53 protein-coding genes are annotated in these 57,671 nt (G+C 33.6%); 45 read left to right on the top strand and 8 right to left on the bottom strand.

The window, feature by feature from the left end; all coding sequences use genetic code 11:
- Positions 1-170: 170 nt before the first annotated feature.
- Positions 171-1,796: an L-glutamate gamma-semialdehyde dehydrogenase gene (gene pruA / locus J7E44_RS06415; RefSeq protein ID WP_214826783.1), complete on the bottom strand. Its 1,626-nt coding sequence runs from the start codon at positions 1,794-1,796 to the stop codon at positions 171-173.
- Positions 1,797-2,187: 391 nt separating this feature from the next.
- On the opposite strand from pruA, the gene J7E44_RS06410 reads away from it, so the two are divergent.
- The 14 genes from J7E44_RS06410 to J7E44_RS06350 all read left to right on the top strand — a co-directional run bounded on the left by J7E44_RS06410 (position 2,188) and on the right by J7E44_RS06350 (position 13,889).
- Entirely contained in the window at positions 2,188-2,550 is a 363-nt protein-coding gene (locus J7E44_RS06410) for a hypothetical protein (RefSeq protein ID WP_214826781.1), read from the top strand.
- Between the two features lie 151 nt (positions 2,551-2,701).
- Positions 2,702-3,004 carry an urease subunit gamma gene (gene ureA, locus J7E44_RS23925; RefSeq protein WP_251040506.1) on the top strand — a complete coding sequence of 101 codons (303 nt, stop codon included), beginning with the start codon at positions 2,702-2,704 and terminating at the stop codon, positions 3,002-3,004.
- 9 nt (positions 3,005-3,013) lie between these two features.
- Positions 3,014-3,382: an urease subunit beta gene (gene ureB / locus J7E44_RS23920; RefSeq protein WP_251040505.1), complete on the top strand. Its 369-nt coding sequence runs from the start codon at positions 3,014-3,016 to the stop codon at positions 3,380-3,382.
- Between the two features lies 1 nt (position 3,383).
- Entirely contained in the window at positions 3,384-5,105 is a 1,722-nt protein-coding gene (gene ureC / locus J7E44_RS06400) for an urease subunit alpha (RefSeq protein ID WP_214826778.1), read from the top strand.
- 69 nt (positions 5,106-5,174) lie between these two features.
- A complete protein-coding gene (locus tag J7E44_RS06395; protein WP_214826774.1) occupies positions 5,175-5,840 on the top strand; it encodes a hypothetical protein in 666 nt (221 codons plus the stop codon).
- Complete coding sequence (ureE, locus tag J7E44_RS06390) at positions 5,830-6,342, top strand: urease accessory protein UreE (protein WP_214826771.1); 513 nt, start codon at positions 5,830-5,832, stop codon at positions 6,340-6,342. The genes J7E44_RS06395 and ureE overlap by 11 nt, the downstream gene beginning before the upstream one ends.
- A gap of 1 nt (position 6,343) precedes the next feature.
- A complete protein-coding gene (locus J7E44_RS06385; RefSeq protein WP_214826768.1) occupies positions 6,344-7,033 on the top strand; it encodes an urease accessory protein UreF in 690 nt (229 codons plus the stop codon).
- 40 nt (positions 7,034-7,073) lie between these two features.
- Positions 7,074-7,712, top strand: a complete 639-nt coding sequence (gene ureG / locus J7E44_RS06380) for an urease accessory protein UreG (RefSeq protein ID WP_214826765.1) — start codon at positions 7,074-7,076, stop codon at positions 7,710-7,712.
- Entirely contained in the window at positions 7,713-8,501 is a 789-nt protein-coding gene (locus tag J7E44_RS06375) for an urease accessory protein UreD (RefSeq protein ID WP_214826762.1), read from the top strand.
- Positions 8,502-8,511: 10 nt separating this feature from the next.
- Entirely contained in the window at positions 8,512-9,213 is a 702-nt protein-coding gene (locus J7E44_RS06370) for a hypothetical protein (RefSeq protein WP_214826759.1), read from the top strand.
- 122 nt (positions 9,214-9,335) lie between these two features.
- Positions 9,336-10,226, top strand: coding sequence for an urea transporter (locus tag J7E44_RS06365; RefSeq protein WP_214826757.1), 891 nt, complete (start codon positions 9,336-9,338; stop codon positions 10,224-10,226).
- 25 nt (positions 10,227-10,251) lie between these two features.
- Positions 10,252-12,504 carry a TonB-dependent receptor gene (locus tag J7E44_RS06360; protein ID WP_214826754.1) on the top strand — a complete coding sequence of 751 codons (2,253 nt, stop codon included), beginning with the start codon at positions 10,252-10,254 and terminating at the stop codon, positions 12,502-12,504.
- Between the two features lie 207 nt (positions 12,505-12,711).
- Positions 12,712-13,596: a helix-turn-helix domain-containing protein gene (locus tag J7E44_RS06355; protein WP_214826751.1), complete on the top strand. Its 885-nt coding sequence runs from the start codon at positions 12,712-12,714 to the stop codon at positions 13,594-13,596.
- A 107-nt stretch (positions 13,597-13,703) separates the two neighbouring features.
- Entirely contained in the window at positions 13,704-13,889 is a 186-nt protein-coding gene (locus J7E44_RS06350) for a hypothetical protein (RefSeq protein ID WP_214826749.1), read from the top strand.
- A gap of 4 nt (positions 13,890-13,893) precedes the next feature.
- On the opposite strand, the gene J7E44_RS06345 is transcribed toward J7E44_RS06350, so the two are convergent.
- From J7E44_RS06345 to J7E44_RS06335, 3 genes are read right to left on the bottom strand one after another with little or no spacing between them, the layout of a single operon-like run.
- The gene (locus J7E44_RS06345; protein WP_214826747.1) at positions 13,894-14,997 is read right to left on the bottom strand and encodes a DNA topoisomerase IB; all 1,104 of its coding nucleotides are present in this window, start codon (positions 14,995-14,997) and stop codon (positions 13,894-13,896) included.
- A gap of 12 nt (positions 14,998-15,009) precedes the next feature.
- Positions 15,010-15,177 carry a phosphatidate cytidylyltransferase gene (locus J7E44_RS06340; RefSeq protein ID WP_214826745.1) on the bottom strand — a complete coding sequence of 56 codons (168 nt, stop codon included), beginning with the start codon at positions 15,175-15,177 and terminating at the stop codon, positions 15,010-15,012.
- Positions 15,178-15,202: 25 nt separating this feature from the next.
- Entirely contained in the window at positions 15,203-15,640 is a 438-nt protein-coding gene (locus J7E44_RS06335; RefSeq protein WP_214826743.1) for a DUF6526 family protein, read from the bottom strand.
- 432 nt (positions 15,641-16,072) lie between these two features.
- On the opposite strand from J7E44_RS06335, the gene J7E44_RS06330 reads away from it, so the two are divergent.
- The 12 genes from J7E44_RS06330 (at position 16,073) to J7E44_RS06275 (ending at position 29,788) form a co-directional block, all read left to right on the top strand.
- Positions 16,073-17,842, top strand: coding sequence for an aminopeptidase P family protein (locus J7E44_RS06330; RefSeq protein WP_214826742.1), 1,770 nt, complete (start codon positions 16,073-16,075; stop codon positions 17,840-17,842).
- Positions 17,843-18,724: 882 nt separating this feature from the next.
- Positions 18,725-19,291: a Crp/Fnr family transcriptional regulator gene (locus tag J7E44_RS06325; RefSeq protein ID WP_214826740.1), complete on the top strand. Its 567-nt coding sequence runs from the start codon at positions 18,725-18,727 to the stop codon at positions 19,289-19,291.
- Between the two features lie 55 nt (positions 19,292-19,346).
- On the top strand, positions 19,347-20,363 hold the full coding sequence (locus tag J7E44_RS06320) for a saccharopine dehydrogenase family protein (RefSeq protein ID WP_214826738.1): 1,017 nt from the start codon (positions 19,347-19,349) through the stop codon (positions 20,361-20,363).
- Positions 20,360-20,938 (top strand): NAD(P)H-dependent oxidoreductase, encoded by a 579-nt coding sequence (locus J7E44_RS06315; protein WP_214826735.1) that lies wholly within the window; start codon positions 20,360-20,362, stop codon positions 20,936-20,938. Before J7E44_RS06320 ends, J7E44_RS06315 begins: the two co-directional genes overlap by 4 nt.
- Before the next feature lie 172 nt (positions 20,939-21,110).
- A complete protein-coding gene (locus J7E44_RS06310) occupies positions 21,111-22,037 on the top strand; it encodes a DUF4421 family protein (protein ID WP_214826734.1) in 927 nt (308 codons plus the stop codon).
- Between the two features lie 90 nt (positions 22,038-22,127).
- Positions 22,128-23,513, top strand: a complete 1,386-nt coding sequence (mnmE, locus tag J7E44_RS06305; protein WP_214826730.1) for a tRNA uridine-5-carboxymethylaminomethyl(34) synthesis GTPase MnmE — start codon at positions 22,128-22,130, stop codon at positions 23,511-23,513.
- A 168-nt stretch (positions 23,514-23,681) separates the two neighbouring features.
- Entirely contained in the window at positions 23,682-24,821 is a 1,140-nt protein-coding gene (locus J7E44_RS06300) for a site-specific integrase (RefSeq protein WP_214826727.1), read from the top strand.
- A complete protein-coding gene (locus tag J7E44_RS06295) occupies positions 24,818-25,618 on the top strand; it encodes a hypothetical protein (RefSeq protein ID WP_214826724.1) in 801 nt (266 codons plus the stop codon). The genes J7E44_RS06300 and J7E44_RS06295 overlap by 4 nt, the downstream gene beginning before the upstream one ends.
- 123 nt (positions 25,619-25,741) lie before the next feature.
- Positions 25,742-26,023, top strand: a complete 282-nt coding sequence (locus tag J7E44_RS06290; RefSeq protein WP_214826721.1) for a helix-turn-helix transcriptional regulator — start codon at positions 25,742-25,744, stop codon at positions 26,021-26,023.
- A gap of 103 nt (positions 26,024-26,126) precedes the next feature.
- On the top strand, positions 26,127-27,287 hold the full coding sequence (locus J7E44_RS06285; RefSeq protein WP_214826717.1) for a VapE domain-containing protein: 1,161 nt from the start codon (positions 26,127-26,129) through the stop codon (positions 27,285-27,287).
- Positions 27,288-27,508: 221 nt separating this feature from the next.
- Complete coding sequence (locus tag J7E44_RS06280) at positions 27,509-28,492, top strand: toprim domain-containing protein (protein ID WP_214826714.1); 984 nt, start codon at positions 27,509-27,511, stop codon at positions 28,490-28,492.
- 135 nt (positions 28,493-28,627) lie between these two features.
- Positions 28,628-29,788 (top strand): plasmid recombination protein, encoded by a 1,161-nt coding sequence (locus J7E44_RS06275; protein WP_214826711.1) that lies wholly within the window; start codon positions 28,628-28,630, stop codon positions 29,786-29,788.
- Positions 29,789-29,910: 122 nt separating this feature from the next.
- On the opposite strand, the gene J7E44_RS06270 is transcribed toward J7E44_RS06275, so the two are convergent.
- A complete protein-coding gene (locus J7E44_RS06270) occupies positions 29,911-31,089 on the bottom strand; it encodes an NUMOD4 domain-containing protein (RefSeq protein ID WP_214826709.1) in 1,179 nt (392 codons plus the stop codon).
- A gap of 483 nt (positions 31,090-31,572) precedes the next feature.
- On the opposite strand from J7E44_RS06270, the gene J7E44_RS24240 reads away from it, so the two are divergent.
- From J7E44_RS24240 to J7E44_RS06250, 4 genes are read left to right on the top strand one after another with little or no spacing between them, the layout of a single operon-like run.
- Positions 31,573-33,114 carry a T9SS type A sorting domain-containing protein gene (locus J7E44_RS24240; RefSeq protein WP_214826708.1) on the top strand — a complete coding sequence of 514 codons (1,542 nt, stop codon included), beginning with the start codon at positions 31,573-31,575 and terminating at the stop codon, positions 33,112-33,114.
- A gap of 7 nt (positions 33,115-33,121) precedes the next feature.
- Positions 33,122-35,875, top strand: a complete 2,754-nt coding sequence (locus J7E44_RS06260) for a hypothetical protein (RefSeq protein WP_214826707.1) — start codon at positions 33,122-33,124, stop codon at positions 35,873-35,875.
- 5 nt (positions 35,876-35,880) lie between these two features.
- Positions 35,881-39,405 (top strand): DUF6443 domain-containing protein, encoded by a 3,525-nt coding sequence (locus tag J7E44_RS06255; protein ID WP_214826706.1) that lies wholly within the window; start codon positions 35,881-35,883, stop codon positions 39,403-39,405.
- A 12-nt stretch (positions 39,406-39,417) separates the two neighbouring features.
- Complete coding sequence (locus J7E44_RS06250) at positions 39,418-39,906, top strand: hypothetical protein (RefSeq protein WP_214826704.1); 489 nt, start codon at positions 39,418-39,420, stop codon at positions 39,904-39,906.
- A 276-nt stretch (positions 39,907-40,182) separates the two neighbouring features.
- Here J7E44_RS06250 and J7E44_RS06245 read toward each other — a convergent pair whose 3' ends face one another.
- Together J7E44_RS06245 and J7E44_RS06240 are read right to left on the bottom strand one after the other, a co-directional pair.
- The gene (locus J7E44_RS06245) at positions 40,183-41,277 is read right to left on the bottom strand and encodes a hypothetical protein (RefSeq protein WP_214826702.1); all 1,095 of its coding nucleotides are present in this window, start codon (positions 41,275-41,277) and stop codon (positions 40,183-40,185) included.
- A gap of 1 nt (position 41,278) precedes the next feature.
- Positions 41,279-42,094 carry an RNA polymerase sigma factor gene (locus J7E44_RS06240; RefSeq protein WP_214826700.1) on the bottom strand — a complete coding sequence of 272 codons (816 nt, stop codon included), beginning with the start codon at positions 42,092-42,094 and terminating at the stop codon, positions 41,279-41,281.
- A gap of 397 nt (positions 42,095-42,491) precedes the next feature.
- Between J7E44_RS06240 and J7E44_RS06235 the strand changes: the two genes are divergently transcribed.
- The 15 genes from J7E44_RS06235 to J7E44_RS06165 all read left to right on the top strand — a co-directional run bounded on the left by J7E44_RS06235 (position 42,492) and on the right by J7E44_RS06165 (position 55,064).
- Positions 42,492-42,716 (top strand): helix-turn-helix domain-containing protein, encoded by a 225-nt coding sequence (locus tag J7E44_RS06235; RefSeq protein WP_214826483.1) that lies wholly within the window; start codon positions 42,492-42,494, stop codon positions 42,714-42,716.
- Between the two features lie 392 nt (positions 42,717-43,108).
- The gene (locus J7E44_RS06230; RefSeq protein ID WP_214827228.1) at positions 43,109-43,657 is read left to right on the top strand and encodes a recombinase family protein; all 549 of its coding nucleotides are present in this window, start codon (positions 43,109-43,111) and stop codon (positions 43,655-43,657) included.
- Positions 43,658-43,894: 237 nt separating this feature from the next.
- Positions 43,895-45,472 carry an HD domain-containing protein gene (locus tag J7E44_RS06225; protein WP_214826697.1) on the top strand — a complete coding sequence of 526 codons (1,578 nt, stop codon included), beginning with the start codon at positions 43,895-43,897 and terminating at the stop codon, positions 45,470-45,472.
- A gap of 10 nt (positions 45,473-45,482) precedes the next feature.
- Positions 45,483-45,686, top strand: a complete 204-nt coding sequence (locus J7E44_RS06220) for a hypothetical protein (RefSeq protein WP_214826695.1) — start codon at positions 45,483-45,485, stop codon at positions 45,684-45,686.
- 39 nt (positions 45,687-45,725) lie between these two features.
- The gene (locus J7E44_RS06215) at positions 45,726-46,133 is read left to right on the top strand and encodes a PDDEXK-like family protein (RefSeq protein WP_214826694.1); all 408 of its coding nucleotides are present in this window, start codon (positions 45,726-45,728) and stop codon (positions 46,131-46,133) included.
- A 14-nt stretch (positions 46,134-46,147) separates the two neighbouring features.
- Entirely contained in the window at positions 46,148-46,297 is a 150-nt protein-coding gene (locus J7E44_RS06210) for a hypothetical protein (protein ID WP_214826693.1), read from the top strand.
- Between the two features lie 6 nt (positions 46,298-46,303).
- On the top strand, positions 46,304-46,864 hold the full coding sequence (locus J7E44_RS06205) for a hypothetical protein (RefSeq protein ID WP_214826691.1): 561 nt from the start codon (positions 46,304-46,306) through the stop codon (positions 46,862-46,864).
- A 159-nt stretch (positions 46,865-47,023) separates the two neighbouring features.
- Positions 47,024-48,361 (top strand): hypothetical protein, encoded by a 1,338-nt coding sequence (locus tag J7E44_RS06200; protein ID WP_214826689.1) that lies wholly within the window; start codon positions 47,024-47,026, stop codon positions 48,359-48,361.
- 222 nt (positions 48,362-48,583) lie between these two features.
- Positions 48,584-50,314 (top strand): DUF7380 domain-containing protein, encoded by a 1,731-nt coding sequence (locus J7E44_RS06195; RefSeq protein WP_214826685.1) that lies wholly within the window; start codon positions 48,584-48,586, stop codon positions 50,312-50,314.
- Positions 50,315-50,639: 325 nt separating this feature from the next.
- Entirely contained in the window at positions 50,640-51,191 is a 552-nt protein-coding gene (locus J7E44_RS06190; protein ID WP_214826682.1) for a DUF4468 domain-containing protein, read from the top strand.
- Between the two features lie 180 nt (positions 51,192-51,371).
- Entirely contained in the window at positions 51,372-51,839 is a 468-nt protein-coding gene (locus J7E44_RS06185) for a hypothetical protein (protein WP_214826679.1), read from the top strand.
- On the top strand, positions 51,833-52,111 hold the full coding sequence (locus J7E44_RS06180) for a hypothetical protein (RefSeq protein WP_214826676.1): 279 nt from the start codon (positions 51,833-51,835) through the stop codon (positions 52,109-52,111). Before J7E44_RS06185 ends, J7E44_RS06180 begins: the two co-directional genes overlap by 7 nt.
- A gap of 180 nt (positions 52,112-52,291) precedes the next feature.
- Positions 52,292-52,588 carry a hypothetical protein gene (locus J7E44_RS06175; RefSeq protein ID WP_214826673.1) on the top strand — a complete coding sequence of 99 codons (297 nt, stop codon included), beginning with the start codon at positions 52,292-52,294 and terminating at the stop codon, positions 52,586-52,588.
- A 267-nt stretch (positions 52,589-52,855) separates the two neighbouring features.
- Positions 52,856-54,646, top strand: coding sequence for an nSTAND3 domain-containing NTPase (locus J7E44_RS06170; protein WP_214826670.1), 1,791 nt, complete (start codon positions 52,856-52,858; stop codon positions 54,644-54,646).
- A 190-nt stretch (positions 54,647-54,836) separates the two neighbouring features.
- Complete coding sequence (locus J7E44_RS06165; protein WP_214826668.1) at positions 54,837-55,064, top strand: hypothetical protein; 228 nt, start codon at positions 54,837-54,839, stop codon at positions 55,062-55,064.
- A 131-nt stretch (positions 55,065-55,195) separates the two neighbouring features.
- Here J7E44_RS06165 and J7E44_RS24380 read toward each other — a convergent pair whose 3' ends face one another.
- Entirely contained in the window at positions 55,196-57,616 is a 2,421-nt protein-coding gene (locus tag J7E44_RS24380; RefSeq protein ID WP_214826665.1) for a DEAD/DEAH box helicase, read from the bottom strand.
- Positions 57,617-57,671 lie beyond the last annotated feature (55 nt).

Here is a 57,671-nt window from a genome sequence, read left to right as displayed (position 1 = left end):
GATTATCATTTCTTGCAATTATGGAGATTTCTCAGATAGAATAAACACATCAGCTTAATTCGCAAAATCTACGAAAGCATAAAAGAATGTTCTTCAAAAGGACAAGCACAAAAAAGCCCCGAAAGTAAAATTCCGAGGCTTATGTTAATGATCAATGATCACTTATTATTTTATCCCAAATATGGATATTTGTAATCTTTAGGAGAAACAAAAGTTTCCTTGATACTTCTTACAGACGTCCATCTTAGAAGATTCATTTTAGAACCTGCCTTATCGTTTGTTCCTGATGCTCTACCACCACCGAAAGGTTGTTGTCCTACTACAGCACCTGTTGGCTTATCATTGATGTAGAAATTTCCTGAAGCATTTTCCAACGCTTTGAAAGCCTCGTTTACAGCATAACGATCTTGTGCAAAAACAGAACCTGTTAATGAATAAGGAGATGAAGAATCTACTAATTGTAAAGTTTCTTTCCAGTCTTTGTCTTCATATACATAAATACTTAAGATAGGACCGAAGATTTCTTCAACCATGCTCTCATACTGAGGATTTGTAGTTTCAATAACGGTAGGGCTTACAAACCAACCTTTTGAATCATCACATTTCCCACCAATTGCTATTTTAGCTTCACTAGAGTTTTGAGCTCTGTCGATATATCCTTTGCATTTTTCAAAAGAATTTTTATCGATTACTGCATTTACAAAGTTAGAAGGATCTTCAGGGGAACCGATTTTTATAGTACTCATCTGAGCTTCCATTACTTTTTTCACATCTTCCCAAAGAGATTTAGGAACATATGCTCTCGAAGCAGCTGAACATTTCTGACCTTGATATTCGAAAGCTCCTCTTACTAAAGCAGTAGCTACAGCTTCAACATTAGCAGAAGGGTGAGCAATAACAAAGTCCTTACCACCAGTTTCTCCAACTATTCTTGGATAGGTTCTGTAGTTATGGATATTATCTCCGATCATTTTCCACATTCCCTGGAATACTTTTGTAGAACCTGTAAAATGAAGTCCTGCAAAATCACGGTGTGCTAATACTTTTTCAGCTGTATCTTTTCCATCAGTGAAGATCATATTGATAACCCCTGCAGGAAGACCCGCTTCAGTTAATACATCCATAATCACTTTAGCAGAATAAACCTGCTTATCAGAAGGCTTCCAAACCACTACGTTTCCAAGCATTGCCATACAAGTTGGCAGGTTTCCTGAAATCGCTGTAAAGTTAAATGGAGTTACTGCAAAACAGAACCCTTCCAATGGTCTGTATTCTACGCGGTTCCAAATTCCATTATCAGAAATTGGCTGCTCAGAATACATTTCTGTCATAAATTCAACATTGAATCGTAGGAAATCGATAAACTCACAAGCTGCATCAATTTCAGCCTGGTGTACGTTTTTAGATTGTCCGATCATTGTTGCAGCATTGATCACGTCTCTGTATGGTCCTGCTAATAGATCTGCAGCTTTTAAGAAGATGGCAGCACGCTGTTCCCATCCAAGCTCATTCCACTCTTTTTTAGCAGCTAATGCAGCATTGATCGCATCATCCACATGTTGCATTGTTCCTTTGTAGTAAAATCCGAAATCATGAGCATGATCCTGAGGAGATTGAAGCTGAACTTTTTCGTCAGTTTTTACTTCCTTTCCGTTAATGACCATTGGGATTTCTATTTTTTCAGCCCACATTTTTTTGTATGTGGCAATAAGGCTTTTTACTTCAGCTGAACCTGGTACATAAGAGTTTACGGGCTCATTCACTGCAAGTGGAACTTGCGAAATTGCTTTTGACATATATTTAAATTGTTTTTAATTAAGTCTGTACCACAAATTTACGATAATTCGTGCAAAGAAAAAATAAACCATAGTTTTTAAAAAATATCATTTACATTAATATACTCTATAATAATTGCATTAATTCATGAATGAAAATAAATTGTTTAGGTTGTTTTTATTTCGATTTTATAATTAAATGAGAGAATGTATCTAATGTGAATAGTAATTAATATCATCACATATAAGTTGTCCTATTTTTATAATAAAGGATAACCCTATCTATAAAAGACTTATAAGATATTTAAAAATAAAGATCACTTCCATTTGTCACGATTTTGAACATTTTAAATGATCTTTTTGATAGGGCAGGAGATTTCATTAGTCTAATTTTACGTCATCAATAATGGATATGATTAAAAAGATTGTACTATTCTCTTTCGTGGTTTTCTTCACGGCTTTGTGCACCTGTTTTTATGGGTACAGAGGAGAGATTCAATCGTCTTCTAATACCATTTCAAAAAATAAAATTTCACAGAAATCTGATCATCAAACTCCAGACGAAGGGTATGCATTATTAGATAATCAGGACGAGCCTGATCTCAATGATCTGGAAAAAGTGAAATTTGATTATTCAGCAATCGTACAACAGTGCATCAATCTTTTCTTTGGTACTTATTCTTATGAAACAAAGTCTCTGGTTGTTCATGAACCTGTGTACATTACAACACCAAGATATATTCTATATCATTCTTTACAGATAGACATCTGCTAATTTTTCTTTTTATTAATCGATACTTATACGATCTGTATTTCTATACAGATTCATAAGATCCGTTTTCAATTTTTTAATACTAAAAGCATTTCGATTTGCCTTTTCTAAAAGGCAGACAGGATATCGCATGTTCAATTTTAAATAACATATAATGCATTTAACACCCAGAGAAACAGAGAAACTCATGCTATATATGGCAGGTGAGCTGGCTCTAAAAAGAAAAGCCAGAGGGCTTAAGCTTAACTACCCGGAATCTATTGCTATCATCAGCCATTTCCTGTTGGAAGGAGCCAGGGATGGGAAAAAAGTAGCTGAACTGATGCAGGAAGGTGCACAAATTCTTACCAAAGATGATGTGATGCCTGGAGTATCGGAAATGATCCACGATGTTCAGATAGAAGCGACATTTCCCGATGGAACAAAACTCGTAACCGTACATAATCCAATCCGCTAATTCATACGTATGATACCAGGAGAAATTTTTGTAAAAGAAGGTACAATTATCTGCAATGAAGGCAGAGAAACTGTAAAACTAAAGGTTGTAAATACCGGAGACCGTCCTATTCAGGTGGGTTCTCACTTTCATTTTTTTGAAGTGAATAAAGCGATGAGTTTTAATAGAGAAAAAGCTTTCGGTAAGCGACTGAACATTGTAGCAAGCACAGCGGTTCGTTTTGAGCCGGGGGAAGAAAAAGAGGTAGAGCTTGTAGAAATAGGAGGAAGCAAAAAAGCAATGGGCTTCAATAATCTTGTGGATGGATCTGTAGATTCAGAACAACAGAAAGTGGAAAGCCTTACAAAAGCGATTCAGTTAAATTTTAAAAATCTGTAAGATGAGTTTACACGTAGATAGAAAACAATATGCCAATATATTAGGTCCTACCGCCGGAGATAGAATCCGCTTGGGAGATACTGAGATGATCATTGAAATTGAAAAGGACTTTACCCATTATGGAGATGAAGCCGTTTTCGGAGGCGGAAAAACCGTTCGTGATGGAATGGGACAAAATGTAACCCGTAAAAGAGATGAAGGAGTTCTGGATCTTTGTATCACGGGAGCTGTGATCATCGACCACTGGGGAATTGTAAAAGCTGATATTGGAATTAAAGACGGTAAAATTGTAGGCATCGGAAAGGCAGGAAATCCTGACACTATGGATGGAGTCGCTCCCAATATGATCATCGGAGCTTCTACGGAGGTACATGGTGGAAAAGGATATATTGTAACAGCAGGAGGAATTGACACTCACATTCATTACATCTGCCCACAACAGATTGAAACTTCTTTATATAGTGGGATTACAACTATGATTGGTGGTGGAACAGGTCCTAATGACGGAACCAACGCGACAACGGTTACACCAGGAAGATTCAATATCCAGAGAATGCTGGAGGCTGCTGAAGAATATCCTATGAACCTTGGATTCTTTGGAAAAGGAAACTGTTCGGCTGAAGAACCGATTGAAGAGCAGGTTGAAGCCGGAGCCTTGGGTGTTAAAATTCATGAGGACTGGGGTGCAACACCAGCAACGATTGATGCTGCATTAAAAGTGGCAGACAAATATGATGTTCAGGTGGCTATCCATACTGATACTTTGAATGAGGGAGGTTTTCTTGAAGATACGATGCGTGCCATTAATGGAAGAGTAATCCACACCTTCCATACTGAAGGAGCTGGGGGAGGTCATGCACCGGATATCATTAAAGCCGCGATGTATCCGAATGTCCTGCCTGCATCTACTAACCCTACACGTCCTTATACCATTAATACCATCGATGAGCATTTGGATATGCTGATGGTTTGTCATCATTTAAGTAAAAATATTCCTGAAGATGTTGCATTTGCAGATTCCCGTATCCGTCCCGAAACGATTGCCGCTGAAGATATTCTTCACGATATGGGTGTGTTCAGTATTATGAGCTCGGATTCTCAGGCTATGGGAAGACCAGGAGAAGTCATTACCAGAACATGGCAGACTGCCAGTAAAATGAAAGAACAACGGGGTCAGCTTGATGAGGATAAAGGTTCCGGACATGATAACTACCGTGCTAAACGATATGTAGCAAAATATACGATCAACCCGGCTATTGCCCACGGAATTTCGGAATATGTAGGTTCTATTGAAGAAGGGAAATTGGCAGATTTAGTGATCTGGAGACCTGCATTATTTGGTGTGAAACCAGAAATGATCTACAAGGGGGGTATGGTAATCGCCAGCAAAATGGGTGATCCGAACGCTTCTATTCCAACACCGCAGCCTGTTATTTACAGAAATATGTTTGGTGCGCATGGAAGAGCAAAATATGGAACCTGTGCTACTTTTGTTTCTCAGGTTTCTATAGACAATGGTTCTATAGCAGAATTTAAGCTGGAAAAGATGATCCTACCGGTAAAAAACTGTAGAAACATCTCTAAAGCTGACCTCATCCACAACGATAAAACTCCTTTAATTGAAGTGAATCCTGAAAATTATAAAGTGACTGTTGATGGTGAATACATCACTTGTGAGCCTGCTGAAAAACTTCCTTTAACTCAGTTGTATTATCTGTTCTAAGAAAGACATTTATATAGCCCGGTGAAAATCCGGGCCTTTCAAAGAATATCAATTAAATCTAAAGATCAGATGAAATACTTTAATAAAAAAGCACTGTCAATAGCTATAGCTGGAACTTCTTTTATGTCTGTTCAGATGCATGCACAGTTTCTGGGCGGGAAAAGATTAAAAAGTGATGAAGAAGGACCCAAAGGGCAATTTATGGTGTATGGCTCTTTTGATTATTCAAAAACCAATGCGCCTTCAGGCAGTAACAGCTCTGTAGGAACAAGTGCTAATGCGGGTGTTCCTATTGGCATAGGATATTTTTTCAACAATAATGATGTAATCGGAGTTAATTATGCTTATGCCCAGAATGTTTCAGATCACCGTACAATATACAAGCAGAATGAAGCCGGGATCTGGTACAGCCCATCTGTCAGTTTGGGGAAATACTTTGCTTTGATTGGTCAGGTCGACGCTCATTATGTCTGGGGTCAGCAATTATCAGAGACTTCGGATGCTATGAATAACTTTAATGGGTACCGTCTTCGTGCTTATCCTTTATTTGCCATTTTCTTAGGTGGTGGATGGGCTCTGAAATTCAAGTTTGCAGAACTCTCAATGCTGCAGACGAAAACAAAACAGGAAGGCTGGACAAAAACATATGTAGCAGGAATAAGTGCTTCCACTTTTGGAGTAGGAATTTCTAAGAATATCGATTTCAGAAAAAAAAATAAGAACAATGATTATTAATGAAACCTTAGGTAATATTTCTGAATATCCTTCGATGGAAAAAGAAATAGATTATCTGGATCTGGAATGGTTTGAAACCACCAAAAGAATTCAGCGTAAGAAAACCCGTGGAGGGAAGGATATTGCGATCAAATTCCTTAGAGAAGGGCAAAGACTGCGTGAAGGAGATATTCTCTATCAGGATGAAGGGAAATTGATTATCGTAAATGTTCTGGAAACCGAAGCCATTGTCATGAAGCCTGCATCAATGCTGGAGATGGGAACGGTATGTTATGAGATCGGGAATAAACATATTCCATTATTTATTCAGAATGATCAGGTATTGTTACCCTTTGAAATGCCGATGTACAGATGGCTGGAGGCAAGTGGGTTTGCTCCTGAATTACAGAATGTAAAGCTCCTGAACCTTCTTAAATCGAATGTGGAACCTCACGGACATGGAAGTTTAGGATCTACTTTATTTACTAAAATACTTAAAATGGCAGCGCCAAAGGATGAATAATATGAACTTAAATTTTCTGGCAGGTTTGCTGCATATCGCCGATCCCACATTGCCAATAGGTGGGTATAGCCATTCTAACGGACTGGAAACGTATGTGCAGAAAAGAATTGTCAATAATCTGAAAACGGCAAAAGAGTTTGTAGAAAATATGCTGATCTATAATTTGAAATATAACGATGGAGCTTTGATGAGGTTCGCCTATGAAGCGTCTAAAAAGGAAGATTTAGCAACAATCATAAAACTTGATCAGGAATGTAATGCATTAAAATGTCCCAAAGAAATACGTCAGGCCAGTCAGAAATTAGGACTGCGTTTGATTAAGATCTTCAAAAGAAGGGAGCATTTTTCTTTTATGGAATCATATGAAGCGGTCATCCGAAAAGGAGAAGTCAATTCTCACTACTGCATTGTATTTGGCATTTACACGGCTTTGATGAATATTCCTTTGTATGAAGCTTTGTTAGGGTTTTATTATACATCAGTAGCTGGAATGATTACCAATGCCGTAAAATTAGTACCTCTTGGACAGCTTGATGGACAGGATATTCTATTTGAGCTTTATAGTGTGATGGAACAGACTGCACAGGAGACGATGGGAATAGACAGGGAACTGGTGGGAATCTGTAATACGTCTTTTGATATTCACTGTATGCAGCATGAAAGGCTGTACTCTAGGTTGTATATGTCTTAAATGCTAAATAACAAATTTATCTTTAATTAAAATTAAAAAAATGGAAAATAGAAAATATATAAAAGTAGGAGTGGCAGGTCCTGTAGGATCAGGAAAAACCGCATTACTGGAACGTTTGAGCAGAAAAATGTTTGGAACCTACGATCTTGGAGTGATCACTAATGATATTTATACCAAAGAAGATGCAGAATTTATGGCTAAAAACAGCCTTTTGTCTCACGAAAGAATTATCGGGGTAGAAACAGGAGGTTGCCCTCATACCGCTATCAGAGAAGATGCCAGTATGAATCTTGAAGCAGTAGATGAATTAACTGCCCGTTTTCCGGATATCGAATTGGTTCTAATAGAAAGTGGGGGGGATAATTTATCAGCAACCTTTAGTCCGGACCTTGCTGATGTTACTATTTTCATCATCGATGTAGCGGAAGGAGAAAAAATCCCAAGAAAAGGAGGACCTGGTATTACCCGCTCGGATCTTTTAATTATTAATAAAATTGATCTGGCACCACATGTTGGAGCAAGTCTGGAAGTAATGGAAAGGGATGCAAGAAGAATGAGAAACGGAAGTCCTTTTGTTTTTACCAATCTTAAAACCGATGAAGGATTGGATAAAGTGATTGGCTGGATCAAAAAATATGCATTGCTGGAAGAATGTGAAGAACCGAATCTTGTACGATAGATGAATAGCCGTTTAGAATTGGTTGCCGGATTCAAGGAAGGGACGTCTTATGTGAAAGACCTCTATGCTTCCCTTCCCTTCAGAGTTGTTTCCGTAGGTCAGCGTAAAAATGACAACAAACTTTATCAGATGATCATGAGTTCTTCGCCAGGAATTCTGGATGGAGACCGTTATCATTTGGAAATCACACTTGAAAAGGGAGCTTCATTGCAATTGCAATCACAGTCATACCAAAGATTATTCAATATGGAAGATAAGGCTGTCCAGCTTTTAAATGTTTCCATGGAGGATCATACTTCCTTCGCATATGTTCCGCATCCGATCGTTCCTCATGAAAGTTCAAATTTTAAAAGTGAAGCACAGATTCATATTGGAAAGAACAGTCAGATCATTATCAGTGAAATTATCACCTGTGGAAGAAAGCATTATGGAGAAGTATTCAAGCTGAAACGATTTCAGAATCTGATGGAAATCTATCATGAAAATAAACTTATGATCAAAGATAATGTGCTTATTCAGCCTGATCTTATTCCAATCAATGGGATTGGTAATCTAGAGCAGTTTACCCATCAGGGAACTTTGATCTTTTACAGTACAAAAGATAATGTGGATAAAGAAGCTTTAATTGAATCTATTTTAGCAACAAGCGAAGCAAACAATAAGGATATGGAAATTGGGATTTCGGCAATGGAAAATAATGGGTTTATCATCAGAGCCCTTGGAAATGGAGGGGAATTGATGTATAACTTTTTTCTTTATGTACAGGAAAAGCTTTGGAGCTTACCATAAAAATTAATTAATGGATACAACGATTTGGGCACTTTTAATCAGTGCAATTTCTATAAGTTTTATACATACGGCATCGGGGCCGGATCATTACCTCCCGTTTATTGTACTTTCAAAATCAAAGGGATGGAGTGGAATGAGAACAGCTGTTTTGACAATAGTTTGTGGATTTGGGCATGTAATGAGCTCTTTAGTATTGGGTTTTATTGGCGTTTTCTTAGGCTGGCAGCTGAATAAAATTTCATGGTTTCAGGATATAAGAGGTAATTTTTCAGGCTGGGCACTGCTTATTGTAGGTGGGATTTATCTGATCTATGGGCTAATTCAGGCTGTTCGAAATAAGCCTCACAAGCATTTTGATGTGATGGGAGACGATGTCTATGTGTATGAACATAATCACACTGAAATGGTAATGCCTCAAACAAGGATTAAAGTAACTCCACTGGTCTTGTTTATGATTTTTGTAATGGGACCCAGCGAGCCTTTAATTCCACTTTTATTTTATTCAGGGGTAAAGCATTCGACTTATGAAATTTTCGCACTCGTTACCTCTTTTACCATAACAACGGTATTAACAATGCTGGGAATGGTATTACTGGGACGTTATGGATATTCCACATTATTCAATACCGAAAAATTAGAACGGTATATGGGAGCAGTAAGTGGAGCTGTGGTTACGGTTTGTGGAATTGGAATGGTATTTCTGGGATGGTAGTGGTACGAGTTATGGGGCAGGATCCTGGAAATATAATTCTTAGTTATGTAACCCGTAACCCGAATCTCGAACCATCAGATCTAACATCTGACATCTAGCATCTAATATCTAATTAAAAAACTATGAACAAATTTTTTGAGAAATTCCCTTTTATTGATCATGTATTAAAAGGAATCGGGCAGATCATGCTTCAGGAAAACAGATGGACAGGTTTGTTATTTCTGGTTGGAATTTTTATGGGAAGCTGGCAAGGCGGTGTAGCCGTTTTATTATCAACAGCTGCTGGTACATTTACAGCCATGAAGTTACGGTATCCCCAATCGGAAATTAATGCAGGACTGTATGGGTTTAGTGCAGCTTTAGTGGGTGTTGCCCTGTCTTTTGTGTTTCAGACCACCTTATTGATATGGTTTCTTATTGCTGTAGGAGGTGCATTGGCTACTGTCATTCAGTACTTTTTTATCCAAAAGAAGATTCCTGTATTTACATTTCCTTTTATCATCGTGACATGGATCAGTATCTATATGCTTCACCATTTCACACAGATTCCACCATCTGAAATGATGACCGCTAAAATTGAACCGGTTGATTATGATGATTTTTTAACGTGTACCAATGGATTTGGTGAAGTGATCTTTCAGGGAGGAATTCTTTCAGGGATTATTTTTTTTGTTGCTGTTTTTATTAATTCTCCTGCTGCTGCATTATATGGTTTGGCGGGATCAGTCCTTGGTGCTTATATCTCTCACATCAATGGAGAACCGATTGATAAAATTCACATGGGGTTGTTTGGCTTTAATGCTGTTCTTTCTGCCATTGCTTTTTCAGGTTTTAAAAAAGTTGATGGTATCTGGGTGCTTATTGCGGTAGTTCTTACGGTGGTTATAGATGATTTATTGATCGACTATAATGTGCTCAATGAAGTTGGGGGAGTTCTTACATTTCCATTTGTGGTGGGAACATGGATGACCTTAGTGATTCAGAAAATTTTTATAAAAAAGGCAAAAAAATAATTAAAAAAAATATCAATTTTAATCAATGAAAGTAACAAAAGTAATGATCGTCCTTTTAGGCGTGTTGGTGAATGTAGAAGTAGCAGCACAAGAGGCAGGATCACAAAAACAATTGTTAATTAAAGATTTTGATGATCATTTTCCTATTTCAGAGGCTTTGGTAGCATTTGACCATGGAAATAATCATACGCATTCAGGAGCCGATGGATCGGTGAAATTAAATGTTGCTTCCTTTCCTGATACTCTCGTGATCAGCCATAAAGGATATGATGACGTAAAGTGGGTGATCAGTAATGATGACGAAAAGAATAAAGTTGTTTTTATGCAGCATAAACCTTTTCAGATTTCAGAAGTGGCGATTAATCACAGCTCATTTTTGTCTGCGATTACCAAAGTAGATCTTAATAAATTTCCGGTTAATTCCGCACAGGATCTACTTCGTAAAGTACCTGGGCTCTTTATCGCTCAGCATGCAGGAGGTGGAAAGGCAGAACAGCTTTTCCTTAGAGGGTTCGATTCAGATCATGGGACAGATGTAAGTGTAAATGTTGACGGAATGCCAGTGAATATGGTGTCTCATGCCCATGGACAGGGTTATTCTGATTTGCATTTTGTGATTCCTGAAACGGTAAATAACATCGATTTTGGAAAAGGAGCTTATTATATGGATCGTGGAGATTTTAATACTTCAGGGTATGTAGATTTTAAAACCTACGACCGTTTAGCCAACAGTATGATCAAATTAGAGGGTGGATCTTTTAACAGTAAAAGGATTTTAGGAATGTTTAATATTCTTAATGATGCTGCCGGAAGAAAGAGTGCTTATTTAGCCGCAGAATATAATTATACAGATGGTCCTTTCGATGTAAAACAAAACTTCAACAGGGTCAATATTTTTGGTAAATACAATCAATGGTTAACAGATAAGGACTATTTTAATATTCAGTTTTCTACGTTTAATTCTTCATGGAATGCATCAGGACAAATTCCTGAGCGTGCGGTAAATGAGGGGATCATCGGCAGATGGGGAAGTATTGATCCTACAGAAGGCGGAAGTACTTCCAGAACCAACCTTCAGATGAATTACAAGCATATCATCTCACCGTCTGAACAGATTGATGCAATGGCCTGGTATTCTAAATATGATTTTAACCTCTATTCAGATTTTACTTTTTATTTAAAAGATAAGGATCATGGAGATGAAATTCAGCAGACAGACGGAAGAAATATCTACGGTTCAGAAATAAAGTATACCAAGAATTTTTCATTACCAAATGGAACTTTAGATTGGATATCAGGAGTGGGATTCAGAAATGATGATATCAATACCCTTCAGCTGAATCATGTCTATCACAGGGATTTGCTTTTAGACCGATTATCTAACGTTAATGGAACGGAAACCAATCTTCACGCCTATACTGGATTGGTTTGGAAAACGGGAAAATGGACGATTAATCCTGGATTAAGGATAGATCATTTTATCTTTAATATGCACAACCTGTTGGATCCGGAACAATTGCCTTCCGGCCAGTCTTCAGAAGGAACACGGTTAAGTCCAAAACTTAATTTTTCTTATGCAGCCAGTGATAATGTGATGTGGTTTTTAAAAACCGGAATGGGATTTCATTCTAATGATATGAGGGTTGTAATCGAGCAACAGGGACAGAAGACGCTTCCTTATTCGGTCGGTGGAGATTTCGGATTACGTTTGCATCCTTTTAAATCACTGATCATTACCCCTACGGTATGGTATTTATTCTTACAGCAGGAATTTGTATATGTAGGAGATGATGCGGTAGTAGAACCTTCGGGTAAATCTCAGCGTCTTGGAGCCGATTTGGGAATTCGTTTTCAGCCTTTGGAAAATTTCTATCTGAATGCGGATGTCAATTATGCACATGCCAGATTTACTGAAGAAGAAAAGGGGAAGGATTATGTGCCTTTAGCTCCGGTTATTACAAGTACAGGTTCTGTGAATTGGGACTTTTTACACGGTTTCTCATTAGGGATTCAGTACCGTTATCTGGGAGCAAGACCTGCTGTTGAAGATAACAGTATACGAACAAAAGCATATTTTGTTAATGATCTGATGCTTTCGTATAATCAGGCAAAATGGGGTGCTAATATTCAGGTAAACAATCTTTTCAATGTAAAATGGAACGAAGCACAGTTTGCAACTGAGACCCAATTGAAAAACGAAACGGAATCGACTACTGATCTTACGTACACCCCTGGAAGTCCTTTTGGGCTGAAAGTAGGGGTTTATTATAAGTTTTAAAAAGTGGAAAGTGGAAAATTGAGAGTTGAAACTGTTAGTGTGTATGAATTTTGGACTGTGATTGTATTGCAGTATAGTCTATAAAAGACTACTGTTTCATTATTATCAAACAGTTTCATTATGACATTGTTACATTGGTACACTGTTATATTGTTACACTATACATTATATTATTTTGTTTAATTTTAATAACCTATAATCAAGGATATGGAGGTATTATCCAATTTTCAGTATAAAAAACTTTTTCTCCCTAATATTACCGAGAAAATATTAGCTAACAATGCGGATATACAGCTTTACCGGCTTGAGAATTATCTTAAAGGGATTCTGATGCCGGTAATCCCATACCGGACGACCTTTAATTTCATTATATTCATTACCAATGGTCATATCAAACAATATCTTGAAAATAAAGAATATCAGGCTGAAAAAGGAGGTGTTATTTTTATTAAGCAGGGAACAATTACGGCAACCATAGAATTATCAGATGATGCAGAAGGTTTTTTCCTTGCGTATGAAAACAGTATTTTATCCGAACAGGAGCTTCCCAAACATAAAACCAGTATTTTTTTCATGACGCCTTTTCTGAAATTAGATACGCTGACTTACGGAACTATTACCCAGCTTCTCCCTATCATGGAACAGGAATTATGGCTGAATAATTTCAATGTGAATGAAGTCGTCATCACGATGTTACACCTTATTCTCGTTAAAATGCTGAGTACGGATTTGGAGAGTCATCACAAACTTGCCACCCGCTCTATGGAAATTTCATTGCAGTTCCGGGATCTTTTGTTTAAATATCATGTAGGGGAAAAGAGAGTGGCTTTTTATGCCGATAAACTGTCGGTGACAGAAAACTATCTTAATAAGTGTGTCAAAAATGTAACTCAGAAATCTCCAAAAACATGGATCAATGAGATTGATATCAATTACAGCAAAGCGCTGTTGCATTCCAGTAAAGATATTGCAGAAATAGCCTATGAACTTAATTTTCATACCGCTTCGCATTTCACCCAATTATTTAAAAAAATAACAGGAATTACCCCAAAAGAATACCGGGTTCAGTTTTTACACAAAGAAAAATTGTGATCAATGTTGTAATTTATTCGTTCTAAGAATAATTATATTTAACTCATTTTCAAATTAATATCAATCAGGAAAACTGTAAAAGTATCATTAAAGGAACCTATCAGATTATGAAAGGGGCTGCAGCCACTTTTGGTAAACATCCCTTTAAAGTTACCTACGCAACAAATCAAAAATGCATGGATAGATTAATTTTTTTCTTAGAAAGAAATCTTGATGTTTTCTTTGACAAAGAAGAATCTGTTATTGAAATTAAAGAGTATGAATTTCTACCAGCTATTTTTATGTCTAAATAGCAGATTACATTTTTTCGTTCTCGAGAATTTTTAAAACCAGTTTTTCCTCCTGAGTGAGATCAGCTTTGCCATCATTCACTTCTATATCTTCCAATTCGTCAAGGTATTTTTTAATCGTATTATTTTCGTAAAGATTAATGACCAGAGGATGAACATAATATTTTCTACATACTGTACTGGTATTGCCAAGATGTGAGGCTACGATATCAAGAGCTTCTTTTACTTTCTTTTTATATTCTGTATTACTTTCAGCATATCCTATTTCCTTAAAGGCAATTAAAGCACTCACAGTACCTGACCAGGTTCTGAAATCTTTAGCGGTAAAATCTTCACCACTGATCTCTTTGATATAATCATTTACCATTCCGGAGTCGATAGAATGTCTGTTTCCTTCATCATCATAAAACTGGAAAAGTTCCTTTCCCGGAATATCTTTACATTTCTGAACGAGTCTGGACAGTCTTTTACTTTTAAGATCCACATTGTGCATAACCCCTTTCTTTCCTTTAAAGGAAAAGGTCATTTTTTGTCCGTTTATCTTTACATGTTTATCTTTTAAAGTAGTCAGTCCAAAAGATCCATACAGTTTTTCATAAGCATTATTTCCGATACGGATATTGGTACGTTGCATGAGGCTAACGATCAGCGCAAGGATTTTTCTTTTTTCGAAATTCCTTAAAGCAAGATCCTTTTCCACCTGCAGGCGAATTTCAGGTAGAGCATACCCAAATTGAAGCATTCTGTAAAATTTGGTGTGATTTCTTAAGGCGCTCCAAAGAGAATGGTATTTATACTGTTTTCTTTTTTTTATGTCAAATCCAGTTGCCTGAAGGTGACCATTGTCCAAGGCACAGATCCATACATTTTCCCACGCCGGAGGAATGACCAGTTTATTGATCCTGGTAATTTCATCCTGATCTTTAACCTTTTCACCATCTTTAAAATATGAATATTTCTTACCCTTTCTTTTACGAATAATTCCGGCAGTTTCTGTATCAGAAGTGTAAATAAGATTCACTGCTTTTGCAGAAGCTACCGGATCTTTCATAATCTTTACAATCTTAGAAGGCCTAAGATGGGAGATCAATTCAAAATCGTCATTATCCATAATGAAAAATGGTTAAGAGTTTTTACCCTTCGAAAAAATTAATAATAGAATAACGACAACTGCCACCACCAAAAGGATTCCCCACCACATTCCAGCCTTAAAGATGGTTTCAATGGCTTCACAACTTGTTAGTAACAATAAACTGAATATGGCAATACTGTATAAGGTTAACTTTTTCATATTGATTTATTTTTGGTGTTTAGTTCTAAATTCTGTGTTGATCAGGCTTCCAGTTTTTAATAGATCTTTTAATCTGATCTCCGGAAATATTTTCGTTTAATGCTTTATATAAAAGCTCTTTAAACTCATCATCATAAGCAAATCTCAATGCAGCCATTTGATCAAAACTTAATTTCTCACAAACTTCATCAGATCTTTTATTAAAGATCTCAAAGTATCTCTGCCTGAATTCCAGTCTCACAATGCGGTTTTGATTGCCCAATGCATAATGCTGTCTCAGCATGATCGCTAAATAGAGAATAAGAAAAATAATAATTGAAAATAATATCCAGATCAATTTATTATCAGGATCATTCCAGATGTTATAAATTCCAATACCTTCTAAAACCAATAACAATGGAAGGTAAATAAAATGATGTGGTGGATAGAATTTCCTATGATTTTTATAATTCTGCTTTCCCATGGAAAACAATATAGCAAGAATCTTTCCAAAGCTTTATATTTTTAATAATAATTGTGATTTTTGAGTTTTATAATATTTAATTTAAAGTTAAATGGTTGATTCTTTGTTCAATCATTAAAGAAGTGTGGTATCTGTTACTTAGACAAACCGGGAATATAAAAGTAGATATCGTCATTGCGAGCCGAAGGCGAAGCAATCCCTTAGCATAACGACTTCAATTTATAAGAGATTGCTTCGTCGCTTCGCTCCTCGCAATAACGCTAATCATTTTTATCTACGATAAAATCCTTGCGCCTTAAAAGCATAATGAAACTCTTGTTTTTAATTTATTTTAAAAAAGAAAAAATACCATCAATTCCTGAAAAATCAGTTAATAATTTGAATTCGAAACCTCAAATTTTTTGTAACTTTCCGTTCTTAAAAATTTAAAAAATGACTTCAAAGGAAAAAGTAGCTGCGCTTCGTGAAGAAATGCAGAAAAATAATGTTGATGCATTTATAGTATATTCTGCAGATCCGCATATGAGCGAGTATTTACCGAAAGAATGGCAGGAAAGAGCTTGGCTTTCCGGATTTTTAGGATCAGCAGGTTTTGTGGTTGTCACAAAAGATAAAGCCGGACTTTGGACTGACGGAAGATATTTTACCCAGGCTGCCATAGAGCTGGAAGGCTCTGGGATTGATCTTTTTAAAGATGGAGTTGAAGGAACTCCCAACTATATCGATTGGATTATTTCCGAAATTCCTGCAAGCGGGAAAGTAGCCGTTAATGCAGTAGCAACATCCAATGCCAACTGGGAATTACTTTCTCAAAAACTAAGCAACAAAAATATAAGTTTGGTAGATGCTCCTTTGCTGAAAGAAGTTTGGAAGGAAAGAGGAACGCCATCAAAAAATCCAATATATATCCAGCCCGTAGAAAGAGCGGGGAAATCTGTAACTGATAAACTTTCTGCTATCCGTCAGAAAATGGAAGAACAGGAAGTAACAGTTCATATCATTTCAAGTCTTGATGATGTAGCATGGACCCTTAACTTAAGAGGGAGTGATGTAGAAAGTAATCCTGTATTTTTAGGATATATCATTATCACAAAGAATGATGCGATTTTGTTTACAGATCTTGAAAAATTAGAGGTGGTTTCAAGAAGACAACTTGATGATTCTTTTGTAAAAATGATGCCTTATGAGGAGTTTTATAATCATTTAAAAATGGTTAAAAATGAAAAAGTCCTAGTTTCTCCAAACAGCAATCAGTCTATTTTTGAGACCTTAAAAGCAGATAATCAGTTTTTAAAAGCTCCGGTTCCCGGGAACTTAATGAAAGCTCAGAAAAATGAAACTGAATTGGAGGGTTTCAGAAAGGTGATGGTGAGAGATGGAGTAGCTATGGTAAAATTCCTTTACTGGCTTACTCATAATGCTGGAAAAGAAGCCATGACAGAATATTCTATTGGTGAGAAACTATTAGGATTCCGTGCAGCAGGAGAAAATTTTGTGGGTGAAAGTTTCGGAAGTATTGTTGGATACAAAGACAATGGTGCTATTATGCACTATTCAGCAAAAAGTGAAGGCAGTAAAGAAGTAACCAATGACGCGAGCATCCTGGTAGATTCAGGAGGCCAGTATTTAGAAGGAACGACAGATATCACAAGAACTTTTGCATTGGGAACAGTTTCTGAGGATTTTAAAAGAAACTCTACTTTGGTATTGCAGGGAATGATCCGTTTATCAATGGTAAAATTTCCAAAGGGAACGAAGGGAGTTCATCTGGATGCTATTGCAAGACTTCCGTTATGGATGGAAGGGAAAGACTTTAACCATGGAACAGGTCATGGAGTAGGAAGCTTTATGAATGTGCATGAAGGGCCTCATAGTATCAGAAAAGATCTGAATCCACAGGATCTTCTTCCCGGAATGGTTTGTTCTAACGAACCTGGATACTATCTGGAAGGAGATTACGGAATTCGTCATGAAAACCTTATCGCTGTAAAAGAATCAGAAAAAACAGGTTCAGGAACTTTCTATGAATTTGAAACACTTACATTCTGTCCTTTCTTTAAAGATACGATTGTAAAAGAAATTCTTTCTGACAAAGAAATAACGTGGTTAAATCAATATCACCAAACTTGTCAACAAAAATTGTCTCCATATTTAGAAGGTGACGTTAAAGAATGGTTCTTACAACTGGTAAGTCCACTGTAAAAATTTGTTAGATACATTAAAAGCCCTGTGAGAATTTCTTACGGGGCTTTTTTTAATTTATTTGCAGAAAAATCTTTGATTTTTAAAAGAACTTATGTGTTCTTCTTATGCAGCATGTATTAAACTTAAAAAACTTAAGTGTTTAAAAACTTTTGTGGTATAATTTTTTATCTCGCAGATTAAGCAGGTTATAAAATTCAAAGATTTCTAAAATGTATGAATTCTTAAAGTACCATATGCAATAAATCTTAAGTACTGTCATTGAGAGCCGTAGGTGAACTAATTCTTTACCATAACGACTTCAATCTGTAAGAGATTGCTTCGTCGCTTCGCACCTCGCAATGACGTCAATCAGTATGATGAATTAAAAAAAATGGGTATCCGGGTTTTCCCGGATGTATTTCTAGGGATTACCCTGATGGTTCAGCTCGGGTTATATTCTACTTTTGTATCAATCAAAACAGACACCACTTCATTTTATTTATATTTTTAAAAACACAGACAGTAGAAATCGCCTCAGCAATGAGGCGATTTTTTTAATAAAAAATAATATACTTTTATCAAAATCCTAAGGTTTTAAAGGGTATCAATAATTTATTATTTTAGTGTTGATACTTAAAAAAATATTCTATACAATATTTTTTTTAATTACACTACCGTATTTTCCCGGATATATTTTTAGTGATTTCCCTGAAACATTATAAAATGATGGAAACTATCTTTGAATTAATAATAAGCACATCATTTTCATATCTTCATATTACATTTAATAAATTAAAACGGGAAATCATCGCAGCAATGGGATGATTTTTTTTGTCTATTGTTAAAAGGTTAGTTTTATTTAATTTTGAAGGAATTTTAAAGACCATAAATCGGCTCAAGATGATAAAGGACTACTTCCAAAGTTTTAATATATTTTCTGAAAAAGAAATTGAAAGCTTTTTGCAACTTTTTGAAGCAAGAGAATTAAATAAGAATGATTATTTTGTACAGGAAGGAGATCAATGTAAAGAGATAGCCTTTATAGAATCCGGTATTTTCAGATCCTATTATACTTCAAGTGAAGGAAAAGATAACACCTATTGTTTTAGATTTCCCAATGGATTTATTGCCTCTTATTCTTCATTTATTTCTGGAAATCCCGGTGTTGAAACCATGCAGGCGATTTCAGAAGCTCATCTTCAGGTCTTAAGAAAAGAGAAAATTGAAAAATTAGTGAATGGAAATCCTAAGTGGATCCTATTTTTAAAAATGATTGCAGAGCAGGAATACCTCGAACTTGAAAAGCGGTTTTTTCAATTACAGAGGGATAATGCTACTCAAAGATATCTTTCCCTATTACAGAATCAGCCCAATTATATCCAGGATATTCCCTTGCAATATCTGGCTTCTTATTTAGGAATTACCCAAAGACATTTAAGCCGTATCCGAAAGGAAATTACTTTTTAGACATTTGTCCTGTTAATTGATCGCGCTGCGCTATAGTTTTGTCAAAAAATTAGAGATGCAGTCAAACATTTTAATTATCGGTGGAAATGGGATGGTCGGTAAAACTATTGCCCGAATTTTTAAATCAAGAAACCCTCAACACCCTATTTTTATTGGGGGTCGTAAGCCAGGAAAAACAGATCATGACTTAGTTGTTGATGTGACAAAACCAGATACCTTTCAAACTATTCTGGATAAAAAGATTCACCTGATTATTCTGTCCGTAAATGATAAAGAAGATTATATTCTTCGTTTTGCCATTGAAAACAATATCGATTATCTGGATATCACTAAGCCTACGCCAGATTTAATGCGTGCTTATGATTTCGCTAGAACACAACCGGTGAAAAGCAGAATTGTTTTCAGCTCTGGTTGGATGGGAGGTATTGTTGGTGGATTGGTCAATACATTTTCAAATGCGGTTGATGCAGTACAGCTTTTTGTCTATTATTCCGTAAAAGATCTGGCAGGGGAAAGTTCAGCACATTTTATGGCGGAAAATGTTTCTAAACCCTTTTCGATGTACAAGAATAACAAACCTGTTTCCGTAAAACATTTTTTAAATTCTGAACCATTTACTTATTCCTTTGGAATAGGAAAAAGAACAGCTTACAATTTTGATGTACCGGATTTATATATTTTAAATAAAATTGAAAAGATTCCTGACGTAAGTGTAAAAATGACCTATAATTCAAAATTCATAACCTGGTTGTTAGGTGCTTTTCAACAAATAAGAATTTTTAATATTTTATCTTTAAAAGAACGGAAAACGATCTTTGGTTCCAGTGGCAAAGGAGATCAGTCTGTTTTTGATATTGTGATCACAAGTAAAAACGGCAGTAAGACAATCAGTCTGAAAAGTGCGAAAGGACAGGCTGAACTGACGGCTTTATCTGCAGTTTTACATACTGAAGAATTACTAAACAGCCGCCATGAGAATAAAGTTTATTTTAGTCATCAACTGCACAAACCTGAAGTATTATTAGACTCATTAAATTCTTACGAAAGCATCAATATACAAACAAGAGAATGAAGAAAATAGCAATCATTAACGGACATCCCAATAAAGATTCCTTCGGTTTCGCTCTTGCTGAAGCCTATAAAAAAGGAGCTGACAAATCAGAAGCTGAAGTTAGGGAAATTGTTATATCAGATCTACAATTCAACCCCAATCTGAAATTCGGGTATCAGAAAAGAATAGAACTTGAAGCTGATTTACTTAAAGCCTGGGAAACAATACAATGGGCGGATCACCTGGTTTGGGTTCATCCTGTTTGGTGGGGTGGTCTTCCAGCTATTACTAAAGGTTTTATAGATAGGCTTTTTCTACCGGGTATGGCTTTTAAATACCGTAAGAATTCTGTTTGGTGGGATAAACTTTTAAAAGGGAAAACTGCACATATTATAACGACTTTAGATCAGCCGGGATGGTATTACCGGTTGTTCTATGGCCGGCCCAGCGTTAATCAGCTTAAGAAATCAACTTTGGAATTTTGCGGAGTAAAGCCAGTGAAAGTTACTTATGTTGGAATCATTAAAACTTCTGATGAAAAACAACGTCTTGAATGGCTCAATAAAATACAGATGTTAGGACAGAAAAGGAAATAAATACCTAAATGGGGAAGCTTCTATAAATCATTAATAATAGTTAAAAGTGTGCTAATATTTTTTCTGAATCCTTTTTTTTATATTATTTTTACCTGATAAAACTGAAAATAATACCTTTTATTAAAGAAACTATAGCGAACAGATGGTTGAAAATAATGTTGTCATATAATACATGGGTCTAAGGAAACTTTTAATCGGCTTAATCGTACTATTATCCGGTTCATGCATTCGAGCTCAGCAAATAGATACCCTGTATATTCAGCCCTATTCTCAGAAATACAGAATATCAGGATACCTTTCTACCAGTTCCTTAGAAGTGGACGATACAGATCGGCATTATACACCAAATTATCCGTTAAATACCGGTATAGGTTTCGCGATCAAAAATACCATTGTAGGCGTACAGTTGGGTTATGGTTTTATTCCCTTAACCGATAAAAAGAAATACGGAAAAACGAAAACCCGGGATTTTCAGATCCATCACTATGGCAGAAAAATGATATTTGATATATTTTTTCAGGACTATAGGGGTTTTTATGTTGAAGAAGATAAAGATCAAAATCCGCAAATGTTCCGGAATATGTCCGTCAAACAGATTGGTATGGAAGCTACTTATCTGTTCAATGGAAAACGTTTTTCATCTAAAGCAGCTTTTGATCTTGATGAAATACAATTGCACTCAGCGGGAAGCTGGCTTGTAGGATCTGGGGGATATTATTATCAACTAAAAGGAATGGAAAGAAGTAATTCTGATGGAACATACGAATTAGAAAATTTCCAGTTGGGGGTAAATGGAGGATATGCTTATTCCTGGGTGGTGAGTGATCGTTGGATGATGACAGGAACCATTCAGGCTGGTGCTAATTTTGGAAATGCTCCGAAATTATTGAAAAAAGGAAAAGTTGAAGTTTATCCGACAGCTTTTGCCCGGATTGCCGGAAATTATCATAAAAATAACTGGGGGATTTCGTTGGCAATCATCATCAACAATAAGATGGTATATCCTGTAAAGAGAGAAGAACTTAGTCTGACTGCGATTACCATGCAGCTTTCTTACGTCAAACATCTGGATGATCTTTTTAAGTCTAAAAGAAAATAGGAGATTTACCTCTGATCTCAATCGGTGCTATAGACAATCCGTATAACCATTTACTATAAAAATTTCCATTAAAAAACGTAAATTTGCAGCATGAATAATGATACCATTTGTGCACTGGCTACGGCCAATGGAGTAGGAGCTTTAGGCATTATCAGAGTTTCGGGTAACGATGCTTTATCCGTGGTTCAGAAATCTTTTCCAGGAAAAAATCTTGAGAAGCAAAAATCCCATACCATTCATTATGGGTATTTTATGGATGGTAATGAGGCTATTGATGAGGTGATGCTATCTATTTTCTTAGCTCCTAAAAGTTTTACGACTGAAAACTCTGTGGAAATTGCTTTCCATGGATCTCCGCATATTGGAAAACGTATTCTTGAAACCCTGACTAAAAACGGAGCGAGAATGGCAAAAGCAGGAGAATTTACCCTTCGTGCTTTTATCAATGGAAGAATAGATCTTTCACAGGCTGAAGCAATTGCCGATGTAATAGCTTCTGAAAATGAAGCTTCCCGAAAAGTCGCCATCAATCAGCTGAAAGGTGGAATTACGAATGAAATATCAATTCTGAGAACTGATCTGTTAAACTTCGTTTCATTGATCGAACTTGAACTGGATTTTGCTGAAGAAGATGTAGAATTTGCAGACCGGTCAGCTTTGAATCAGTTATTGAACAAAATAGAATTAAAATTAAATTCTCTCATCGAAAGTTTCCAATATGGAAATGCCATTAAAAATGGAACTGCTGTGGCGATCATCGGCAAACCGAACGCTGGAAAATCAACTTTGCTGAATGCTTTACTAAAAGAAGAAAGAGCAATTGTAAGCAGTATAGCTGGAACGACGAGAGATACGATCGAAGAAGTTTTACATATAAAAGGTCACGCATTTCGTTTAATAGATACCGCAGGACTTCGCGAAACGATAGATGAAATTGAAGCAATTGGTGTCAAAAAAGCAAAAGAGAAAGTAGAAAACGCTAATATCCTGGTATATTTAGCAGATGCTGCCACAGAAGACTTTTCAGAAGATATTGAAATGATCCGGTCTTTAGTGAGGGATGATTTAAAACTCATCATTTGTGCAACCAAAATTGATGAGGTGATTCCAACAAAATATGAAAACGTTGAGAATATTTTCAGAAATGAAATCATCCACGAATTTGATTTTATCACCATCTCCGCAGTTGAAAACCAAAATATCCAGGATCTTAAAAATGAATTGTCTTCTTATGTAGAACAGTTACAATCTCAGGAAAGTAATGTGGTCATCACCAATCAACGTCACTTTGAATCATTACACAAATCATTAAGTGCTGTACACAAAGTAAACGAAGCGATCACTTTCCGGATCTCTACGGAATTATTGGCCTATGAACTTCGTAATGCGCTGGAACATCTTGGGGAGATTTCCGGAGAAGTTACGAATGATGAGGTGTTGGGGAATATTTTCTCTAAGTTTTGTATCGGTAAATAAATTTGCTTTCTTTTAATTTCGTTTCTTGTCTTTTATTTGATTTTCAGTTATTTATGTAAAATATATTTTCTCTTTTTGGAGTTTATTTTTATATTTGTACACCTAGTGTACACCTCGATCTACAAAATGTAGTATAAAGGTGTACAAATGTACACCTCAATATAGATTATGAAAATAACTTTAAAACAGAAAAACTTAGCTGATGGAAGGATTAGTCTTTTCATCGAATATTACAAAGGTTCTTCCACTAATGTTCAAGGGAAAAGAATACATCTGCGAGATTTTGAATATCTAAAATTGTATTTACATCCAGAGCCGAACTCTGCTAAAGAAAAGAAAGAGAACAAAGAAACTTTGGCTCTAGCCGAAAGTATCTTCACGATTCGTAAAGCTGAATATATCCAAGGACGTTACGACTTAAAAGATACAGTGAAAAGTAAAAGAACTTTTCTAAGCTATTTTGAAGACTTAACAGAAGAAAAACAAAAACAAGATTCTTTAAACAACTATGGAAACTGGTTTTCAACTTTGCAGCATCTGAAAAAAGTTGTTTCAAAAAATATGATTTTTGAAGAAGTAGATGAAAATTTCATCAAAAAAGTTCGGAAATATTTTGAAAATGATGCCCTTACTAAAAGTGATTTACCACTTTCTCAGAATTCTAAATATTCTTATTTCAGTAAATTTAAAGCAGCACTAAGAAATGCCTTTGATGAGGGTTATCTCACGATTAATTATGCTTCAAAAGTAAAATCATTTGAACAAGCTGAAAGCCAGCGAGAATATTTGACGTTTGATGAATTGCAATCTTTAGCCAAAGCTGAATGTAAATATCCTGTTTTGAAAAAAGCTTTTCTTTTTTCGTGTTTATCGGGATTACGCTGGTCGGATATTAATACTTTAACCTGGTCAGAAGTTCGTGATGAAGGTGAATTCTCTAAAGTTAATTTTCGGCAAGAGAAAACTGATGGCGTGGAATATTTATACATATCAAAGCAAGCTCGTGAATTATTGGGAGACAGAGGAAGCCAAACCGATAGGGTCTTCACCGGATTAAAATATGGAATGACTTATAATACTGAAATTATCCGTTGGTGTAATCGTGCAGCTGTTCCTAAACATATCACTTTTCACTCAGCTCGTCATACAAATGCTGTGTTGCTTTTGGAGAACGGTGCAGATATTTATACAGTATCCAAAAGATTGGGTCATCGTGAAATTAGAACGACTGCTATTTATGCGAAAATTGTTGATAGTAAAATGAAGGAAGCTGCTGAGATTATTCCAGAATTAAATATTGAGTTATGATCAAAACAAATATAGAAAGTAAACCTTCCCTATTAATTCTAGTTGCATTTATTATCTCATTAATAATTCTGCTGGGAGTTTATCTAAGCCCAGAAAACTTTAGGGTTTATCTACTTAAAGGTATTGCACTAATTTTGATTATTTTTATTCTTTATCGGTTTTGTAGAGTAAATATAAAATGGATTCTATATTATTTTTTTTGTTTAGATCGTGATTGGTGGGTTGCTAGGATTGAAAGACCCAGAATTTTCATCTATATTATTTATTTTGGTATTTTACTAATGATGCTGAAAGATATTTCGATCTCCAATCAATATGTACTATTCTTCTATCGTCTGTCCATCATGTTCTATTTAGTGATAGGGGCTGTTATGCTTGGGAAATTAATTTGGATTAAAAAATTTGAATCTGCACTTCTACCTGAAATCAAAAATTTTGTTAATCAAAATATTTCTATTCGAAAATTGAGAGGAGCCGAAGTAAATGAGATCATAAGATTAAATATTAAAAATATTGAAGATAGTTCAACAAATGATTTACAAGATTTATTGAATGGAAAAGTACCTGGCGATAAAATAAAATGGGTTGGAACATCGGGAAAAAATGTAATTACTTATACCGAATTATTTTCTTTGTTACATTTAATTTCAGAGGGAGGTGATATCAAATTTGAGAGAGCAAAGAGAAAGAGCTTAATGAATTTCATTATAGCAAACTTTGTAAAGTATGAGAAAGGAGAAATTTCTCAAATTCCGTATGGTAGCCTGTATAGTGCTTATACTAATTTTGTTCTGTAAATTAACCATATTCAAATTTTATACTGTAAAAAACTCTATTAAAAGGTGTTTTGATTATTAGACTATTTTAATGACATCGTCATTTGTTTTTCTTTGCCACACAAATTTTAAAAAAGTAAAGCAATGGAAAACGAAATCATTCTAAACAAACTTAACCGAATTGAAAAACACATTTTCGGTCTCAAAGCTATTTTGAATGTTGAAGAACTTTCAGATTACACAGGATTTAAAAAATCCTATATCTATAAATTAGTTCACACCAACAGTATTCCTTTTTCTAAACCTAATGGGAAAGTTCTATTTTTTGAACGCAAAAAAATTGATGAATGGTTGTTAAAAAACAGCCATAAATCAAATGATGAAATTGAGCAAGAAGCGATAGAATTTTCTTTACGCAAAAAATAAAACCTAACTATAGCAGTAGTTAGGTTTAAATGTTTTGTTTTACTTGGAAGTGAAATACAAATATAAAAATTATTTGTTCCGTTTCCACAATCCCAAATGTTTTATGGAAGAGAATAAAACTCTGTATCAAACTGGTACAGAAACCAAAACGATATTTGACCGAGCATTGAAATATCTAAATTCTAAATATTCAATTCGATTTAATACCATATCTCTAGAGTTTGAAATCAAATTTAGATCAGATAAAAAATGGTCAGATCTAAATTTAAACTCATTATTTATAGAACTTATTCAATCAGGAATTGATATTCCAATTAATAAATTGGAAATCTTGGTAAGAAGCCATTTGATAGAACAGTACAATCCCATCTCAGAATATTTTGAAAGTTTGGAAAGTTGGGATGGTGAAGATTATATCAAAAAGCTTTGCACTTATGTGAAAACCAATGATGATGATGCATTTCTTTATCATACCGAAAAATGGTTCACCAGAGCAGTGTTATGCGCTTTGGAGAAAGAAAAAATAAACAAACATTGCTTGGTTCTTGCGAATACAATTCAAAATAGTGGGAAATCAACATTTTTAAGATTTTTTATTCCTAAAAAACTAATGAATTATTTATCTGAAGACATTGGTTTGGACAAAGATAGTAGGATTAAATTGTGCAAGAATTTGATTATCAATTTAGATGAATTGTCTGTTTTAGCTAAAACTGACATTAATTCATTGAAAGCATACATTTCAAAAACGCACATTAACGAGAGATTACCTTATGCAAGGAAATCAGAATACTTAGATAGGATTTGCAGTTTTGTGGGCTCTACAAATAAAACAGACTTTCTAACCGATGATTCGGGAAGTGTAAGGTGGATTATTTTTGAAGTGATTGAGAAGATTAACTTCAATTATTCGGTTGAAATTAATATCGATAAAGTCTGGGCTCAAGCCTATTTCAACGCTTTTATAAGAAAAAATTATACTCCAGAATTGACTGTAACAGATATTCTGGAGAATGAAAAACGTAATGAAAGATTTACGCAAATGACTTTGGAACAGGAAATCGTGAATAAGTTTTATGAGCCTTCTGACAATTTGGAAGAATTTATGACTGCGACAGAAGTTATGATCGATTTGAATTCTCACGGTGTTCGATTAAATCACTTAAAGATTGGGAGAGCTTTATCTTCTTTCAAATTTCCAAGAGTTAAACATCCCCAAAGACAAATCTACGGTTATCTTATTCGATTGAAAATTATAAAATAATTAAACAGAAATAATCTACCAACCTACCTGAAAATTCTAAGCTTCACAACGTGAGTGTTTTAATTAGGTAAGTAGTGAAATCCTAAGTTACCTTAAGTTACCTCTTAGAAGAACTTTGGTAAGTAGGTAAACAGAGGTAGTAGAAAAAAATGAATCATTTATTTGATTCTCAATCGATTGGTAATTAGGTAAGTATTTTAATAAAAAACATAGAAAAAAATATGAACTGCAAACAATTTAACAGCATATCGTTGGAAGAAGTCCTTCTTTCTCTCGGACACCTTCCAACGAAACAAAATGAAAAAGAAGCTTGGTATCTCAACCCTTTTGCAAGCGAATCCCAAGCCTCGTTTAAAATTAATAAACATCTAAATTATTGGTACCTATTTTCAGAAGGGATCGGTGGTAATAACACCGACTTTATGAAGAAATATCTAAATACCTCGGTTGGTGATATTTTGGTTTGGGCGGAGAAGCAGAATTTTTCTTCATTTCATCAGGAGCAACAGGTTAAAAAGTCAGAACCAAATTACAGAATTGATGAAATACTAAATGTCGAGAATCCAAACCTGAAAAAGTATTTGCAGGAGAGAGGGCTGAGCTCAAAAATCTACGATCATATAAAGGAAGTACGATTTACAATCGGCAATAAGAAACTCTACGCAATTGGCTTTGAGAACTTATCAGGAGGCTTTGAACTCCGTAATTCTTTTTACAAAGGTTCATTATTGAAGAAGGATATCTCAATTATAAATCCAAATGCCTGTATAGAGAATATTTCAAATGTTCAAAATAAAAATAATAGAAGCATAGCTGTATTTGAAGGATTTATGGATGCTTTGTCTTTTATCGAAATGCAGAGATCTTTTAAGGGGGGTATTCTTGTAATGAATTCCATCGCTCTTTTGAATAAATCGATAGAACATTTGAAAAACTATTCTGATGTCAATCTTTTCTTAGACAACGATAGGGCTGGTATAAAATGTAAAAATGAAATTATAAAATTATTTCCGGAAGCAAAAGATCATTCCAGAATCTATCCTGACCATAAAGATCTTAACGAATTTTTGATACACAGAATAAAAAATAATGTAATAAATAAGTCAGAAAAAAAATCGGAATCACATCAAGATTCGGATAAGCTAAAAGTAAGAGTTCAGGAGCCGGAAATCAAAAACACAAATGGTTTTAAAAGGAAACGTTAATAAAGCGTGCTGTATATTTTACCAACTACACGCAGAAGTTAGGAGCTCATTCGCAACTTTGAAAGTCCTAACGTCCTAACAAAGTTTCTGCTTCGCTCTGCGAGGCTTTAAAATCGGATTGAAAAATTAAATGATATGAAAACTTCGATTAATTTTAAAGCTGTAAAATCTGATTCTGAAACTCATAATTTCAGAAGAAAGATTTTCGATTATATCCGAAAAGACTTGACGGAAAAAAATGAATATTGGCTGGAAGAAAAAATATCAGATAGGCTTCAAAAAATAGAATCGTATTGTAAAGAAAAATCAGGAAGAAAATTACAGAAAAATGCACTTCCCATTCGGGAAGCGGTTGTTGTTATAAAAGAAGATACCACATTGAAGGATCTTCATTATCTCGCAAAAAGGTTGGAAGAAGAATTAAGAATCAGGATTTTTCAGATTGCTGTTCATAAAGATGAGGGACATTATGATAAAGAAGCAAAGGAATGGAAACCTAATTTACACGCTCATCTGGTTGCAGACTGGCAGGATCTGGAGACAGGTAAAACTTTGAAACACCAATCATTTCATTATTCCAAAATGCAGGACTTAGCAGCTGAATGTCTTGGAATGGAAAGAGGAGTCTCGGGTTCAATGGTAAGATTGGAAGCCATAGATTTCAAAATTCAAAAAAAGGAAGAAGAGCTCTCAGTACTCAATGAAATGATTAACGAAATGAAATCGGAACTCAGTTCTAAAAAATTTGAAGATCTAATTGTAAAGCAAAGTGACCTATTTGGTTTTAAAAGAATTAAAACAGATAAGACTATTGAAAACTATGAGAAGACTTTTAAAACCTATAATACGGAGCTTCTTAAAAATAAAACAGAGCTTAAATCAAAATCAAGGCAAATCAATGATTTGCAAAAGTTGAATGTAGATTTAAAAAAAGAAATTTCACAGCTTAAAAATAAACAGTCTGTTCTTTTGACAAATTCCACTGTTTATAAAGGAGAAAGAAAAAAATATATGGATTCTACGTTTAATACTATTAAAAAAACGATCAAGTTTGAAAGGTTAAGGAATCAAAGGACAGACAGAGATGACCCTCAAAAACTACTTTACGAAATGAATCAGATCTGTAAAAAAGTATCTGATGATAACAGTATTCCTTTTTCAGCTTTTGAAGAAATTTTTAAAGATTCAGGAATGAGTAGTGCTTTATTCTCCTTATTGCAAGTTGGAGAAAACAATAGTGAGGAATCTGATAAAATTATTAAACATAAAAAGAAAAGAAGCAGAAAAATCGTATAGAAATCTTTCTTTTATTTTGCAGAAATATGGCAGAAATTTTCACTATCATTGTCTATTGAGCTTCTAATTTATTAGGTGATCATTACTGCAGCTTATCATCTATTTTTGATCAATCTTTTTTATCATTTATCTTTTTGTTTAAGTAAAGAAATTCTGGTTTTTAATTTAAGTTTTGATACATCGAGATCCCATAGTGGTTCATTTTCATTAATTATAACTAGTGTTTTATCGTTCATATCAAATTCTTCTACAAAAGAGTAATAAAGCAGTCGGGATATCGATAATAAGATCTTTTGACCTTTACGGTTTAACAGGATGTAAAAATAAAGGTTTTGACTACCATACTTATCTCTTAGATTAATGGACATAATCCTTTCTTTCCAAAAGCTTTTATTTTTACTGGTAGTCCAGCTACCAAGTCGTTTTACCCTTCCCTTATTAGAAATTAAATATCCATCTTCAAGACCAGGTACCGGTTTCCAATGTTCCCCGGGAAGATCATTAAGCGAGAGGTTCATACATGCAGGTGGATTGTTCTTATCAATAGACGGTTTACCCAACTTTTCCCAGAGTGAGTTATTGAGTAATTTACCTGAGGAATCCGACTTGCTTTCTGTAGAAATTATAAAATCTTCTTTTTTAGGGCTATAATCTTTAAAAAACCATCTATATCCTCCTGTCGTAAGACGTTCCTTGTTTAATGCATAGAGAATGTTCCTGTCACCAATGCTAAGAGTATTATTCGCAGCACCAATATTTTCAAATGTAGCTATCAATTCACCTTCAACAGTATATTGACTAATAGCCCTTTCATGATCGTTTTGACTATTTCTAACCCTATTTTCCTTAACTCTTTTAAAACGATCTTCACTAATAGAGAGCTTTTCTAAATTATTAGCATGCAGGTGAAACCGATTGCCATCTTTAAATGAGATAAGAAAAGACTCAGTTCCCGAATCGAGCTTTTCAATAAAATGATGATACACCAAACGAGGTACAGACTTTCGGGATCTTTTTCCCTCTGATGATAATAAACAGGTGATATTATAAAAGTTTTCATTCAGATATTTATTGAAAAATTTCATGAACTGTAACTTCATCATACGATCTGTTGCCTTGCGCTTTCTTCCATCCAATGAGGTAATCCAACGCTCAAGGCTTTTCACGCGACCATAGTTGGAAATTCCATAGCTTTCAAAATTTTCAATAAGCTTCCACTTTTCATCTGGAAGATTTTGAAGGGAAGTATTGTAAAGGACTTCTTTTACATATCGGTCTTCTAGTTCAATAGGTATTTTCATGAAAAATTCTTTGCAGATAAATGAATAACTATATATGTACCGTAAAGGCTATAATAGGGCAAAAATATAAAACTTTAACTATAAAAAAGAGTTGATATTGTTCAAAGACAATACATAAACGATATTAAATCACTTTCACAAATGAAGTGTAAAGCGTATTACTACATTTTATGTAGGTACAGAAATATCTAGAACTTATGGTAACCCATAACGAAACTATTTTTAATACTGATATCTTAAAATAGAAATTAAAAAACTTTTGAGTATTTATAATACGACAAGTTCTGTCGTATTGCAGGAGTATCTTTGCATTGTAAAAATTAATAACCATAACAACTTAAAAATGAGAACGTATGATAAAGTTAAAAACATGATGTAATTCATGTTAATTCTTTTTAATGTGAAATTAATGAATGCTAAAAAGTGTTAAATTTGCAAAATTTCTATAATGAAAACTAATATTAATTATAAAACACAAAATAGGTGAGAAAAATACTAATTGGTGCATTTACTATATATGCTTTTTTATTTGCCAGCGCACAAGATGTAGTTTGGCAAAAAGATATTAAATCCAGTACTCAGGATTTTTTGAGTCAGGTTACCACAACAATTGACGGGCAATATCTGATTACTGGAAGTACAATTCAGCCTTCTAAGGTTCAGACTGAAGCCAAACAAAATAATGGCTATGATTTCCATTTGGTAAAATTGAATCAGCAAGGAGACCAAGTTTGGGAAAAGTATTTCGTGGGAAATAACCATGAATATCTGTCTGCTACAGTAGCTACAGAGGAGGGAGGTTTCGTAATTTCAGGAACTTCTTATTCAGGGAAATCTTTAGATAAGAAAGACGATTCTAAGGGAGGATCTGATATTTGGTTAATTAGGCTTAATGAATTTGGTGATGAGTTATGGCAAAAAACTTTAGGAACAAGTGCCGATGAAGAAGCCAGGGCCGTTATTCAGACTACAGATCTTGGGTTCTTTGTGGCTGGGAATGTCCAGAGCTCAGCTAAAGGTTATGGCTCAAAAGATATCTTAATTATCAAACTGGATAAAACAGGAAAAAAACTATCTCAAATTGTTTTAGGTGGAAAAGGGCTGGATGAAGTTGAAAAAATGATTCCAACGAAGGATGGTGGAGCATTACTGGGTATTTATTCAAGAAGTGGTATTAGTGGATCAAAACAAACTGAGAACTTTGGTGAAGGTGATTATTATATTATTAAAATAAACAAAGAGGGCAGAGTAGAATGGGAAAAGAATTATGGCGGAAAGGGTGATGATCATTTAAGAACATTAGCACTAACATCTTCAGGGTACATTATTGGAGGAGAATCAAGATCTGAAAGATCAGGAAATAAAACCGTTGGAATCGAAGAAGGAACTGATGTGTGGTTAATATCTTTAAATGAAAGAGGAGACGAGCAGTGGCAGAAATCCTACAACTTCAAAAACAGAGATATTTTGATGGGGATGAGTGTTATTCATTCAGCTGATGATAAAACTTCTAAAGGAATTCTTTTAGGAGGTTATACTCAGGCGGAAGGCAGAATCGAAAATGGCGATGAGAAGTTCTGGATGCTATATCTGGATCAAAACGGAAATGAACAGTGGAGGAAACATGTGGAAGGGGAATCCAGTAAAAGAGAAGAAAGGTTATCTGATATTAAACTCAACAGAGATGGTTCTGTTATACTTGCAGGAACCAGTGCTGAGGAATTAGGAAAGGAAAACTGGAAGATTATAAAACTGGGAGATAAGCAGATTGATCAGCTCATTGTAAAACAGGATATCAAGATCTATCCTAATCCGGTATCTGATTATGCTTATGTAGAAATAGGCTTTGACTTTAAAGATGCCGACATCACTTTATATGATATGGGTGGAAGACAACTACAGAGTTTGAAAACAAGGAATAAGGTGACTAAGATCAATACTCAACCATTAATTCAAGGCGCTTATTTGGTTGTGATTAAAACAGACACAAATAAAGTTGCGAATGCTAAACTTATAAAGAAATAATATAACAATGAAGACCATATATAAATTACTATCATTCTCTATCTTGATCTTTGGCTCTGGAAAGGCGCAAAGAAATTTTGGGAATACTCCCGAACCGGTTCCTTCCGTTTCGTCTTTTTCTTCCTATGTCAATACCCCTGTTTCGTTATCTACTGGAATACCGGATATATCGCTTCCTTTATTAAAGCTTCAGACCAGCAATAAAAGCCTTGAACTCCCTGTTGTTTTAAGTTATCATGTTGCTAATGCTGCGATTGATAAACCTGGTAGTGAAGTAGGTATTGGCTGGTCCTTAGCTAAAGGAGGAAGCGTTTCTCGGGTTATCAATGAGTATGTTGACGAGTTTTATGATAATGCATCGAAACCTGACTATAAAAAGAATGAATTTGATGATCTGTACTATTATAATATTCCTGGAAATTCTGGTAAGTTCAGTTTTATCAGAGATGTAACCAATAATACCTTTACTTTAAATCATATTTCAGGGAACAATATAAAAATTGAATATACCAGAGATCCTAATACGGCTACTCTAATCATAAATTCTTTTAAAATTACAGATGAAAAAGGGTTTAAATATATTTTTGATGACTACAGTAAATCTCTATTGGACCCTAATTTTTATTATAAATCTGCTTTTTTCTTAAGTAAAATATTGGATGAAAGTAACGTTGAAGTTGCCACTTTCACTTACCAGAAAGAAAGTATAAACAAAAATGGATCTTCGGTTTTATTATACCAGAGCTGTAAGTTGAAGGAAATCTCGACCGATTTTGGAAAAATAAGTTTTGAAAACGTATATGAATCAATGAGAGAAAATGGGCTTGATGATCCATACAAAATAAATAGTGTATCTCTTCTTGATAAATCAAACAGGCTAATTTCGAAGTATAAGTTTTTGTTTCAAGGTGGAGATAGAAGAGAGTTAACAAGCTTGGAAAAGCTTAACAGTAACGAGGAGAGAATTGAAAATAGAGATTTTGGATATATTGATCTTTACTTTTCAGTGTATAAGGACATTGGGGGTAATGATTATGCCTGCTCTGGTGAATATTATAATCCAACTAATTATAAGAGACGAACTTTAGAGATGATGAGACATCCGGAGGGCGGGTATACCAAATATAACTTTCAGCTTAACGAAGTATACGTTGACAATAGTTCTGTTCACCTAAATAATAATAGTTTAACTAATCCATCCTTCCAAAAATTAATTGAAGAACAGAGTATAGATTTTGACACGAACCAAAGCAGTGTTTATAATCTTCATATCGATGTCGCAAAGACTTTCTATATTGTTTATCTAACGTATGAGATGTATGATGATAAGTATCCTATTCATATGCCTCATGTTATTAATTTTAAGTTCAAGAAATCCGGGATAGAAGTCACTCCAACTACTACTTTAGGTTGTGAGAAATATATTCTTAGTCCCGGAGACTATACCTTCGAAATTAAAGGTTTTGGCAACAATCCTGGTTATGGAAATGGTAATATTAAGCTTAAATCAATTGTTACAGTACCATTACCCTATAAAAATGCTGCATTTGCAGCAGGTGTTAGAATAGCCAGTATCGAACAGTTTGATGTCGACCATGTTTTAAAAAAGAAAACAAGCTACGAATATAATTCATTTGCAAATCCTAATGACTCAAGTGGGGCCGTTTATACCTCTGAAAATTGTCAGGGTAGTAGTGAGTTTTATGATAATACAATTGTACTTTACAAAAATGTAAAGGAAATTTATGGAGACACTACGAAGAACCTCGGTTCTACAAAGTATTACTTTAAAATGGCTGAAGATTTTACGTCTACTATACCTCTATTCAGGCCATATTATAACATTACTTCTACAGGCCTATTGTATAAGCAGGAAGTATATAATAGTCAGAATGCAATAACCAGCTCACAAAATACTGATTATGTAATGGATGATATTCCTGGAGCTCCTCAATATAGTACCTGCTCAGGTTATAATTCAAAAGCAGCATGGATCAAATCTACAAAAGTAACTTCTAAGACATTTTTCGATAATTCTACCAGTCTTGAAAACACTTCTGAAACGACATTCAGCCCGTATAACTTTTCAGTATTAACCGTAAAAGAAACCTCTCCTGAAGGAATTATTACTGAAAAAACGGTAAAATATGCATCAGACGTTTCCAATACAAAGCTCATTAACGCCCGTATGCTTACCACTGCTTTACAGAGTGAAACTAAAGTTAATGGAAAACTGGTAGGAAAATCAGAAACTAAATTTGATAATGCCTCCAACTTATATCCTAGCTCTATACTTTCTTTTGACCTTAAAAATCAAACTCCGATGACAGAAATGACCATCAATAATTATGATGGAAAAGGAAATCCAAGAGAAGTTATTTCTAAATCAGGTATTCCTAGCGCTATTATTTATGGATATAAAGGAACCCAACCCATTGCAAAAATTATAGGAGCATCTTACAGCCAGATCGCATCTCTTGCTACGGTGACAGCAGCTATTACTGCCTCTGATGCTGATGCAGTTGATCCTTCTAAAGAACCTGCATTACTTGTGGCTTTGGAAAACCTGAGAAAAGATACCGCAATAAAAGATTATTCCATTACCACCTATACATATGATCCTTTAATAGGGACAACTTCCATAACAGCTCCTAATGGGACAAGAGAAGTGTATAGGTATGATAAATCGGGCCGATTACAAAGGGTGGAAGATAAGAATGGTAAACTATTAAAAGAATACGAGTATAACTACAAACACTAAAAATCATGAAAAGAATTTTAAGTATATTTAGCATATTGTTTGTAGCAGGATCGTCTTATGCGCAAACAAGTCCGAGTACTAATGAAAATTATGTACAGACCAGAACCTATCTGGAAGAAGTAACTTCTACCAGCCCCAATGCGAGACAAATCCAGGCCATTCAGTATTTTGATGGACTGGGAAGAGCTAAACAGTCTATTAGTGTCAAAGCAACACCAGCAGGAAGAGACGTGGTAATTCCTATTGTTTATGATGACTTTGGAAGACAAACGCAAAACTACCTTCCTATTCCTCAAGTGGGAACTCAAGGCGGAGCTATTTACAATACTCCTTTGAATAACGCCACTGCTGTTTATGGAAACGAAAGAATTTATGGTGAGAAAACATTAGAAAAATCTCCAGCCGGAAGATTGAAACAGGTTGCTTCGATAGGAACTAACTGGGCTACCCATCCCACTCAGCTTTCTTATTCCGCTAATGCAGCAAGCGACGTAAAAAAAATAACAACGGTTACTACATGGGAAAATGGAGCAACCTCTACTGCCATTTCTTATACTGGTATGTATGCAGCCAATACTCTATATAAAAGTACAGTAACTGATGCAGATGGTAATACTACCATCGAGTTTACCAATGGCTTGGAACAGGTAATTCTGGTAAGAAAAAATGATGGAACCAAGAGCATAGATACTTATTATATTTATAATGAATATGGATGGTTGGCGTATGTAATTCCTCCATTGGCAGTCACAACCTCAATACCGGATCAAACTATTCTAGATAATTTATGCTATCAGTATAAATATGATACTGTTGGTAGACTGGTAGAGAAAAAGCTTCCAGGAAAAGGGTGGGAATATATGGTGTATGACAAATCAGACAGAGTCATTATGAGTCAGGATACCAATATGAAAGCATCTGGAAATTGGCTGTTTACCAAATATGATAAATTCTCCAGAATACTTTATACGGGAATAGCTGCTATTGGAGCGCAGTTTATTAGAGAACAGGTTCAAAGTAATGTTGATAACTATATTAATCAAGGACAACCGTCTGATGAAGTAAGAAATACAACGGGATTCACCAACAGCACAATGCCTATATATTATAGCAACTTAGTATATCCTACTACTATACAGAAGATTTTATCTGTTAATTATTATGATACTTATCCAACTTATTCCTTTAACCCTTCTTTTCCGACGACTATATTGGGTAAACCTGTTATTCCTGATCTACAAAATGCTGCTGTAAATACTAAAAATTTGCCTGTGATGTCCTTAGTGAAAAATATTGAAGATGATAACTGGACTAAAAGTTATGTTTATTATGATGCTAAAGGGAGGTCTATTGGAGCGTACGCTATTAACCACCTAGGTGGATATACTAAAACAGAAACAGAACTTGATTTTGTTGGAGTACCCAAACAATCTAAAGTCTATCATAAAAGACTCTCTACAGACACAGAAAGGATCATCACTCAGACATTTGAGTATGATAATCAAAACAGACTCAAAAAGCAATGGCATCAGGTGACTGGTCAGCCTCAGGAGCTGCTGGCAGAGAATACTTATAATGAGCTCTCTCAGCTTTCCAGTAAAAAAATAGGAAATAACCTACAAAATATTGAGTATACCTATGACATCAGAGGCTCAGTAATCAAAGTTAATAATCCAGCGAATCTTGGTGGGAAATTATTCGGATATGAAGTAAAATATACCAACCCTGTTGGTACTTTATCAAAGTATAATGGAACCATTAGTGAGATAGACTGGAAAACGGCAAGCGATAATGTTTTAAAAAGATATACCTATACCTATGATGGATTAAATAGACTGAAAAAAGGTGCCTATTCTGAACCAAATACTTCTGTTCCTGAGAATAACCTGTTTAACGAATCTGTGGGATATGATATAAACGGTAATATCACTTCTCTTCAGAGAAATGGAAAAAATTCTCTAGGTGCCACAGGACTGATTGATAACTTAACATATCAATATACAGGGAACAAACTTAATTCTGTAAGTGATGCCACAGGTGACTATGCAGGATATCCTGATACTTCTGGGAATCCCATTACTTATGATGATAATGGGAGCATGAAAGATCAGGTGGATAAAGGTATTCTTCGGATTGATTACAATGTTCTCAGCCTACCTGATAATGTGGTATTTGATAAGACCTATAGCCCCAGAGTGATAACAGAAGATGTAGAGATCAATGTAAATACCAAATATCTATACAGAGCAGATGGAACAAAGCTTAGAAAAACGTATACATTTGGCTTGGGTAGAACGAACTTAGAAACTAAAACAATAACTGAATACCTTGATTGGTTCCAATATGAAGCCAGAGATACGGGAACTGCATTCAACCAGGTTCTCAAGTTTGTGCCTACAGCTGAAGGGTACTACAATTTTGAAAATAATAAGTATATTTACAACTATACCGATCATTTAGGAAATGTAAGGCTGAGCTATGCTAAAAGTGCAACAGGAAGCGTAGAGGTTATTGAGGAAAATAATTATTATCCTTTTGGATTAAAGCACACTATCAGCTTAAGCGGAAACCAGGCTTACAACTATCAATACAACGGTAAAGAACTGCAAAAGGAAACAGGATGGAGCGATTATGGCGCAAGGATGTATATGGCAGATATAGGAAGATGGGGGGTAATAGATCCATTAGCGGAGACAAGTAGAAGGTTTTCACCTTATAATTATGTTGTAAACAATCCTATCAGCTTTATAGATCCTGATGGAAGAAAATTTGTAATGCCATATGAAGCTAGTGATATGACACCTCAGGATCCAAACTCTGGATGGTGGGCAGGAGTAACAGGAGAAAGAACCCATCTTTCGCCGTTTACAAATTATGGCGGTGGTGATTTGGTTAGTCAAAATCCTGCAACATTTGGAGAAACACAGGAATTTAGGGATATAATGGCTTATCTTGCTGTTTCAATTTTTGATAAATTTAACTTTTCATTAGATGAAAAAAGTGCTGATGAAGAACCTGTTAATTTTTTTGGAAAAACAGGAGAGGACGCTCCATTTTATAAAAAATTTAAAGAAATGTCTAATTTCTTTAAAGATTCAGCCGGTGATGGCGTCTTTAGAGCTTATGGGCATGGAGGGATTGGTTCAATATGGGATGGTGAACATGAAGTTAGAAATGCGGATGGATTCAATAAAATTATGAATCAAAGAAATAATAATTGGAAAAATGTAGATAAAATAAAAGATGCGATTTTAATATTATATGTTTGTCACACAGGAACAGATCTTGTTATTGATCAAAAGACTTACAAATCTTTTGGCTCCATAGTTTCAAAAGCACACCCTAACCTTACTGTAATTGCCTTTGACGAATTTGTAACATATGACAATTCAGTAAAAGGAATAAGAAACATTAACAAAGAACAAAATAAAGGAGACGGTCTTGGATCAATTATTTTCTATAAAAATGGTGAAGTCCTGAAAAGGCAAGCGTATAAAGAATTTATAAAAAATTACCCTAAATTTCAATAATAAAAAGAAATTATGAAAAAAATAGTATTTCTATTACTAGTACTTTTATTATTTAACTGTACAAAAAAAACTGAACTAAAAAAGAAAATCTCTGATAATGATACAATTAATAAAACAGAGTTTGTAAAATTTGATTTCAATGATAAAGAGTTGCAGAATAATCTGAGTAAAGCAATTTTAGATGGTGATACTATTGCATATATAAGAAGTTATAAAAAATATACGACTAATGGTAGGGATAAAGAATTCTTATATTATGCAATACTAATGGCTGAGAAGAATAATTATAAAAGAGCATATTATGATATATCTAGAATTCTAGCATTAAGAACTGATGATCCTTTATCTAAAAAATATAAATTTTCTAGTTTTTTTGGAACATATTCATTTTTGAAATCATACGAAATGGGTGATGATTTTGCAAAGGAAGACATAAAGGATTTTTATTTAGAAAAAAAGATACCTATTCCAAAATCGTCATCGGTTTATTGTGATCATTAAAATTAAATAATTAAGATAAGAGTAGAATTTTCTACTCTTATTTTTTTAATGAGCATAAGTTTTAGAGCAAGGGAGATGATTATCTTGAAAATGTAGTACTGAGTCATGCTAAAGCTCAATAGGGAGCGCAGAGGTCATTGAAGAAATAATTATTATCCTTTAAGAAGTAATTACTAAAAAAAAGGAGCCCACGCCGTTGTATATACTACTAAGTATTTAGTGAGTGTTCATGACCTCACCTTACGGGTGTACAAGCACCCTCGTTATTTTTTTCATTTATCCAATAATTAATTCGATACCAGCCTTTTCTGCTTTATATTTTATTTTGGTCTGCAATTCATAATAACTCCAGTTGCGAAGCACAAATTCCTGTTCTTTTGCAATTCCTATCTTGTCTTCCTGATTTTTAAGAATAAGTGTGCCCGCCTGGTGCTGAATGCAGAAATCGATAAGCTTCCTGCTATACAAATGAAGTCGATGACTTACATACCTGCTTTCCAAATTTTCTGTTTTATAAAGAGCTTTTTGTTTCCGTTTGGCTCCATTTCCTGAACGGGCAAAGGCGATGCCGGTTTGAATCCTTTTTTGACTTGCCTGAATTGCAAGCCTGCGGTATAAAAACTCTTCTTTCGAGCCTATATTCATTCGCACATTGTTGGTTTTTACTACGATAGGATGTTCCAGAGACAGGGAAGCTTCTGCAATGATTTCGGGTTTTAAAATGTGTTCTTCTTTTTCAAATTTAAATACTGCAAGCCAAAAGATTTTCCCGGCTTTCAGTTGTATTTGCGATGTGCAAAGTTTTATCTCTTCTCTTAAGAGGCGTTCCATTATCAATCGCTTATCAGAGAAGTCTTTACCTAAATACGTTTTAACAGGAATAGCAAACATGTTGAAGCAAAATGCTTTCTTTTGTAAATCATATTTCATTTTACTGATGCATTTGACTGGAAGCGGAATTGGAATGTCTTTTTTAAAATTCCTCAAAGACTTTAAGCCCTGCCAGTAGTTGGCTTTGTTTTTAGAAAAGGTTGATTGAATCGTGTTATTTAGGCTTCCCAGAATATCGGTGGGGATTTCTCCTTTAAAACGGTCAAAGACCATCCGTGCAGTTGAATTTGTTTTCGAACGTGTGAACATTCCCATTTCATCTTTGCTTGCATCGGCCAGCTTATATTGGATTTCTTCTGTGAGGTAAAAGAAATCCTTAATCATTTCCTGAACATACAGATGGGAAGCAATTAAATTAGCTGCCCGGAAACAGCGGTTCTGATACCGATAAAGTTTTTCCCACATCTCGTTTTTTTCATTTGCAGGAAGATCGATCAGTAGCTGAATTTTTCGGGTAAGTGTAATCGTGGATTTTTCCATTTCAAAGAGGTATTTCAGAAGTGTTTTGATTTTGTAGATATTGATATGCATACAGAAATTCCCGATGAACCTCCTTTTCAGGTAATTTGAGTTCTTGGGCAATAACCTTGAAAGAGGATTTCTGATCAAACCTTCTTTTCATGATCTCAAGTTGTTGACTGCTGAGTTTTTCTCTCTGTTCCTTATTATCGAAAGCTTTTTCCTGTGGCTGTTCAAAAGAACTTCTATTAAGAATTTTCCGAAGGTCATTTATAGCTCTGCTCACCTCATTGCTAATGTCTTTCACACTGCTTCCCATTGCTTCTGCGATAGGTTTGTGCTGAAAGCCATATTCAAGGCAAAGTTCAATCAGGTGTTTCCTTTTGGGATCCAGAACGGGTAAAACCTTTTTGACTTCATCGAAATTTTTCTGATCGGATTTCTGGCTAAGTAAATACTCTTTATCTTTCAAAGGATCGTAACCTGCAAGATAATCCTGATAATTCTCAAAACTGTCAAGAGAAGCCATTAAGCGGTTGAATTTATTTTTTGGAGCAGTGACATACGATATACAATCTCTTTTCATAACAAACCGTAAAAAGCCAGTAATATGATTAGGCGTTTCAATGGTGTCACGGTGTAGCCATAATTTAAGGAATGTATCCTGAACAATAGTGTCCACTACAAAATCATCCTTAAGCACCTGCCATCCAACCCAGAAAAGAAGTCTTTTATAACGGAGATGAATGTGTTCCAGAGCGGTCGGATTGCCTTTTTTCAGCAGTTCGTACAACTGAAGATTGCTCAACTTCCGGGGTAAAGAGTCTGTTCTTTTCATAAGCAGCGTTTTTTAGCTAAATTATTGCTGGAAGGAACTGCTTAGATCTCTAAGAAGAATTCTACTTATTATTCATACCACTATTCTTTAAATTTTGCACAAAAGAAAAAGCGTGGAACTCAACTTATTGACTAGAGGTACTGGTATACCCGTGTACGATAAGAGAGCCCACGCCGCGGTCGTGAGCTAATTTACTTATCTTCTCGTACACATAAAAATTACCAGTTTTCTAGTCGAGAATCTAAGCAATAGCTTCGATTATTATTTTTGAAGTATTGCAAAGTTACCTTTATTGTAACTTATTTAGCAAATATAAAACATTTTTCTTTATGTAGGTTAATTCGACTACAAAAATTTATTGAAATCTCATCATTTTGTCTTATCAAAGTCAACCGTAATGAATAAATTAGAATTTAGAATAGCATTTGGTAAAAGAGTTGAGATATTTAGAAAAAAGCTGAATTTGAGTTATAGAGAGTTGGCTCAAAAATGTGATGTAGATCATAGTAATATTAGTAAAATAGAAAAAGGGGAAACAGATCTTAGAATCTCTACTATTCAAGAGTTAGCCAAAGGACTAGATGTACATCCACAGGAACTATTTGATTTTAAATTAAAGTAAGAAAAATTACTCTTGAACAATTTTTAAACTCATAGATGAATAAAATACCGATTCTCGTCGGTATTTTATTCATCTTGTAAAAATGATGAGAGTATTTGGGATATAGATATTTTAATCAGTTTGATTAAATGATTTAAGATATTTTTAAAATATTTGGTAATACTAATATAGATATACGGTAGTATTTTGAGATTTTAAAAGATGTGGAAATTCACATCTTATTTTTTTAATTTATTTTCTCAAAATCTCGTATCATTAAACAAAGTTTCATAAACTTACGAAGTATGAGTTTAATATAACAAAATATGAAAATTGGATATGCAAGGGTTTCGACCAAAGACCAAAATTTAGATTTACATATTGAAGCTTTATAGAAAGCAGGTTGTGAGAAAATTTATCAGGAGAAAATTTCAGGTGCAACAAAAAATCGACCTGAACTTGATAAAATGATTGAACAGTTCAGAGAAGATGATGAACTTTATGTTTGGAGACTGGATCGATTAGGGAGAAGCCAGAAAAATATTATTGATCTGGTTTTAAGTTTAAGTGATCAAGGGATTATTATAAAAGAAATTACCGATGGAGTGGATACTTCAACTATGAATGGTCGGCTTTTTTTAAATATAATGACATCGCTGTCTGAATACGAGCGCGAGCTGATAAGAGAAAGAACCAATGCAGGATTGCAATCTGCCAGGGCAAGGGGGAGATTGGGTGGCAGACCAAAGGGTTACACTGGGGGAACAATTTCCAAACTATTACTCCTGCGGTCTATATATAAGGATGTCACTAAACGTCCAGAAGAAATTTATAAGCCATTTGGATTGACCAGGGCAACATTTTATAGGTACGCTAAAATTTTGGATAATCATACAGATGAAGAAATTAAAAATATGGGAATTAAAAGTATTAATTTTAAAATGGACAACTCATATAATTAATCACTATACTCAGAATTTTTTTCTTCATAAGAAACATATTTATTATATTTCGAGAAACTAATAAATATGACAAAATTCGATATAGACAATGAACTGTTATTATCATTAGCTGATATTACTAAATTAGTAATTCCTCTTTTCGCAGCTATAATAGCATCTTATCTTACGTATAGTTTATTTTCTAAAAAAGATAATAATTTATATAACCCAATTTTTTAATTTTAAAAAAATACAGATATGATTGAAAATTACAGAGATAATTACTACGGAAGTATTCTTGATCCATTACATGGAGATATAAAATTATCAGAAGTTGAAAAATGGATAATTCAACAGCCTATTTTTACAAGGTTACGAAGAGTAAAACAAAATACATTTCTATACTACGTTTTTCCTTCTGCAAATCATACGCGTTTTGAACATTCAATCGGTGTTATGCATTTAGCGGGAAAAATATTTGATTCTTGTAAAGAGAATTTTGCTACAGGAAAAAAGAAAAAGGAAAAGTACTCCATCAAAGGAGAAACTAGTTTCTTTGATTTAAATAATTTAGGTGATCGAGAAGAGGTTTTCTATCAAGAATTAAGATTAGCAGCACTTTTACACGATATTGGGCATGGTCCATTATCACATCTTTTCGATGAATTTGCAATAAGTAAAGATGTCTTTTTAAATATTGTAAAAAGTTCATCGGTTATAAGTCGTTATCATTCTGGATTTGAAAAGCTAATTAAGGCTAATAAAGAAAAAGTTGAACATGAAATAATTTCGTGTGCGTTCATTTTTCTGCTAATTGATGAATTGAAGAAAGAAAATCTTCATAATGTGCACAAATTTTCCAACTCTATAAAGAAAAATATTGAAGATTTATCTGCTGAAAGAATAGTAAAATTGATTGAACCAGATTTTGAAGATTTATTAGATTATTCGGATTCCCAAGATAATAATTACACATCATTCTTTTCTCGAATAATTACTGCTTTTCCCATTGACGCCGATAGAATGGATTATCTTTTAAGGGATAGTTATTTTTCTGGAGTAACATATGGCATTTATGATATTAATAGAATTTTTTCCTCTTTTATGGCAACCGTAGATGATAATATTGTATATCTTACTTATAAAGAAAGTGGTTTAGATTCAATGCTTAGATTTATACAATCCAGATCCCATTTATACAATCAGGTATATTTTCATAAAACAAATAGATCCGCAAATTCAATGTTAGCTTTTGCCACAACATCAAGCAGAGTAAAAAATGTAAAGCTGTTGGATAAAAGTAGGACATTAGAAGATCTAAGAGATTTTTATATAAAAAATGGTGACGACGTTTTTTTACGATATACAGTTAAAAAAGACGTTATTAAAGGTCAACTTGAAAAGGATATTTTATATGAATTATTAGATAGAAAATTATTTAAAAGGGTATATCAAGCAAAAATCATATTAAGTCCTTCGGAATTTGCAGAATTTGAGAAACTACAATTAATAAAAAAATGCATTGACGAAAAGTTAACCCCGCTTGTTTCTGAAAATATTTATGCGACAGCAGATATATATCAAAATAAAACATTCAAAGATTCAGATCTAAAATCTATACTCATCGCACAAAAAGATGTGGGTGATTATAAATTTGATGCGATGTGGGAAAATGTAAACAAAGAGTTCTCTTTAATGGATATGAATGTTGTGATGATTAGAATTTATACAAGAAGAACATTTGTAAATTCCGAAGATTTTGAAACAAAAAAGAAATTAATTCTGCAAACAGTTTCTACAGAAATTTCTGAATTAGAAAATTATTCAACGAAATAATAATTATAAAATGAATCCATTTACTTTTAGAGAGTTAGAATTAAAATACGGAGATTTTATATTCTTAATAGATGAAAAGGGAGAAGGTTTTTCTGATATGTATGAAGGAGAATATGATAATTCCACTGAAACTTTTAAATTTAATAATAGTTCAAAAGGAATTACAGAAACTATTTACATTGAAAATCTTCAACATTTAGAACTGATTAAGTAGGAAAAATATAGATTTGATCCACAAAAAAATAATGAGATTATGGCAGAAATTCAAAGAAATAGTACTGGTCTTTCTGGAGAGTATTTTGTTGCAGCTGAACTTCTAAGGAGAGGATTCAGCGTTGGAATTATTATGGGAAATGCAAAGTCAATCGATATTCTTGCAGAAAAAGATGGCAAACAATTTATTATTCAAGTCAAAGCAATTTATAAAAGAAAGAATGTAGGGTGGCCAATAATGAAAGACAAAATTAATTTGAATCACTATTATATTTTTGTAAATCTAAATGGAGATCAAATGTCTGCTCCTAACTTTTTTATTGCTACAGGTAAAGAAGCCTATGACAAGTGCAAACAATATTCAACTAGAGGTATTGTAGATCTTTCAACTCTAAACAATGTGGATTTTCTAGGTAACTGGGAAAAACTAAACAAAGATTCATTTTAAAATCTCAAAAAACGATGGAAAAAGCACCTTTTAGAATGACCACAGAACAAGAAAATAATCTTAGATTATCACTGATTAAACGAGGTTTAAATGATGTTCAAATTTCTGATATTTTTCAGAGAATAAAAAATGAAGAAGATTATTTAAAGTATTTAAAATCTTAAAAAACGATGAAAATTAAACTATTAACTATAACCATTATATCTTGTATTTTCTTTAGCTGTGGAAATGGAGAACAAAAGAAAAATATAAAGGGAAACGTGTCTAATAAAAAAATATCAATCAACCACCCTAAACTTGAGGAACTCAAAACTGAAGCATCTCGTTTAAGGGCTGGAGGTTCAATAAAGACTGTAGAATTAATCGACAGAAAAGCGACCATAACTTATGTATCAAACTTTACGGATTACAAAGAAATCAATCCGCAATCATCTTTGACTGAATCAGAATTGAAAGCATATTGGGAATCTGGAGATGCTATTGAAAAAGCACTTATTGATGGCTCTGTTAGAATAATGCGAAAACTCGACTTTATAGACGAAGTAAATATCATTTTACCTTATGAGGAAAAAATGTATAAAATTTCAGTAAATAAATCAGAACTTGAAAAATTCATCGGAACAGATTTTAAATCAATTACGGACAATTGGAATAAAACATTCTCTGATCCTTACGTTTATAACAAAAAAGGCAGAGAAGCATTTTTTAAAAAATTTGGAGCAGTAAAATAGTAGATGTACATAACTTTGACTTAAAAGAGTTAAGCTAAGTCTCAAAAAATGATACAAATGAAGAAATAAAGAATATGGCAGTTAAAAAATAATATTTACGCAAATTGGTTGCGTAGTAGGAGTGTATTTTTGTATTAAATAAATTATAATTCCCGCAAAATGACAGACAAAGATAAAATTGAAGATAATTCTTCGTTTGAAGAATTTAGAAATAATTTAAAGGGGGGGAAGTCAGTAAAAAAAATTGTATCACTCTTAGCACCTTTTAGTTCAAAAGCTAAAGAAATTTTGGATGCTTTTGAAAATTTTGATGAGATTGAAAAACAATTCGACGAGATTTCCAAAAGTCCTGACCAATTTAATAATTATTTCAGCGGACTTGGCTGGATTGCTCACGAGTCAGGTAATCACGATCTGATTATGGAATGCATTAATTTGGCAGAATCTGACAATATAAAAGCTGCTGAGGAGAAACTAGCCGATCACTATACTTCCGAGGAAATACAATGGTTGGTAACTTCAACATACGGTGTTCCTGAGTTTAGAAAGCGAAATAATTTAATTAGTGCAGCCTTTGAAGATACAAAAGCCCAAAGATTTCACTCTGCCATCCCATTACTGTTAATGATTATTGATGGTACTGTCAATGACATCAGTAAGAGCAAAGGCTTTTTTGCGGAAAATACTGATCTTACCGCGTGGGATTCTATTGCTGCGCATAGTACAGGTCTCTCCAAGCTTAGGGACATTTTAAATGTGACACGAAAGTCGACAACTACTGAAGAGATATTTTTCCCTTACAGAAATGGAATATTGCATGGAAGAGATATTTCTTATGCTAATAAATATGTTGCTGGCAAAGCATGGTTAACATTATTTGCTATTAATGATTGGGCAAAAGCTTTGCAAAAAAATAAAGAAAACCCACCCAAGGAGACTAAGAAGTCTACACTGAAAGAGGCACTATCAGACTTGAAAGAAACTACTGATAAATACAAACTGCAGAAAGAAAAAAGAGCGGAAACTGATAAATTCATGAATCATTGGAAATCCAGAAAACCTGTCGTAAATATAGATTTTCCAACTCAGGGAACAGAGGAAGAATATACAGAATTTACGCCAGAGCGAGATGCTGTTTACTTTTTAACAAATTGGCAGAAAAGTAATTACGGTCAAATGGCTAAACAGATTTGCTTATTTTCCGATGAATTTAATATGGGTAAAGAAGCCGGAAGAGTTCGAAAAGTTTTTGACCAAAAGAATTTGAAAACCTTTGAAATATTATCAGTTGAACATCAAGCGCCTGCAATTGCAGAAGTAAAGGTAATAGTAATTGTGTTATTTAACGAAATAGAATATGCAAAAGAAATAATGTTGCGAATGCTTTATCAGAATGAGCAACGAGAAAATATGGTGTACGGCCAAAGCGGAGGTGTTTGGAGGTATATGGATTCTTTCTTTTTTCATAAAATCGAAATGCTGGATTGGGATTATTAAAAATTGATAATTATATTAAAGAATTTACTGAAAGCAAACCAGAAGAAATCAATTGTGTCTTTCAGTTCGTTGAATGGAATTGATGAAAAAAAGCTTAGTGGTAGATTTAATGAATTGACAGGCTGAAAATTTGATCAACTTCAGAATTTTAAATGAATTAAATTAATAACCTAAAAATACATTGCGATGCAATTTACAGATCTTGAATCTTATTATACTTATTTGGAAGAAGATGAAAATTTTTCCATTCGTGATTTTAATACAACTAAATATCTAAAAATTCTTGGTGACAGCTTTTCTAAAATAGAGCTTAAAAAAATATGTTCTTACGAGCAGTTTTTTTGCGACTTTTCAATTAAAAAAGGAGAACACATTCCCCAATATCAAATGGGTAATTATAAGTACCCAACATTGGAAATGTTTGATGATAATTTCGTTTACCTTAAAAAAAGAGCTGAGGAAACTATTAATCCGAAATACAAATCTAGATACAATCATATACTTTGGCTTAGTCCTCAAAAACATTATAACTATGCAAAGCAGGCGATTGAAAGTTATATGACTCTTCTTGAAAATTCTAATTTTGCTGCTGCTGATAATTTACTTAATCATTCTTTTAGAACATATTTCGAAAATCTTTTTCTTTTAACGCAGAGCATAAACTATAAAAGTCTTGAAACTATTGATTACTTTATCGCACTTTTGTCAGGAGATAAAATAACCGAGTTCTCCAAATATGCCATCATGAAATTTATAGTTGAGAATATTAAAAAAAGTGATACTTCGCTTTTTGAGAAGTTTTTCGATTATGCCAGTAATCAATTGGAGATTGCAGAGGATAGATTATTAGAAAGTTTTCTGAAATTATTGATAATTCTTAGTCAAAAACTAAAAAAATCCCCAGCGACTTTCCACGAGAAACTTGGCGATTGGCATATTTCGCAACTGAAAAAGGAAGATAAACAAGGTTTTGTGGCTCACCATTTTTATTTGAATGCATTAGAAGAGTATAGACAAGCAAATCAGAAAGAGAAAATTGAGCAAACAAGTGTATTGCTTGAACAAGCTAAGAAGACGATTAATTTAAAGAGAATTCCTTTTGAAATTAAAGATGATAAAATATTGGAAAAACTTAATCAATATTGGAAAATAACCTATGATAATATTGAGCGGATTGTAACTGAAAAATCAAGTAAAGATATTTATGAATATCTTATACTAGAGGATTTTTTACCTAAACCAAATTCAGAAGAAGAGCAACCTAAATCAGCATTATTCGATTTGGTTACAACGATGACATTTGACATTAATAGAAATGTAAATAAAAATAAATCCGGAATGATCAACTCGTATCATTTCCATATTAATAATTTTACTTTTCGACAAATTAGCTGTGTATTTTTGGAAGGTATAAAGGAAGGAAAAATTACATTCGAATCTTTAATTAACTACCTGAAAAATTATACATGGTACGCAACAGATTTTACTTATTTAGATAACAATAACGAAAAACAGGGATTTGACTGGATTGAATTGCTGACACCTTCTTTACAAGGTTTTTTTAATCAGATCGAAGCTGATATTAAGACGACTACAAATCATAATCAGGGATATATTGTTGCGATAGATAGTTTGGTCTTAAAATTTGAAGGCTTGCTCAGGGAATTTTCTAGAGCAATCGAAGCGCAAACAATCGAATTTAAAGCAGACGGAACTGAAGAGCGTATTTCATTCGATAAGCTCTTAGATAACGAAAAAATCACGGACTTAATACCAGCCAATGATATTGCTTTTTTTAAATATCTTTTTACGACAGAAGGTATGAATCTAAGAAATAATATTGCACATTGTTTTTATAAAACAGAGAATTATAGCTCTGCCACAATGCTATTACTAATAGTTGCCTTACTAAGACTCGGTAATTATCGCTTTGAGAAGAAACTTAATAAATAAAATTTATTTGGGATAGCTGGAAAATGTGATATCGACAAGTATATAATTAGTAGAATTTAATGACTAAAGAAATTTTTCAAATGCTACTCACTGAGAGCGAATTATCAATTTTAGACTTTAAGAAAAAAGAATATAAAACTTGGGACGAAAAATTAAATGATTTTAACATAATTAATCTCAAAAAACGATCAAAATAAAATTTTATTTTAGTAACATAAATGGCTTTACGTATGTTATATCTATCGGATTGACACAATGCGTAAATTTGAAAGTTGGCGACAAGACCACACATCCGATTAATATTTAACTTTAAACCTATATTATTATGAAAAAAATTACGCTTTTACTGTTACTAATGTTTGCAAATTTTAGTTTCGGACAGAAAATAACTGTCACTCCAACAGGTTTAAAAGACTCGGGAAATATTGAGAAATCTTTTGTAATAATTCACGCAGAAGGTAAAACTGCTAAACAGTTATACGATGAATCTTTAAAATATATCAATAAAAATTACAAAAGCGCTGATGATGTTATAAAAGGTAAAACAGATGGAGAATATTTGAAATTTGTGACTTTCGCGCCAAGTTTTATCACAATTAAAAATGGATTTGCAAAAGCACCATTTACAGCAAAATATACAACGGAACTTTCTTTTAAAGATAATAAAGTAAAATACGAGATCATTGAACTAGAAATGTATAATGAGGCAAATTATAAGCTAAATTTTACGGGAAGCGAAATTTCATTCTTTATATTTAATAAGAAAGGTGAATTAAAAAAAGAAGATGCTAAAAATAGTATTGAAGAGTATTTTAATGCAAATATTCTTTCTTTATCAAATTTTTTGCAAGGTAAAACAGTTGAAGATAAATGGTAACGTACAGCCGCTAACATCGGTTTTGCGCTATAGCTGCTTTAAGTTATCAAATTATGTTTTAATTTCCTAATTTCGTTTTGTCCAGCCAAGCGAACTTAGTTCCAATTTCCGCAGCAGTCGCAAAGCCACAGGACGTTAGCTGCAATATTAAAAAGCAGTTATCAAAAGAAAATTTACACAATGAAACAAAATTCAATTTTTATTTTTTCAGCCTTGATTTTCATTACAAAATCTTGTAACGGACAAGATAATAAGCTTCAAATTTCTGAACAAAAAACTAGTAAAATTGAAAAAATGGATTTAAAAGAGGAACCAAGTTTTGAAAGCCAAATTGTATTTCTAAAAAAATCAATGATTGAATATATGGAAACCGCAAATCCATCATATTCAAAAAATGACGTTGAAGAATGCGGGAAAATTCTAACAAATTATCTTTCTGAAATTTCAAATTCAAAATCAAAAGAAGATGGAATGAATATCGTAAAAAACATTGTTGAAAAATTAAACAAGCTGAATGAAAAATGCAATTTTGAGCTAATAGAAACTTCTGAACGAGAACAAATTGTTGAAATAATAATTTTATCAAGTAGTAAAAAAGGCTATAATAAACCAGAAGAAGATCTTACCGAAAATTGGAGAGAATGGTAAATTTAGAAGAACTTGACCAAGTAAAAATCACTGAATTTCTCAAACTTCATACAAGTAAAAACAAGTTTGTAATTACCCCAAGTTCAATTTTAAAAAATATGGGTTTTCCGGTTTCGGAACATAAATTTATGCTTGAAAATAAATCAACTATTTTAAAACTTAAAAAAATTCTCGCAAAACTTAATAAAGAAGGAGTTTTATCTCAACGAAAATTAAAACAAGATTTTAAAGGAATTAAAGAAATTGGATATGATTATGTTATCGAAAATTAAAAAATACTGCAGCCAACATGAACATGTTTGGCAAAAGTAGTAGAGCGAAACTGCAAAGTTCAACGGTATTTCTTCGATTGAACTTTTGTGCAAAATTGAATATTTGTGCTTCGATTGCCCACCATCACAAAGCCACTATACGTTAATGATAGATCGAACTAATTCTCACAAAACGATAATATGACAGAAAATTATATTCAATATGCAAGCGGCTATCAAAAAGATAATATTGATGAAAAGGACATAGTAAAAGCTATATCAGACATTAAATTAATGGATGACGAACATGGAGCATTTTGGGTTTCAGTTATAACCGATGATGAAAATGTAATTGAAGTAAATAAAGATTTATCACTTTTTGTAATTTTCGAAGGACGACAAACCAAGTATCAGGCTAAAGATTGGAAGGAAGTCACAGAACTTTATAAGCTACTATTGATGGAAAAATTCGATGTAATAACCGAGAGAGTAAAATAGAAATGAATAAATCTCAAAAAACGATCAGAATTAGTATCCTTATCCATTGCTTTTACTTTAGTAAGTTCAATATAATAAATAAAATAAAATGACGCTGATTTTTTTTAGCTACTCTCTTCTAATATGATATGTAAGTAAGTTATTTTAGAAAACTTAGATTATTGATATAAAGTGTAATTGAGGTAAAATATAAAAGTTTTAGATTTTATATAACAAATTTATATAACAGTAAAAAAAATCATATTTTCATATTTAAATGATTTAACCATGGCCGATTATGATTTTTCAACTTTAAACAGTACAGATTTAGAAGAATTAGTTTGTGATCTTTTAAATGCGCGGGAGGGAGCAGATTCTTCAGTTAAATACAGGACTTTTAAAGAAGGTAAAGATCAAGGAATAGATTTTCTGTATTCTATTGAAGGTAAAATGCATGAGCATGTAGGACAAGTTAAACATTATTATCGTACAGGATTCAAAGGTATGTTAAGTAAGCTTGAAAATGAAGAAGTTGATAAAGTTATAAAACTTAATCCGAATAATTATATTTTCGCTACATCAGTAGATCTTAGCGTTGGACAAATCAAGAAAATAAGTGATGTGTTTCAACCATATATTCGGAATTTGCATGATATTTATGGGAAAAAAGATCTCAATAGATTATTAGAACTTCATGAGAATGTTCTTACTGCTCACTATAAACTTTGGTTTTCTGATACTTCAATACTTAGTAAAATATTAAACTCTGACCTTCAGTTTCGTTCGTCCGACTTTGTTGAAGATGAACTAAAAAAAAGAATACGCATTTATGTAAGAACACCTTTGTTAGATCAGGTTAGAGAGAATTTGAAAACAAATAATTTCATTATTATTACTGGAGAACCGGGGGTGGGTAAGACTACATTAGCAGAGATGCTGACGTATGAAAACATTAGTCAAGGCTACGAATTGCTTTACATTATGGACGATATTAAGGATATTGAAAAAGTAATTAGGAATGATGATTCAAAACAGATATTTTACTTTGATGATTTCTTAGGTAGCAACGCAATGGAGGTTAATAAAGCACAAGGTAGTGAGAGTGCATTGATAGGAATTATAGGACGCATTAAAAAAATGGTCAATAAGAAGCTCATATTTACGACCAGAAGTATAATTTTAAATACAGTAATCAATGAGTCTGATAGATTTACAAGGTTTAGTAGAACGATTAATGAAAAGGTCTTTCACCTTACCGAATATTCCAAAGGCATCAAAGAACAACTTCTTAGAAATCATATTGAGGAATCTGAAATGAGTGATGTTTTAAAGAGTGTTTTTTATAACAGAAGGGTAATTGAATATATCGTATCTCATCAAAACTTTAATCCACGTTCTGTTGAATTCATTACGTTAAATGAAAATGTTAAAAACTTTCGACCAGATGAATATCTAAAGTATATTGTAGCAAATTTTAGGAACCCATCTGAAATATGGAGGAAAGCTTATGAGCATCAAATAAATCATTTTGATCGTTGGGTCTTAAATACATTATTAACTTTTGATGGAAAGGTTGAAGAAAGTTTACTTAATAAGGCATTCAATAAAAGGCTTGAAATCTTCGGCAATGATGATCCTTCAATTCCTGTACATCCTTTCACAAGAAGTATTGAAAAACTGGATAAAGGATTCATTATAAGGAAGAGTGGTACTGTCGATTTTATTAATCCATCATTAAAAGATTTTTTAATAAATTTTGTTGGAACTGATCGACTGGAAATAGCAAAGATGTTTAATTCAGTTCAATATGTGAAGCAACTCTCAGATTTGTTTCTTTCAATGGTAAGTACAAATCAGATCGCGGTTACCGAAGACTTTAAAGATAACTTGATGAGAAATTATGAGCATTATCTTAGACCAAAAAATATAAATTATGATCTTATTCATGTTGCCACAATAATAAACAATATTGTACAAGATAATAATGAAAATAAAAATAAAGTCTTAGTTAAAATTGTATTAGAAATCAGAGATTGGGAGGCTTTACATAACAACTACGAACTAAATCTTATTATTTAAGAAATTTGTTGAGTCCACAAAGCTTAACAGGAGTGTTAATAGAGCTTTAATTTCCAAAACCGAAGATATTGTAAATGAATTATTTTCCGGAGAGTACGACCTTGAAAGGGCAGTTGATCTTTTAGAAGACTTAAAAGACACTTTCAACTTAGACTTCTCTATTTTTAACACTTTTAAGATTGAAAGACATTTGCACGATTTATTCTCTGAACATATATCAAATGAACTTGATAATATAAAGGACTACGTGATCGATGTAAGTGAAGTAGGAGAGTTTAGAGAAAAAATGGATGATTTAAATGAACGAGTTCAACTTTTGGGTCTAAATTTTGAGGCAGATATGAAAGACTTTGACTGCGATTGGGATGATATTGGTAGAATGAATGATTTGAGAAGCAGAATGGAAAAAGACGATTAAAAACTTTTATACTATTTCAAATATGCTTTTTTTTCTTTGTGTCTGTTTCATCAATTTTATAAGATAATGAATATGAAAAATCTTTAATTGGAATTATGACAAAGTGATATTTAGAAAGGAAAATGGTGTCTTTATTTCACTAGAATTTCTGAAATTCTTTTCCATTCCATCCCTGTCAAAGAGGAATTCCGTGGTCTAAAATCGTCCCAATCATTATTAGTTAGAGAACTTACAGTATTTCTAAGTGATCTGTAAGAATATTCATTTAAATTTCCTTCAATAAGATTTTGAAATGAAAAAGCCAGTGATCGAGGAACACCAATCATCCTAAAAGCAAGTGATTTTTCATTATCAACCCCAAAGTATACCAGAGATGGGATATGCGAATCTTTAATATCAGTATCTCCCTTAACAATGCCTTCTAATACGCTGAGTCCCCAAGATGCTTTAAATCTGATGTCGTTCATTTTTTTTACGAAATTTGTTATTCGATTTTCTGTATCGTGTGCATTTGCATCTTGAATATTAAAAGTCGGATGCAAATTTGCAATACTAACCAAATTATCACCTTTTACCCAATCTATTATAATCTTTGCATAAAGTTCTGCATTGAATGGTGTATTGGCTTGAACACCTAATCTTGTTTCTCTCAGTGCCGCTATAACCTTTATTTTTTCAGTTAAATTTTGTTGATTGGAACTGTCAAACAATTGTTCTTTTGACCAAGTAGAGAGATCTCTTATTTCAATATTTGAACGTGCTTCTCTCATGACATTTAATACTGATGGCACAGAAAATCCTGTTTTATCAGCAAATGCTATAACTCCTCGGTCTTTATAATTATTTTGAAGATGTAAATAAATTGATTTGCATATTGATATGAATTTCTCACGCTTATCATTATCATCCAGCAGGTGATATTGTAATGAATCCTTAAATAGGTCCTCTATTTCTGTGATGTAATATTCGTGCTCACTCACATTCAGTAAGTGCACAAAATATTGGAACAGAGGGACAAGAGAGTCAGAATAATTACTAAATAAATGTGTGAATCCGTTAGGTGTAGTTAAGCTTCTTTCGATTGAATCTGCATTGTCAAACAGCTGAGCTAGTACACTTGTTAAAACATTTGCACTGTCTTTTATTAGTTCCTTAGCATTATTGATGTTAGCCGCACTGTTAAAAGGCATTATTATTTTTCCGTAATTATCTACAAGAGTTCGACCCGCTCTTCCAGCAATATTCCAAAAATCATTAGAATCTAGCCTACTGTGCTGCCCTCTTCTGAAGTCATCAAAAAAAACTGAAGATACCGGGAAGTTCACACCTTCTGCAATGGTAGTAGTAGCACAAACATACTGAATTTGCTTTTGTCGGATTAAATGTTCGACAAGTAGCTTGGTCTCATCCGACATGCCAGAGTGATGAGTCACAATTCCTTTACTGATAACCTTTGATAATGTTGTCCCGCTACCAACTTCGTCTTCAATGAATTTTTTCACAAGTTTAACATCATCAGATAAACTATTTTTCTCGATTCTATTATAAATAAAATCAGCTCTGCTATTTGCAGTACCTTTTCCATAACATAAAATCAGCATAGTCTTATCACTTTCAGAAAAATGTTTGATTGAAAATTCAAAAATTTTATCTTTTTCACCAGAGCTTTCAATCTGATAAGGATTATTGAAAACAGTTTTTTCAATTGGTTTTATTGAATCATAAGGTGAATTTAGGACCTCAAGATGAATTTCGTTTTTAGTTTTGTTGATTTTTGTGTTAAGACCAATTATTAATTTTTCAGAAGGTTTCCAATCTACAAAAATTGAATTCCCTCCACCGAGCCACTCTGTAATGGTTTCATTAGCATTTTTAATAAAGGGTGAAAGAAGCATATATTTAGCATTGGGCTTTTCCCTCCGTAAGATAGCTAGCAGTAATTCTAATTTTGCACCTCTTTCTCCATTTTGTATTGTATGTGCTTCATCTACTATGAACATTGAGACATCTTCTACAGATGGGTGTCTTCTCCTAATTAATAAATCTAATTTTTCAGGAGTTGACACAAGCACATCAATTTTCTCATCTCCAGTTAGAAATGAATTTTCGGTAGGATCAATTTCAATAGCCGATGAGGTTTTTTCAATAGCAAAACCCAGTTCTCCAAGATCGGATTTTAAATCAAAGTATACTTGGTTTACCAACGCTCGTGAGGGTACAATATATACTATTTTTGCATCTGCTCTAAGCGCTTTAGTAATTATGATATTGAATTCGGCAAGAAGAGTTTTTCCTGCACTTGTTGGCATCTGTAATACAGTGACATTGGCTGCAACATCTAGTAGATTGTCGCCTAAAGCTTTTCGTTGTGATGGTAAAAGTTCGAGCATTCCCATATCTGCTTTAATTTTACACAATTCTCTAATTTTATCATTGAACTTTGTATTTGTCCAGATTGCATTTTTGTGCAAAATATTTAATCCAAGTTCAAATATGTTCAGAATACTAACAATACGAGGTTGGCTTTTCGACACTTTTTTAGCGACGTCCAAATGTTGTCTTATTACTGCATCAATACGTTCTCTGTATGTAAATCGTCAGCAAAAA

The sequence above is a fragment of the Chryseobacterium sp. ISL-6 genome (assembly GCF_018613715.1).
GTDB lineage: Bacteria > Bacteroidota > Bacteroidia > Flavobacteriales > Weeksellaceae > Chryseobacterium > Chryseobacterium paludis.
The sequence above is the reverse complement of the archived record's forward strand: the minus strand, read 5'-3'. Positions and strand labels throughout refer to the sequence as shown.

Coding starts and splice junctions, on each gene's coding strand:
- J7E44_RS06240 (WP_214826700.1), bottom strand. CDS start 42,094: ATGAAAAGAACAGACTCTTTACCCCGGAAGTTGAGCAATCTTCAGTTG.
- ureE (WP_214826771.1), top strand. CDS start 5,830: ATGATTATTAATGAAACCTTAGGTAATATTTCTGAATATCCTTCGATG.
- J7E44_RS06275 (WP_214826711.1), top strand. CDS start 28,628: ATGAAAACTTCGATTAATTTTAAAGCTGTAAAATCTGATTCTGAAACT.
- J7E44_RS06330 (WP_214826742.1), top strand. CDS start 16,073: ATGACTTCAAAGGAAAAAGTAGCTGCGCTTCGTGAAGAAATGCAGAAA.
- J7E44_RS06270 (WP_214826709.1), bottom strand. CDS start 31,089: ATGAAAATACCTATTGAACTAGAAGACCGATATGTAAAAGAAGTCCTT.
- J7E44_RS06190 (WP_214826682.1), top strand. CDS start 50,640: ATGAAAAAAATTACGCTTTTACTGTTACTAATGTTTGCAAATTTTAGT.
- J7E44_RS06325 (WP_214826740.1), top strand. CDS start 18,725: ATGATAAAGGACTACTTCCAAAGTTTTAATATATTTTCTGAAAAAGAA.
- J7E44_RS06310 (WP_214826734.1), top strand. CDS start 21,111: ATGGGTCTAAGGAAACTTTTAATCGGCTTAATCGTACTATTATCCGGT.
- mnmE (WP_214826730.1), top strand. CDS start 22,128: ATGAATAATGATACCATTTGTGCACTGGCTACGGCCAATGGAGTAGGA.
- J7E44_RS06300 (WP_214826727.1), top strand. CDS start 23,682: ATGAAAATAACTTTAAAACAGAAAAACTTAGCTGATGGAAGGATTAGT.
- J7E44_RS06315 (WP_214826735.1), top strand. CDS start 20,360: ATGAAGAAAATAGCAATCATTAACGGACATCCCAATAAAGATTCCTTC.
- J7E44_RS06350 (WP_214826749.1), top strand. CDS start 13,704: ATGAAAGGGGCTGCAGCCACTTTTGGTAAACATCCCTTTAAAGTTACC.
- J7E44_RS06180 (WP_214826676.1), top strand. CDS start 51,833: ATGGTAAATTTAGAAGAACTTGACCAAGTAAAAATCACTGAATTTCTC.
- J7E44_RS06320 (WP_214826738.1), top strand. CDS start 19,347: ATGCAGTCAAACATTTTAATTATCGGTGGAAATGGGATGGTCGGTAAA.
- J7E44_RS06365 (WP_214826757.1), top strand. CDS start 9,336: ATGAACAAATTTTTTGAGAAATTCCCTTTTATTGATCATGTATTAAAA.
- pruA (WP_214826783.1), bottom strand. CDS start 1,796: ATGTCAAAAGCAATTTCGCAAGTTCCACTTGCAGTGAATGAGCCCGTA.
- J7E44_RS06260 (WP_214826707.1), top strand. CDS start 33,122: ATGAAGACCATATATAAATTACTATCATTCTCTATCTTGATCTTTGGC.
- ureG (WP_214826765.1), top strand. CDS start 7,074: ATGGAAAATAGAAAATATATAAAAGTAGGAGTGGCAGGTCCTGTAGGA.
- J7E44_RS06215 (WP_214826694.1), top strand. CDS start 45,726: ATGGCAGAAATTCAAAGAAATAGTACTGGTCTTTCTGGAGAGTATTTT.
- J7E44_RS06205 (WP_214826691.1), top strand. CDS start 46,304: ATGAAAATTAAACTATTAACTATAACCATTATATCTTGTATTTTCTTT.
- J7E44_RS06290 (WP_214826721.1), top strand. CDS start 25,742: ATGGAAAACGAAATCATTCTAAACAAACTTAACCGAATTGAAAAACAC.
- J7E44_RS06410 (WP_214826781.1), top strand. CDS start 2,188: ATGATTAAAAAGATTGTACTATTCTCTTTCGTGGTTTTCTTCACGGCT.
- J7E44_RS06220 (WP_214826695.1), top strand. CDS start 45,483: ATGAATCCATTTACTTTTAGAGAGTTAGAATTAAAATACGGAGATTTT.
- J7E44_RS06235 (WP_214826483.1), top strand. CDS start 42,492: ATGAATAAATTAGAATTTAGAATAGCATTTGGTAAAAGAGTTGAGATA.
- J7E44_RS06385 (WP_214826768.1), top strand. CDS start 6,344: ATGAACTTAAATTTTCTGGCAGGTTTGCTGCATATCGCCGATCCCACA.
- J7E44_RS06340 (WP_214826745.1), bottom strand. CDS start 15,177: ATGAAAAAGTTAACCTTATACAGTATTGCCATATTCAGTTTATTGTTA.
- J7E44_RS06225 (WP_214826697.1), top strand. CDS start 43,895: ATGATTGAAAATTACAGAGATAATTACTACGGAAGTATTCTTGATCCA.
- ureC (WP_214826778.1), top strand. CDS start 3,384: ATGAGTTTACACGTAGATAGAAAACAATATGCCAATATATTAGGTCCT.
- J7E44_RS06200 (WP_214826689.1), top strand. CDS start 47,024: ATGACAGACAAAGATAAAATTGAAGATAATTCTTCGTTTGAAGAATTT.
- J7E44_RS06285 (WP_214826717.1), top strand. CDS start 26,127: ATGGAAGAGAATAAAACTCTGTATCAAACTGGTACAGAAACCAAAACG.
- J7E44_RS06250 (WP_214826704.1), top strand. CDS start 39,418: ATGAAAAAAATAGTATTTCTATTACTAGTACTTTTATTATTTAACTGT.
- J7E44_RS06395 (WP_214826774.1), top strand. CDS start 5,175: ATGAAATACTTTAATAAAAAAGCACTGTCAATAGCTATAGCTGGAACT.
- J7E44_RS06175 (WP_214826673.1), top strand. CDS start 52,292: ATGACAGAAAATTATATTCAATATGCAAGCGGCTATCAAAAAGATAAT.
- J7E44_RS06345 (WP_214826747.1), bottom strand. CDS start 14,997: ATGGATAATGACGATTTTGAATTGATCTCCCATCTTAGGCCTTCTAAG.
- J7E44_RS06355 (WP_214826751.1), top strand. CDS start 12,712: ATGGAGGTATTATCCAATTTTCAGTATAAAAAACTTTTTCTCCCTAAT.
- ureB (WP_251040505.1), top strand. CDS start 3,014: ATGATACCAGGAGAAATTTTTGTAAAAGAAGGTACAATTATCTGCAAT.
- J7E44_RS06185 (WP_214826679.1), top strand. CDS start 51,372: ATGAAACAAAATTCAATTTTTATTTTTTCAGCCTTGATTTTCATTACA.
- J7E44_RS06335 (WP_214826743.1), bottom strand. CDS start 15,640: ATGGGAAAGCAGAATTATAAAAATCATAGGAAATTCTATCCACCACAT.
- J7E44_RS06245 (WP_214826702.1), bottom strand. CDS start 41,277: ATGGAAAAATCCACGATTACACTTACCCGAAAAATTCAGCTACTGATC.
- J7E44_RS06210 (WP_214826693.1), top strand. CDS start 46,148: ATGGAAAAAGCACCTTTTAGAATGACCACAGAACAAGAAAATAATCTT.
- J7E44_RS06375 (WP_214826762.1), top strand. CDS start 7,713: ATGAATAGCCGTTTAGAATTGGTTGCCGGATTCAAGGAAGGGACGTCT.
- J7E44_RS06360 (WP_214826754.1), top strand. CDS start 10,252: ATGAAAGTAACAAAAGTAATGATCGTCCTTTTAGGCGTGTTGGTGAAT.
- J7E44_RS06255 (WP_214826706.1), top strand. CDS start 35,881: ATGAAAAGAATTTTAAGTATATTTAGCATATTGTTTGTAGCAGGATCG.
- ureA (WP_251040506.1), top strand. CDS start 2,702: ATGCATTTAACACCCAGAGAAACAGAGAAACTCATGCTATATATGGCA.
- J7E44_RS06370 (WP_214826759.1), top strand. CDS start 8,512: ATGGATACAACGATTTGGGCACTTTTAATCAGTGCAATTTCTATAAGT.
- J7E44_RS06170 (WP_214826670.1), top strand. CDS start 52,856: ATGGCCGATTATGATTTTTCAACTTTAAACAGTACAGATTTAGAAGAA.
- J7E44_RS06295 (WP_214826724.1), top strand. CDS start 24,818: ATGATCAAAACAAATATAGAAAGTAAACCTTCCCTATTAATTCTAGTT.
- J7E44_RS06280 (WP_214826714.1), top strand. CDS start 27,509: ATGAACTGCAAACAATTTAACAGCATATCGTTGGAAGAAGTCCTTCTT.